The 44,179-nt window shown below is 40.4% G+C and carries 63 protein-coding genes and 1 pseudogene (1 of these 64 running past the window's edge); 3 read left to right on the top strand and 61 right to left on the bottom strand.

Translation table 11 applies throughout. The features are described from left to right. Positions 1-151: 151 nt before the first annotated feature. Positions 152-406 carry a hypothetical protein gene (locus G590_RS0112525; RefSeq protein WP_022766013.1) on the top strand — a complete coding sequence of 85 codons (255 nt, stop codon included), beginning with the start codon at positions 152-154 and terminating at the stop codon, positions 404-406. Between the two features lie 301 nt (positions 407-707). On the opposite strand, the gene G590_RS0112520 is transcribed toward G590_RS0112525, so the two are convergent. From G590_RS0112520 to G590_RS0112370, 31 genes are all read right to left on the bottom strand, one after another. Continuing rightward, positions 708-1,628 (bottom strand): M14 family metallopeptidase, encoded by a 921-nt coding sequence (locus G590_RS0112520; protein WP_022766012.1) that lies wholly within the window; start codon positions 1,626-1,628, stop codon positions 708-710. Beyond that, positions 1,625-2,572: a M14 family metallopeptidase gene (locus G590_RS0112515; RefSeq protein WP_022766011.1), complete on the bottom strand. Its 948-nt coding sequence runs from the start codon at positions 2,570-2,572 to the stop codon at positions 1,625-1,627. The genes G590_RS0112520 and G590_RS0112515 overlap by 4 nt, the downstream gene beginning before the upstream one ends. Continuing rightward, the gene (locus G590_RS19465) at positions 2,572-3,408 is read right to left on the bottom strand and encodes a transglutaminase-like domain-containing protein (RefSeq protein WP_022766010.1); all 837 of its coding nucleotides are present in this window, start codon (positions 3,406-3,408) and stop codon (positions 2,572-2,574) included. The genes G590_RS0112515 and G590_RS19465 overlap by 1 nt, the downstream gene beginning before the upstream one ends. Before the next feature lie 19 nt (positions 3,409-3,427). Further along, on the bottom strand, positions 3,428-4,093 hold the full coding sequence (locus G590_RS0112505; protein WP_026494126.1) for an alpha-E domain-containing protein: 666 nt from the start codon (positions 4,091-4,093) through the stop codon (positions 3,428-3,430). After that, positions 4,075-5,394, bottom strand: a complete 1,320-nt coding sequence (locus tag G590_RS0112500) for a circularly permuted type 2 ATP-grasp protein (RefSeq protein ID WP_026494125.1) — start codon at positions 5,392-5,394, stop codon at positions 4,075-4,077. Before G590_RS0112500 ends, G590_RS0112505 begins: the two co-directional genes overlap by 19 nt. After that, positions 5,360-6,658 carry an FUSC family protein gene (locus G590_RS20730; RefSeq protein ID WP_196802496.1) on the bottom strand — a complete coding sequence of 433 codons (1,299 nt, stop codon included), beginning with the start codon at positions 6,656-6,658 and terminating at the stop codon, positions 5,360-5,362. Before G590_RS20730 ends, G590_RS0112500 begins: the two co-directional genes overlap by 35 nt. A 15-nt stretch (positions 6,659-6,673) precedes the next feature. Continuing rightward, positions 6,674-7,267, bottom strand: a complete 594-nt coding sequence (locus tag G590_RS0112490; RefSeq protein WP_022766008.1) for an AAA family ATPase — start codon at positions 7,265-7,267, stop codon at positions 6,674-6,676. Further along, a complete protein-coding gene (locus tag G590_RS19455; protein ID WP_022766007.1) occupies positions 7,260-8,066 on the bottom strand; it encodes an amino acid ABC transporter permease in 807 nt (268 codons plus the stop codon). Before G590_RS19455 ends, G590_RS0112490 begins: the two co-directional genes overlap by 8 nt. Position 8,067: 1 nt before the next feature. Beyond that, positions 8,068-8,784 (bottom strand): amino acid ABC transporter permease, encoded by a 717-nt coding sequence (locus tag G590_RS19450; protein WP_022766006.1) that lies wholly within the window; start codon positions 8,782-8,784, stop codon positions 8,068-8,070. A 17-nt stretch (positions 8,785-8,801) separates the two neighbouring features. After that, the gene (locus G590_RS0112475; RefSeq protein ID WP_242829780.1) at positions 8,802-9,716 is read right to left on the bottom strand and encodes a transporter substrate-binding domain-containing protein; all 915 of its coding nucleotides are present in this window, start codon (positions 9,714-9,716) and stop codon (positions 8,802-8,804) included. A gap of 62 nt (positions 9,717-9,778) precedes the next feature. After that, positions 9,779-10,501: an amino acid ABC transporter ATP-binding protein gene (locus tag G590_RS0112470; RefSeq protein WP_026494123.1), complete on the bottom strand. Its 723-nt coding sequence runs from the start codon at positions 10,499-10,501 to the stop codon at positions 9,779-9,781. Positions 10,502-10,741: 240 nt separating this feature from the next. Continuing rightward, positions 10,742-10,891, bottom strand: coding sequence for a hypothetical protein (locus tag G590_RS21680; protein ID WP_022766004.1), 150 nt, complete (start codon positions 10,889-10,891; stop codon positions 10,742-10,744). Further along, positions 10,888-12,798, bottom strand: a complete 1,911-nt coding sequence (locus G590_RS0112460) for an NAD(+) synthase (protein WP_022766003.1) — start codon at positions 12,796-12,798, stop codon at positions 10,888-10,890. The genes G590_RS21680 and G590_RS0112460 overlap by 4 nt, the downstream gene beginning before the upstream one ends. Positions 12,799-12,827: 29 nt before the next feature. Then, positions 12,828-13,817, bottom strand: a complete 990-nt coding sequence (locus G590_RS0112455; protein WP_022766002.1) for a guanosine polyphosphate synthetase/pyrophosphohydrolase — start codon at positions 13,815-13,817, stop codon at positions 12,828-12,830. 369 nt (positions 13,818-14,186) lie between these two features. Next, positions 14,187-14,546, bottom strand: a complete 360-nt coding sequence (locus G590_RS21365) for a hypothetical protein (RefSeq protein WP_155828763.1) — start codon at positions 14,544-14,546, stop codon at positions 14,187-14,189. A 355-nt stretch (positions 14,547-14,901) separates the two neighbouring features. After that, positions 14,902-15,699, bottom strand: a complete 798-nt coding sequence (locus tag G590_RS19445; protein WP_022766000.1) for an ATP-binding cassette domain-containing protein — start codon at positions 15,697-15,699, stop codon at positions 14,902-14,904. Between the two features lie 9 nt (positions 15,700-15,708). Continuing rightward, entirely contained in the window at positions 15,709-16,236 is a 528-nt protein-coding gene (locus tag G590_RS0112440; protein ID WP_022765999.1) for a nitroreductase family protein, read from the bottom strand. A 73-nt stretch (positions 16,237-16,309) separates the two neighbouring features. After that, complete coding sequence (locus tag G590_RS0112435; protein WP_022765998.1) at positions 16,310-16,762, bottom strand: 8-oxo-dGTP diphosphatase; 453 nt, start codon at positions 16,760-16,762, stop codon at positions 16,310-16,312. A gap of 42 nt (positions 16,763-16,804) precedes the next feature. Next, the gene (locus G590_RS0112430; RefSeq protein ID WP_022765997.1) at positions 16,805-17,326 is read right to left on the bottom strand and encodes a GNAT family N-acetyltransferase; all 522 of its coding nucleotides are present in this window, start codon (positions 17,324-17,326) and stop codon (positions 16,805-16,807) included. 33 nt (positions 17,327-17,359) lie between these two features. Further along, a complete protein-coding gene (locus G590_RS0112425; protein WP_022765996.1) occupies positions 17,360-17,899 on the bottom strand; it encodes a flavodoxin family protein in 540 nt (179 codons plus the stop codon). A gap of 32 nt (positions 17,900-17,931) precedes the next feature. Further along, the gene (locus G590_RS0112420; RefSeq protein ID WP_022765995.1) at positions 17,932-18,303 is read right to left on the bottom strand and encodes a hypothetical protein; all 372 of its coding nucleotides are present in this window, start codon (positions 18,301-18,303) and stop codon (positions 17,932-17,934) included. After that, a complete protein-coding gene (locus tag G590_RS0112415) occupies positions 18,300-18,932 on the bottom strand; it encodes an L-2-amino-thiazoline-4-carboxylic acid hydrolase (RefSeq protein ID WP_022765994.1) in 633 nt (210 codons plus the stop codon). The genes G590_RS0112420 and G590_RS0112415 overlap by 4 nt, the downstream gene beginning before the upstream one ends. A 46-nt stretch (positions 18,933-18,978) precedes the next feature. Further along, a complete protein-coding gene (locus tag G590_RS0112410) occupies positions 18,979-19,437 on the bottom strand; it encodes a GNAT family N-acetyltransferase (RefSeq protein WP_022765993.1) in 459 nt (152 codons plus the stop codon). Positions 19,438-19,460: 23 nt separating this feature from the next. Beyond that, complete coding sequence (locus G590_RS0112405) at positions 19,461-20,042, bottom strand: DJ-1/PfpI family protein (protein WP_022765992.1); 582 nt, start codon at positions 20,040-20,042, stop codon at positions 19,461-19,463. Then, the gene (locus G590_RS0112400) at positions 20,039-20,443 is read right to left on the bottom strand and encodes an HAD-IA family hydrolase (protein WP_330361678.1); all 405 of its coding nucleotides are present in this window, start codon (positions 20,441-20,443) and stop codon (positions 20,039-20,041) included. The genes G590_RS0112405 and G590_RS0112400 overlap by 4 nt, the downstream gene beginning before the upstream one ends. Continuing rightward, positions 20,356-20,766 (bottom strand): hypothetical protein, encoded by a 411-nt coding sequence (locus G590_RS0112395; protein WP_022765990.1) that lies wholly within the window; start codon positions 20,764-20,766, stop codon positions 20,356-20,358. The genes G590_RS0112400 and G590_RS0112395 overlap by 88 nt, the downstream gene beginning before the upstream one ends. A 4-nt stretch (positions 20,767-20,770) precedes the next feature. Next, positions 20,771-21,607, bottom strand: a complete 837-nt coding sequence (locus G590_RS0112390; protein ID WP_026494121.1) for an alpha/beta hydrolase — start codon at positions 21,605-21,607, stop codon at positions 20,771-20,773. An 8-nt stretch (positions 21,608-21,615) separates the two neighbouring features. Beyond that, positions 21,616-22,437 carry a YhfC family intramembrane metalloprotease gene (locus tag G590_RS0112385; protein ID WP_022765988.1) on the bottom strand — a complete coding sequence of 274 codons (822 nt, stop codon included), beginning with the start codon at positions 22,435-22,437 and terminating at the stop codon, positions 21,616-21,618. A gap of 11 nt (positions 22,438-22,448) precedes the next feature. Next, positions 22,449-23,045, bottom strand: coding sequence for a TetR/AcrR family transcriptional regulator (locus G590_RS0112380; protein ID WP_022765987.1), 597 nt, complete (start codon positions 23,043-23,045; stop codon positions 22,449-22,451). 142 nt (positions 23,046-23,187) lie between these two features. After that, on the bottom strand, positions 23,188-23,742 hold the full coding sequence (locus G590_RS20725) for a TetR/AcrR family transcriptional regulator (protein ID WP_051142153.1): 555 nt from the start codon (positions 23,740-23,742) through the stop codon (positions 23,188-23,190). After that, the gene (locus G590_RS0112370; RefSeq protein ID WP_026494120.1) at positions 23,720-24,898 is read right to left on the bottom strand and encodes an alpha/beta fold hydrolase; all 1,179 of its coding nucleotides are present in this window, start codon (positions 24,896-24,898) and stop codon (positions 23,720-23,722) included. Before G590_RS0112370 ends, G590_RS20725 begins: the two co-directional genes overlap by 23 nt. 95 nt (positions 24,899-24,993) lie before the next feature. On the opposite strand from G590_RS0112370, the gene G590_RS19435 reads away from it, so the two are divergent. Then, positions 24,994-25,482, top strand: coding sequence for a coiled-coil domain-containing protein (locus G590_RS19435; protein WP_051142152.1), 489 nt, complete (start codon positions 24,994-24,996; stop codon positions 25,480-25,482). A gap of 144 nt (positions 25,483-25,626) precedes the next feature. Here the strand turns inward: G590_RS19435 and G590_RS0112360 are convergent, their stop codons facing one another. The 5 genes from G590_RS0112360 to G590_RS0112340 are packed head-to-tail and all read right to left on the bottom strand — an operon-like array spanning position 25,627 to position 28,869. Beyond that, complete coding sequence (locus G590_RS0112360; RefSeq protein ID WP_022765984.1) at positions 25,627-26,508, bottom strand: DMT family transporter; 882 nt, start codon at positions 26,506-26,508, stop codon at positions 25,627-25,629. Beyond that, complete coding sequence (locus G590_RS21675) at positions 26,508-27,110, bottom strand: cyclophilin-like fold protein (protein ID WP_022765983.1); 603 nt, start codon at positions 27,108-27,110, stop codon at positions 26,508-26,510. The genes G590_RS0112360 and G590_RS21675 overlap by 1 nt, the downstream gene beginning before the upstream one ends. After that, positions 27,076-27,618, bottom strand: a complete 543-nt coding sequence (locus G590_RS0112350; RefSeq protein ID WP_022765982.1) for a flavodoxin family protein — start codon at positions 27,616-27,618, stop codon at positions 27,076-27,078. Before G590_RS0112350 ends, G590_RS21675 begins: the two co-directional genes overlap by 35 nt. A gap of 13 nt (positions 27,619-27,631) precedes the next feature. Continuing rightward, complete coding sequence (locus G590_RS0112345) at positions 27,632-28,633, bottom strand: alpha/beta hydrolase (protein ID WP_026494119.1); 1,002 nt, start codon at positions 28,631-28,633, stop codon at positions 27,632-27,634. 20 nt (positions 28,634-28,653) lie between these two features. Next, a complete protein-coding gene (locus G590_RS0112340; protein ID WP_026494118.1) occupies positions 28,654-28,869 on the bottom strand; it encodes a hypothetical protein in 216 nt (71 codons plus the stop codon). 124 nt (positions 28,870-28,993) lie between these two features. On the opposite strand from G590_RS0112340, the gene G590_RS0112335 reads away from it, so the two are divergent. Next, complete coding sequence (locus G590_RS0112335; protein WP_022765979.1) at positions 28,994-29,866, top strand: LysR family transcriptional regulator; 873 nt, start codon at positions 28,994-28,996, stop codon at positions 29,864-29,866. Positions 29,867-29,883: 17 nt separating this feature from the next. On the opposite strand, the gene G590_RS0112330 is transcribed toward G590_RS0112335, so the two are convergent. The 25 genes and pseudogenes from G590_RS0112330 to G590_RS0112210 all read right to left on the bottom strand — a co-directional run. After that, a complete protein-coding gene (locus G590_RS0112330) occupies positions 29,884-30,600 on the bottom strand; it encodes a GH25 family lysozyme (RefSeq protein ID WP_022765978.1) in 717 nt (238 codons plus the stop codon). Beyond that, the gene (locus G590_RS0112325) at positions 30,597-31,238 is read right to left on the bottom strand and encodes a hypothetical protein (RefSeq protein ID WP_022765977.1); all 642 of its coding nucleotides are present in this window, start codon (positions 31,236-31,238) and stop codon (positions 30,597-30,599) included. Before G590_RS0112325 ends, G590_RS0112330 begins: the two co-directional genes overlap by 4 nt. A 20-nt stretch (positions 31,239-31,258) precedes the next feature. After that, positions 31,259-31,759, bottom strand: coding sequence for a GNAT family N-acetyltransferase (locus G590_RS0112320; protein WP_022765976.1), 501 nt, complete (start codon positions 31,757-31,759; stop codon positions 31,259-31,261). Between the two features lie 11 nt (positions 31,760-31,770). Next, positions 31,771-32,604, bottom strand: coding sequence for an alpha/beta hydrolase (locus tag G590_RS19430; RefSeq protein WP_022765975.1), 834 nt, complete (start codon positions 32,602-32,604; stop codon positions 31,771-31,773). Then, the gene (locus G590_RS19425) at positions 32,558-33,106 is read right to left on the bottom strand and encodes a GNAT family N-acetyltransferase (protein WP_022765974.1); all 549 of its coding nucleotides are present in this window, start codon (positions 33,104-33,106) and stop codon (positions 32,558-32,560) included. Before G590_RS19425 ends, G590_RS19430 begins: the two co-directional genes overlap by 47 nt. After that, the gene (locus G590_RS21940) at positions 33,103-33,651 is read right to left on the bottom strand and encodes a VanZ family protein (RefSeq protein ID WP_242829781.1); all 549 of its coding nucleotides are present in this window, start codon (positions 33,649-33,651) and stop codon (positions 33,103-33,105) included. Before G590_RS21940 ends, G590_RS19425 begins: the two co-directional genes overlap by 4 nt. Positions 33,652-33,692: 41 nt before the next feature. Beyond that, a complete protein-coding gene (locus G590_RS0112300; protein ID WP_022765972.1) occupies positions 33,693-33,926 on the bottom strand; it encodes a hypothetical protein in 234 nt (77 codons plus the stop codon). A 41-nt stretch (positions 33,927-33,967) separates the two neighbouring features. Continuing rightward, a complete protein-coding gene (locus tag G590_RS0112295) occupies positions 33,968-34,516 on the bottom strand; it encodes a GNAT family N-acetyltransferase (protein ID WP_330361677.1) in 549 nt (182 codons plus the stop codon). After that, on the bottom strand, positions 34,497-35,069 hold the full coding sequence (locus G590_RS0112290) for an HD domain-containing protein (RefSeq protein ID WP_022765970.1): 573 nt from the start codon (positions 35,067-35,069) through the stop codon (positions 34,497-34,499). Before G590_RS0112290 ends, G590_RS0112295 begins: the two co-directional genes overlap by 20 nt. 54 nt (positions 35,070-35,123) lie before the next feature. After that, the gene (locus G590_RS21360; protein WP_155828761.1) at positions 35,124-35,267 is read right to left on the bottom strand and encodes a hypothetical protein; all 144 of its coding nucleotides are present in this window, start codon (positions 35,265-35,267) and stop codon (positions 35,124-35,126) included. Positions 35,268-35,574: 307 nt separating this feature from the next. Then, positions 35,575-36,357 carry an aminoglycoside N(3)-acetyltransferase gene (locus G590_RS0112280; protein ID WP_022765968.1) on the bottom strand — a complete coding sequence of 261 codons (783 nt, stop codon included), beginning with the start codon at positions 36,355-36,357 and terminating at the stop codon, positions 35,575-35,577. A gap of 32 nt (positions 36,358-36,389) precedes the next feature. Next, positions 36,390-36,701, bottom strand: a complete 312-nt coding sequence (locus G590_RS0112275; RefSeq protein WP_022765967.1) for a TfoX/Sxy family protein — start codon at positions 36,699-36,701, stop codon at positions 36,390-36,392. A 15-nt stretch (positions 36,702-36,716) separates the two neighbouring features. Next, positions 36,717-37,520, bottom strand: coding sequence for a GNAT family N-acetyltransferase (locus tag G590_RS0112270; RefSeq protein WP_196802495.1), 804 nt, complete (start codon positions 37,518-37,520; stop codon positions 36,717-36,719). A gap of 85 nt (positions 37,521-37,605) precedes the next feature. Beyond that, positions 37,606-38,445 carry an alpha/beta fold hydrolase gene (locus tag G590_RS0112265; protein WP_196802494.1) on the bottom strand — a complete coding sequence of 280 codons (840 nt, stop codon included), beginning with the start codon at positions 38,443-38,445 and terminating at the stop codon, positions 37,606-37,608. Positions 38,446-38,489: 44 nt separating this feature from the next. Further along, positions 38,490-39,362 (bottom strand): GNAT family N-acetyltransferase, encoded by an 873-nt coding sequence (locus G590_RS21120; protein ID WP_022765964.1) that lies wholly within the window; start codon positions 39,360-39,362, stop codon positions 38,490-38,492. Between the two features lie 41 nt (positions 39,363-39,403). Further along, complete coding sequence (locus G590_RS0112255) at positions 39,404-40,036, bottom strand: class I SAM-dependent methyltransferase (protein ID WP_026494115.1); 633 nt, start codon at positions 40,034-40,036, stop codon at positions 39,404-39,406. A 43-nt stretch (positions 40,037-40,079) separates the two neighbouring features. Next, complete coding sequence (locus G590_RS0112250) at positions 40,080-40,520, bottom strand: GNAT family N-acetyltransferase (protein WP_022765962.1); 441 nt, start codon at positions 40,518-40,520, stop codon at positions 40,080-40,082. Positions 40,521-40,588: 68 nt separating this feature from the next. Next, on the bottom strand, positions 40,589-40,975 hold the full coding sequence (locus G590_RS0112245; RefSeq protein WP_022765961.1) for a VOC family protein: 387 nt from the start codon (positions 40,973-40,975) through the stop codon (positions 40,589-40,591). A gap of 39 nt (positions 40,976-41,014) precedes the next feature. After that, the gene (locus G590_RS20720) at positions 41,015-41,404 is read right to left on the bottom strand and encodes an Imm6 family immunity protein (RefSeq protein ID WP_022765960.1); all 390 of its coding nucleotides are present in this window, start codon (positions 41,402-41,404) and stop codon (positions 41,015-41,017) included. 74 nt (positions 41,405-41,478) lie between these two features. Next, positions 41,479-41,742: pseudogene (locus G590_RS19405) on the bottom strand (GNAT family N-acetyltransferase); the annotation flags it as partial. A gap of 66 nt (positions 41,743-41,808) precedes the next feature. After that, positions 41,809-42,174 (bottom strand): ACT domain-containing protein, encoded by a 366-nt coding sequence (locus G590_RS0112230; protein WP_022765958.1) that lies wholly within the window; start codon positions 42,172-42,174, stop codon positions 41,809-41,811. Positions 42,175-42,199: 25 nt separating this feature from the next. Next, the gene (locus G590_RS0112225) at positions 42,200-42,673 is read right to left on the bottom strand and encodes a hypothetical protein (RefSeq protein WP_022765957.1); all 474 of its coding nucleotides are present in this window, start codon (positions 42,671-42,673) and stop codon (positions 42,200-42,202) included. Positions 42,674-42,715: 42 nt separating this feature from the next. Next, positions 42,716-43,246, bottom strand: a complete 531-nt coding sequence (locus G590_RS0112220) for a GNAT family N-acetyltransferase (RefSeq protein ID WP_022765956.1) — start codon at positions 43,244-43,246, stop codon at positions 42,716-42,718. A 141-nt stretch (positions 43,247-43,387) separates the two neighbouring features. Continuing rightward, positions 43,388-43,858 (bottom strand): GNAT family N-acetyltransferase, encoded by a 471-nt coding sequence (locus G590_RS0112215; protein WP_022765955.1) that lies wholly within the window; start codon positions 43,856-43,858, stop codon positions 43,388-43,390. 14 nt (positions 43,859-43,872) lie between these two features. Next, on the bottom strand, positions 43,873-44,179 hold the end of the coding sequence (locus G590_RS0112210; RefSeq protein ID WP_026494113.1) for a suppressor of fused domain protein. Its footprint extends 752 nt past the window's final position; the window shows 307 of its 1,059 coding nt (coding positions 753-1,059); the start codon falls outside the window, past its right edge; the stop codon is at positions 43,873-43,875.

Raw genomic sequence — 44,179 nt, 5'->3', positions numbered from 1 at the left:
CCATGTTAATCATAATTGAAATGTATTTTGTTTTTTGTGTGACAATTTTGTGATAGTCGCCATGATAATATTAACTCAACATAAAACAAACCAACACAAATAAGACACATAACAACCCAAAATAGATTGAGAAAAGAGAGAGGTAAAGATTATGAAGACTTTAAAGAAAACAATGGTAGCAATAATGATGTCAGCAATGATGATAAGCGTAACACCTATTACAACATTTGCATGTGAGAGTACACCTGTTGAGATTACAGAAACACAGGATATAAATTATAATAAGTACCATGATCCTGATTATATCGGCTCCGCTGATGATGTTGGCGATAGTATCGCGACTGGTTTTGCAAATGTGTTTGCGTTCTTATACTTTATAATTTTTGGAGTACACACAGTCGGATAAATATTTTAAGTAAGTAACGAGTGTGTAAGTTGAAATAATATACAAATTACCTCTATCTCGCCATTGTGAGATAGAGGTTTTGCTTTGTCTACTACGGATCCAGTTTTCATGAAATTATCCACCCAGAAAAATAGAACTGACCGCAATCATGATAAATTGGCTGCAAATCCTGTGACCTCTTCATATAATCATCCGGACTTGTAGGTTGCAAAAAGCCTCCAGCCTCTGATAACCCTCTCTGCGATGGGAAAGAAAACTGTACCACAGGAAATACAGCGTTACATTCTCCAGCTAAATGATCTCAAACCATCTTTATCACTGCTGTTTCCGCATATGTAATCGGGTCAGAATGCATAAAGAACAGCGTACCTCTTCTTGGCGCGTACAATGTTTCCATTACTGAACCATCATAGGGATTTATGATCTCAGCAAGAGGAGTCCCCTCATCCACACTGTCTCCCACTTTTACAAGCGGCTCAAATATGCCTGATTTGGCAGTTCTGACACTAATCAGCTCCTTATCACTTATAACTATTGACGGGTGATCACCATTTTCCTGGTATTTTACAAATCCAACGCTTTTGCAGAATCTAAGAATAGACAGCACTGCCTGACCGGCACTCTTTTTATCAATCCTACTTGTTGTAGATGTATAGAGGCTGTAAGCTTTTGTGTTCCACACCTGCCAGTTATAGTTCAGCGTTGCCGTATCATACGGTCTGACAGTTCTTTTTACAACGTAAGGCATTCCAAACTTCATTGCCGTTATAACATCAGAATATCCTTCATCCATTAGTCTCACATGTGGTATAAACTCACCCGGCATGTAAAATGATGTAAACTGAATCCCATACTCGTAATCTTTTATCTGAGAAAAAATGCCGTCGGCAATTCTCTGGGTAGTCTCCCCCAGGTCATACCCTGGGAACATTCTGTTTATGTCAGTATTATCAATAGTCCAGAATCGCTTCTGCGTATTAATCGAATATGGGTTACAGCAGGGTATAATCAGAATTTTGACATCCGGACGGATACGTCTTTCTTCCTCAAGCTGCCTGAATTTTTTAACAAGCTGGGAACAACAGTATAACTGCTGAACTTCATTTCCCCGCATGCTTCCGACAATGCAGAGAGACTTTTTGCCCTTTCCAAATTCAAAACCTGTTATTCTGAAACTGTCTCTGTACAGCCCTTTGATCTCATAAATAATCTTCTTTTTCATACAGCCATGACTTCCTTTTTAAGTAGTCTGCCAATGAGCGATCCTTCATCAACAATCGGATATTCTCTTATGGTAAAAAGAATTCCGTCTACAGGACTTTCAACATTTTGTAAAACCTGCCCGGAAAGCGGATCAATAATCCTCCCAATCCTGTCGCCCTTGCAAAGCTTCTCCCAGTGCTTCACGTCAGGGATAAAAAGCCCACCTGATGCCGCATTGAGAAAACAGACATCTTCAGCATTCTCAGAAACAATAGGCTTTCTTGGTGTTTTCGTTTCTCCGGTCCACATTCCCATATAATGCATTAGCCCCAGTATCCCATCCACAAGCTGGTCACCGTACTCTTTTGTTATACGCATCCCAACGCCCATCTCAACAACAAGGCATGGTGTTCCCGCATGGTTTAGGCTGTATGCAAACGTAGACTCAAGAACAGTACTTGCTTCATGTATCCAGACAAAATCAACATTGCAGTGCTTTGCAAGTGGAACAAGTTCTTCTTTATGGAGTCTGTTGATTCTTATCTGCGGAATCTCAGTAAGATAGATATTACTCGCATGTATATCCAGCACCACAGCGGATCCTGATACATCCTTTAAAATATTTGCAGCAAGTAATTCTGTCATATTGCCTTCTGTATTTCCCGGAAATATCCTGTTCATATCAAGGTCAAAAGCTGGTATCCCTCGGGTCACCGAGTCTATCCCAAGTGGATTCATGGCAGGGTAGATGTCAACTATTCCCTTCAGGCACTTTTTGTTTTCCTCTATCTGTCTTGCAAGTTCAAAGCATACATACTGCCCTTCAAGCTCATCTCCGTGTATTCCTGTAACAATGCTTATTCGCTTCGGAACTCTTTCAGAGCCATCCGGCATTATGCGTCTTTTTTTTATTCTTAAAACTTCATCAACTGGTAGTGCTACCTCTGCTACAGTTTTTATCATCAGAACAATGCTCCTCTGCTTATGATGCTCTGTCCGGGGCTTATCTCAGATACATTCACATATATATCCTGTGTCTGCTCTCCTCCCCCATGCATAATCCCCCTATTAATCTGGCACTCAGTTGCATCCCTGCCACAGCCTATTTTTATGTGTGAGTCTTGCACCAGAATATTATTTGTCGGGTCAAGGCCATACCATTTTCCATCATCTACAACTTCCACCCATGCATGAGATTCACCCTCTCCTATGATGAGTCCGGTTACGTATCTGGCTGAACATCCTGACATATTAAGGAGTGAGATCATGATATGGGAATAATCCTGGCATACTCCCCTTCCAATCGAAAAAGCTTCCTCAGCCCCTGTGCCTATGCTGGTGCAGCCTTTTTCATAAACAAGGTAACCATGCAGTCTTTCCATTATCTGCTTTGCCTTATCAAGTGATCTCAAATCATCAAAAGAAGGCATAGAAGCCCTTATGGATTCCATATACTCCCTAAGCCTTTCTCCAGGATCAGTAAGTCCATGACTATGCCTGTATATCATCTCTTCAGTTTCAGTCGCAACAGATTCATGCGTCGCACATCCACATTCTGCATCACCCTTAATGTGATATTTAAAATATGAATGCGGTATCTCATTGCTGCCATAAATGTATCTGTTTCCGTGGGAATCGGTAGCCCATTCTGCTTTTGTTTCAGGTATCATATCGATCTTTATATTCGAAATCTTCTGTCTGTCGGTATCCTTGGGGATACACTTTATTGTATAGCAGCACCATGAAACATCAGAAGAATAGCGGATTTCCATGCAATAATCAAAATGAAGTTTTTTCACGATATCACATCCTTAAACCTTAGGCAATCAGCGTCTCTACCATTCTTATCACGCCGTAATAATCTACTTCCTGTTCTTCCACAGCCTTGCGAATTTCCTCAAGTCTGTCCTTATTTATGTCCATACCGCTCTTTTCAATCCTGGGAATCATTCTGTTTGCTTCCCTGACCAGCACCTCTCTTCCAAGACCAAGCCTTGCATAAAGATCAAATCTTTCAATCCTTTTTCCAGACTTGATTATGTTCCTTACGTGATCATCATCCAGCTTGTCATCTATCATTCCCCAAAACGCCAAAATGTCATCTATTACAAGCTGAAGCTCAATAAGCGGTGCATCGCTAAGCTTTGCCTTGTTCATCTCATATATCGCAAGATGTATATATGAAAGAGACTCTGAGCCAATGCTTTCCCTCAGCACAATGGCATTATCATAGGCTCTGATGAGATTACTGATAATTGAGTCAGGATTATTCTCATCAAAGGGATAAGACTCCATAAAATCCTGCTTGTCCTTGTAAATATCCGGTATATCAATCATCTGGCAAAAATCATGATAGCTGTCACGGATTTCATCAATCATGGTGTCATAGCTCTTGAAATAACACCTAACCAGCGTGTACACCCGCTCAGCATATCTTCCCAGCCAGTATAATCTGTTTGTCTGTTCTACTGAGATAATACCCATGTATCCTTAAATCCTCCTCCCTGTGAAGAATTGACAATAAACGAATCCGGATTCCTTGAAAAACGTGTAAGGCCACTTTTCCATACAAGTGGCTCATCTGCCATCAGCACAAATGCCCTGAGGTCTGCTTTTCTTGGAACCATATCATCGCCTTCAAGAATATCCAGATCCTGGAAGTCTATGACTTCCTGCGCGATAAACCTTCTTGGCTCTGCTTTGAGAAGTTTTATAAAGTTTTCCTTCTGTTCCTTTGACATTGAGCTTCCAAATACAACTCCATAGCCGCCTGCTTCAGCTACATCTTTGAGTACCAAGCTGTCAAACTTATCAAGCACATATTTCATATCTTCTTCATAGAATGGCAGATATGTCGGCGCATTCTGAAGTATTGGTTCTTCGCCAAGATAATAACTGATCATTTTCGGGACAAAATAGTATATTCCCTTGTCATCAGCAATACCATTGCCCGGTGCATTTATCAGGGCAACATTTCCTTTTCTGAAAACATCGTAGATATGCGGAATTCCTATGACTGACTCAGGATTGAAATTCATTGGATCAAGGTACTCATCTGAGATTCTTCTGTAAACAGCCCCCACTCTCTCATGCTTTCCATCAGCAGTGATAAAGTAAAGCTTGTCATTTTCCACGATCAGCTCTGAGCCGTTTGCAAGATGCGCTCCCGTTTGTTCTGCCAGATAGGAATGTTCAAAATATGCCGCATTATATCTTCCCGGTGTTAGGATGACAGTGTGTCCGCCAACATTGACGTTATCCATAGTCCGCCTTAGAAGTCTTGCATAATTTCTGTTATCTTCAAGCCTCACATCATTGAATGTTCCTGGCGAACTCCTTCTACAGAGCTCCCTTGCTATCATCGGATATGATGCTCCTGATGGAACACGCAGGTTGTCCTCCAGTATGTACCACTGCCCATCCTTACCTTTTACAAGGTCAATTCCGGATATGTGGGAGTAAATTCCTTTTACCGGGCACACTCCCTCGCACTCAACCATATAACCACTGGAAGCAAAGATAAAATCCTCAGGCACAACGCCGTCCTTTACAATCTTCTTGCCACTGTATATATCCTTAAGAAAAAGATTCAATGCAGTAACACGCTGTTTTAGCCCCTTTTCAAGGTATTCAAATTCATCGTGTTCTATAACCCTTGGTATGGCATCAAAGGGAAAAAGCTGCTCCTTAAACTCATTATTCTTATAGATTCCAAATTTCACTCCATACCTTGCCAGCAGTGCATTGACATCATCTGTATGCTTTAGCAGGTTTACATTGTTCATAGGCCTTTTCCCTTCTCTTGAAATAAAACTGATGGTGTAGTTTGCGCACTATCTGGTCGCACTCTGTGTAACAGTAATCCGTTTTGTTCCTGTCGTTATCGCCAAACGTAAGTGTTTCTTCCGCGCCTGTCATATTTCGCAGGTAGTCTGTCATATTCTGTACGGAGGCGTTCTTGCTATAGATTTTTATATATGAATATCCTTTGTAATCATCAGACGGATACGAAAGGATCTTAAGTTCTTCGTAGATATCGCTTCTTTTTATATCCTCCACCAGCTGCTCTATCTTTCTGGTCTCATCAACACACATCATGTATACTACCGGATGATCCTTTGGCCTTTCCTTGTTCAGGTAATTACGGTAGGGAGACTTATGCATTTTCCCATATATATCTTTTTCTGCAGTATTCTTTAGCTCGTCATAATAGATGATAAGTACGTCTTCAAGAATTATTGTCGTAAAGATATTGACCCCCCTGCTTCTGATAAAGCTTTCTATGTTGCAGGCATGCTCTGCGGATATAACATATACCTTCGGGTACCTGTTTTCTTTTATGTCATAAAGGATTGCCCCATCCATCGCTATTATTGGTAGCTTCGGTTTTATATCAGGCATCCCCTCCAAAAATCCGGCTGGTGTCCGCAATGTCATGAATGTAAGCTGCATACCTTTTTCAAGCATGTTCTTTATCATGATCTGACTAAATGGCGTTATTCCTGTCGAAAGACCATCCATAGCCCTATCAACATCTGCAATAAAAAGTGTGTCCCTGTCATATTCACCATGAATACATACTGAGTTCAGGACAAGTCCCACAAATATGCCTATAAGAGTATCCAGAGATCTGTTAGCAACGAATATGTATGGGTTTTCATCCATAAGATGATTTACGACTATGCTCAGAAAAACAACACATGAAAAATACGATGCTTTCTTCTGCTTTATAACAACAGTTGTATAAATTATGGGGATCAATGCTAGTGATATGATGCAGTAATGAAGAAAGCTATCACCAAGTTGCGGGACTCTTTGTTTTATCAAGATATATATCAGCCCATATGCTGCTCCTATGCCCGTCCCAACTGTTCTTTGAAGTGCGTTTTGAACTGTGTTTTTTGTCTGGTTCTGTATGCACCATAAAACTGCCAGTGCTGAATAAAACGGTGCTCCCTGTTTTCCCCTCATGAAATAAATAGCAAAGCAGATAAGCACTCCTAGTGCTGATTTTATAATCCGCATCCCTATACGCGGAACATGTACCATGCCCTTTTCCATATATCAGTAAAAAACACTCCTCACAACTCCACACAGAATATCGGCGCTTGTATCAGCTCCAAACTTTCCGGAATCTATGCATATTTCTCTGTTGTCAAAGATTCCTGCTATATCCTTACAATATTTACGCCTGTAATTCTCGCGGGCTTTATCGACATCCTGTATCATTCCCCTTGCAGTTTTTTCATCCATCCCCAGTATTGAAATGCAATTTTCAACCCTTTTCTCAATCGGCGCATATACATATATATCAAGCACACGCTCCATATCTCGCAAACAGTAATCACCACACCTGCCGACTATAATACATGATTCTTTAGATGCAAAATCCCTTATTATGTTTGTCTGAACCTGAAATAATTCTTCCTGCATACTTACAGGTCCCATTCCAAGGGGATATCTTCTCTCTGCAAAGAAGCCTCCTGCGCGTTCTTCCTCTTTACTTATTTCAGAAACAGGAAGTCCCATACGTTTTGCAGTATGTTCAACAATATCCCTATCATAAAATTCTATTCCCAGTTCAGCGGCCATCTTCTGAGCTATTGTTCTTCCCAGCGCGCCAAACTGTCTGGAGATCGTAATTACATATTTATCCATTGTAGGCCCATCCTGTCTGCCTTCTCTCCTCCAAAACCGGAGTTTTTTTCACTTTTACAGTCATTTTCTTTTTCTGCAGATTCCTTACTGTCATGGAAATCGAAAAGTTGATCACAAAGTAAATGGTTGCAGCAAGACCAAACAGTACAAATACGTCAGATACATTTATCGAATTAAGTCCGTTATACCTGTTAGCTGCTGACAAAACCTGCTTGGTCCTTGCCATAAGCTCAATAACTGCAACATTTGCAAGAAATGAGCTGTCCTTGATAGTTGTTATAACCTGGCTTAAAAGTGTAGGGTCAATTGCTCTGAATGTCTGAGGCAGCACAATATACCACATGATCTGAAGCATGGAAAATCCCTGCGATTGCCCAGCTTCAATCTGTCCATGAGAAACGGAATTCAATCCGCCCCTCACTATTTCGGCAATAACACCTGATGTATATAAAATAAGCGCCACAGCAGCCTTAAACAAAAGCTTGTTGTTTACTGAAGAAAGACCGAACATCTGCCTGTCTACAAATCCCGGTGCAGGACAGAATACAACACATATGAAAATCCAGAATAACAACGGTGTGTTTCTGAACACTTCTATGTATATTACGGAAAGAGCCTTCAGTACTCCTGTCTGTTTACCTGTACAATAATTCCTCATAAGTGCCAGTACAGTTCCTATCACTATACTGAAAAGTACTGCAGCAACAGATATTATCAGTGTAAAGAGCACCCCCTGAAGTATGAATTTTATAATTGCCGGATTTCTCAGCATTGAAAGGCTGCCATCCAATGTGTTCATATCACGCCTCCTTTGGTGTACTGTTCTGGAATACTTTCTGATCTCTTTTCTTTAATGATGTCTCCCACATCGATGCAAAGGATGAAAGAGGGAAACAGATAAGAAAGAATATTACTCCACATACGATATATGCTGGAGCATACGAGCCACCTGTGTTTTCTCCGGTAACAAAGCTATAAGTAAGCGATAAAAGATCTGCTCCCCCCACTATGTATAAACAGGAAGTATTTTTAATCATGTTCACAATTACATTTGTCATCGGTGGCAAAATCACTTTTATACTCTGTGGGATTATGATGTAAAACATCTGCCCGGCATATCCAAATCCCTGAGACTGAGCTGCCTCAAACTGTCCTTTTGGAACCGACTCTATCCCTGCCCTTATAACTTCTGCCATGTATGCTCCGGTATATATACCAAGTGCCAGGAATCCAGTGACTATAATTCCAGGACTGTGACCAGAAAAAGCCAATGCATAGTATAGAAAGCACATCTGTAAAAGGACCGGTGTATTCTGAATCACCTCAACATACACTCTGCTGATACTCTTCAGTATTTTTCTATTACTTGTTGCCATAAGTCCAAATATGATTCCAAGCATTAAAGCTATGAGAAGCGCTATAACAGCAGTCTTTAGTGTATTCATTATTCCGAGCAGAAATGTTTCCCGATAGATCCATATTTTATTCCATGCTCTTGGAGAAAATAATCCAGACATCACCAGTCCTCCGAAGTTTAATCAAGTCCGTTTTCTGAAATAAGTTTATCGATTGTTCCGTTCTCAAAGCTTTCGCTCACAAGCTCTTCGGCCACCTTTGAAAGACCGGATCCCTTTGTGGTTGCAATACCATAATTCTGGGGCGAAAACTCTGCATCGATATAAGATCTTCCCTCTGTCTTGTATATAGCAAGTATGGACTTATCGACACAGAACGCATCAACTTCACCGGCACTAAGTGCTGTAGAGATTGTTGGATAATCATCATACTGCTGGAACTTTATACCATCAGTCCAGGTGGCCGGATCAAAGCTTTCTTCATCAAAGCCATCACCACTTATAAGACCTTTTTCAATCATTGCTTTTACAAGAGCCTTAGCTGATGTTGATCCGGAAGAGACACCTACAGTTGCATCAGCCAAATCATCAAGTGTCTTAATTCCTTTTGAATCCTCAACAAGAACGCTTACATAATCTGTATAGTACGGTGTCGTAAAATCCCAGCTCTCTTTTCTTTCATCAGTGATTGTGAATGTAGCGAGTACACAATCAATATCTCCTGAATCAAGAAGTTCCGTTCTTGTTGCTGCTGTTACAGCCGTAAATTCAACATCAACTCCAAGTTTGTCTGCCAAAGCCTTTGCAAGCTCAATTTCCAATCCGGTATACTCACCTGTAAGAGGGTCTTCATATCCAAATCCCATTACAGCATTCTTAACACCGACCTTTATAACTCCTCTGTCGACAATTGCCTTTACATCTTCTTCCAGGCTGTCATCTGCCGGCTGCTCTGCTAAAGGCGTCTCCTGAGCTGAATCTGTTATCTCTGATACTTCTGCAGGCTCGGAAGCACTTCCGCATGCAACGAGCAATGCTCCCATCAGCCCTGCTGCCACTGCGCTTAATGATCTCCTCATGATCTTTTTCTTCATAATTTTTTCCTCCTCGTGTTTTCTATAGACAGTACAGCTACTTTAGTCTGTACGTTGTCATCTCATCTGATGATCTTTCCCAGGAATTGTTTTACTCTTTCACTCTCCGGATTATTGAAAAAGTGTTCCGGTGTTCCGGATTCTATGATCTGCCCATCTTCCATGAAAATCACCCGGTCGGCTACCTGCCTCGCAAATCCCATTTCATGGGTGACTACCACCATTGTTATGTTTTCCTTAGCCAGCTTGATCATTACATCAAGCACTTCCTGAATGGTCTCGGGATCAAGCGCTGATGTTGGCTCATCAAACAAAATGATCTTACTTTGTGAGCAAAGAGCCCTGGCAATTGCTATTCTCTGCTGTTGTCCTCCGGAAAGTGTCGTCGGATAAACATCTGCTTTATCCTTTAATCCCACGATATCCAGATAATGGTATGCCAGCTCCTCAGCTTCTTTCTTGGATTTATGATGAAGCTTCATAGGTGCAAGTGTAAGGTTTTTTAGAACAGTCATATGTGGATATAGATTAAACTGCTGGAATACCATCGAAGTACTTTCGCGAACCACTTTGGTTTTATTCTTTGAAGTCAGCTCAGTCCCGTCTATATAAACATGTCCACTACTTGGTGCCTCCAGAAAATTCATGCAGCGAACTGTTGTGGATTTTCCTGATCCGGACGGACCTATAATTACCAATTTTTCTCCCTCTTCAACCTCAAGATTCACATCTTTTAATACATGAAGATCCCCAAAGCTTTTATTTACATTTTCCAGCTTGATCATTGCCATAGCTTATTTTTCCTTTCCTAAATGCAAAGATGGCGCTCCGGTATCATGCCGAAACGCCATTGTCTCATTGCACTTATATAGGATTAGTTATAATGAAAAAGAATAAAAGAAAAGGCGCTCCGAAACACTGTGTGAATCAAAACGCCTTTGTTTGTATACAAGTATACGGTTTGTATTTATTTTGACAATTGCTATTTTATACAAAAATTTTGCGACAATATCCTGGTCTTATCATTATTTTTGCCAAATCAAAGCTCCTGACAATGTTTCACAAACTCCCTGAATATCAGCTTCCGTTATTCCATCCATGTATCCTGGAAGCATCCACAGACTTTCCTTTTCATCATCAAATAATGGAACAAGACCAATAATAGGTTTTTTCATAAGTTATCAAGTTCCTCCAGCCATGTATTCACGCAAGCATCGGATGGCATCCTAAGATCGCCTCTGGGCGAAACAGCCACAGAGCCGACTTTTGGTCCGTCTGGGAGGCAACTCCTCTTAAACTGCTGCGCAAAGAATCTTCTATAAAATGTCTTTTCCCATTTCAGAATAACGTCATCCGAATATTCACCGGTGAAAGCGATTTTTGCCAATCTGTATATCTTGCCGGGACTTTGCGAAAGCCTTAGCATATGATAGAGGAAAAAGTCGTGAAGTTCGTACGGTCCGACTAAATCTTCAGTCTTCTGTGTGATTTCACCTCCATCTGGTGGCAATAACTCTGGCGATACAGGTGTATCTAAAATATCATATAAAGTTTCTCTGAGCCTTCTGTCATCAGTAGTATCTGCGTAGTACTGTACAAGATATCTAACCAGAGTCTTCGGCACTGAAGAATTCACCGCATACATCGACATATGGTCACCATTGTAAGTAGCCCATCCGAGCGCAAGCTCAGATAGATCCCCCGTACCAATTACTATGCCGTTTTCCTTATTGGCAATATCCATCAGAATCTTGGTCCTCTCGCGGGCCTGGCTGTTTTCATAGGTAACGTCATGAACATTTTCATCATGACAAATATCAGCAAAATGCTGTTTAACAGCCTTACTTATATTAACTTCCCTAAATGATGCACCTATCTCTTTTATGAGCCTTACTGCATTTACATATGTCCTGTCTGTAGTACCAAAGCCCGGCATTGTGACTGCTATAATTCCATTTCGATCGAAGTTCAGATAGTCAAATGCCTTTGCAATAACAAGAAATGCAAGTGTCGAGTCAAGGCCGCCTGATATACCAATGACTGCTGTCTTACATCCGATATGATCAAGTCTTTTTCTTAATCCCATTGCCTGTATGGTAAGGATCTCATTACATCGCATGTCGCGTTCCTGTCCCAAAGCAGGTACAAACGGATTGGGATCAATATATCTTGTCAGTTCTGCATGTTCCTTATTCAGTGAGAATACCACGCGGGTATACTTGACGCTGGAGTCTGCCTCATATGTTGTCATACGTCTTCTTTCAGCTTCAAGATATTCCAGATCAATCTCTGATACGATCATATTTTCAGAGAAACGTTCCGATTCACACAAAACAATTCCATTTTCTGCTATTATATTATGTCCGGAATAAACAACATCCTGAGTGGATTCTCCAGGTCCTGCTGAAGCATACAGATACGCACAGACCAGCCTTGCCGACTGGGCACTCACAAGATTTCTGCGATATCTGCTCTTGCCAATTATCTCATTGGAAGCAGAAAGATTGGCTATTACTGTCGCTCCAGCCAGACAGTGTGCAGTACTTGGCGGATCCGGCACCCACAAATCTTCACAAAGCTCAGATGCAACTCTAAATGACGGCATCTCATTGCACTCAAACAGGATATTTCTGCTTATTTGTACAGCTCGCCCACCAATATTGATAACTGTATCTAATTCTCTTCCAGAATAGAAGTGCCTTGCTTCGTAGAACTCGTTATAATTTGGCAAGAATGTCTTTGGCACAATTCCCAATACTTCTCCATTACATAAAGCTGCTGCAACATTGTATAGTTTTGCATCAACCGAGAGTGGCAATCCCACAAAAATCAGTGCATCCACGCCCTGACTATGCTTAGCTATTTTGAGCAGAGCTTCCTTTGTTGCTTCCAATAATCTGTCCTGAAAAAACAAATCCTGGCAGGTATAACCCGTTATACACAGTTCCGGAAATACCATCAGCTTTACTTTTTTCCCAGCAGCTTCTTCTATGCATTTGCATATTTCATTACAGTTAAACTCTACATCTGCAACCCTTACATTTGGAGTAATAGCTGCAACTTTTAAATATCCGTCTATCATTTCCCTATCTTCCTTATATCCTTCATATTTTAATCTATAATATCATTCTGAAACCTTGACAGATGCTCATATGGCAAGATAAGCCTTCCCCTGTATAATCCACATCCGTCATTTACAAGTTGATTGTTTACCGCCCCAAACATATTTACATCAACCTTGGCCAGATCAAGCCCCTGCAACAGCATTCCCCTCTCATAAGCCTCATCAAAATAAGTGCATTCCCCCGAAGGTACTGCATCCCTACGGCTTCTCTCTTTATCCTGTCTCTTCTCATATCCAAGGTGATGTGCCGGTCCTATCTCAGCATAATCATCCATCTGTTTGGTACGCATCTGCACTTCAAGGTAAGACCTGGACTGATTATCATAGAAGGTAATGTGAAGAGATTTATATCCATAGGGACTAGGATTCTTTATATAGTCCCTGTAATATGGCCTTAATGATTCTGTTATCATCTCAGAAGGTTCTTTCCCTGGTATTCCATAGATTTCTGCCGTAAAGCCTTTCTCTTCCAGAAACCCCGGAAGCGCATTGGCAATCTCGTAGAGATACTTAAGTTCTATCTCCTCTCGTTTTTCACCATCCTTAAGGTGACAGACAGGCATGGATATAACTATGCGATAAGCAATAAGATCACGTATGGGACCAATCTGCTTTTTAAGCTCTGTGATACTTGGGAAAGAAGTGTTTTTCTCATAGTAATCATATACATGTTCTACTATGTTTCCATTGAATTTCTGTTCCGCTCTTATAAGCGATTTGATTCTTCCCTTAAAAGTAAACGCTAGAAAAGGGTATTCACTTGACATATATTTGTAAAATTCCCTGAGTCGCTGGGACTGAGAAGTAAGGAAATCATTATGTTCAAGAAGTTCCATCAGCTGCAAAAGGAAATTACAGTGAATCATATCCATACCATTTTGTGTCTTTTTAGCATCTTCTTTCAAATCATTGTGATATCTCTGCAGAATCTTTAAGACTGTGTCCCCTGAATACAGGTAATCATTCAATGTAATCATTCCCCAGATCCTCCCTTTCACAAATCTTACCTAACAGAAAAAGGCAAAGACACCATCATCTCTGAAAGCGTCTTTGCCTCTAACCAATATAATATCACAATTATATGCATTATCATGCAAGAAATATACAGATTGTTAAGATATTTGTAAGCATTTTATACTGGAATATTATCTGGGAAAGGTGCATCACCATAAACCGTTATGACATAGCTTCCATCTTTCTTTTCCAGCTCACGATACTTATACCGCACCTCAAATATATGGTGGTTCACATCATCCCGACAAACTTGAAGTTATCGAACTCTTTAACATAAAATGTATCTTAACAACTATCAACTTATCATCAATTGTGTTAAAGCAATCTACATACTAATATCTGAACTTTTTCTTTTCTAACATTTTTATTTTTACTATCATAATTAGTAAACAATAAACCGCCACGTGCATACATATCAGCATCATCTCTCTTGGTTCAAAATAACTATTGCTTCCCACAGATTTGAGCCCATCAGTGATAGGCGGGAGTATAAAGTTCAAAATACTAAATGCTGATGAACAATCAATAAGTCCCTCCTTAGAGACTGCAAGTATGGAAATCGCTATTGCTCCTATTATCGCATCCCTTCTCTTTCTAAAAATTCTTGGGTGAAAAAAATCTCCTGTCATCATACCCCCGAGTCCACACATGAAAATATGTCCCCCTCCACATGCAATATCTGCAAGTTCCATCTGCCTGGTAAATCTGCCATTATCCATCAAAAACAGTATCGTAGGCACTAATGTCAGCACAAGTGTATAGCTTAAATCCAATGTAATTAATAACAGTTCGCGCGAAAAGTAATAGCTATGAATGTCCAAACAATGCAGGAATAGCGTTTCTTCATATATATCATTCTCTCCACCATTCAAGTATATAGACAGAAACAGACATATAAAGTATATGAAAAGCGCAGACAGTAAAAAACTACTACATATATCATGCGGTGCTACAGAATACATTACTCCGAGAAAAATCAGAGTGACAACTGTAGGAATCGTTAATGTAGAGCTTTTCTTCAGCATTTTTAACCTTAATCTATATATTTCAATCAAGTTTCTCAATCCCAACAATTTCCCAACCCTCATCGTATAGTTTTAGCACCATTTCCTTTAACACTGCTTCCTTTACCGTAATTCCATACCTATCACCATTACTTTTCATACCAAGCCAAGCTTGTAGCTTGGGGCATTTTCGAACATAGACCAAATATTGTGACTCTCCTGGGTTCTTTACTTCCATGAGTTTTCCTTTATCTATCGTATAGACCTTGTCAGACAACTCATTTATCAGCATCTTCTCATGACAAGCCATGAAGATCGTAACTCCCTTGTTCCTCAATTCATTCATTTTTGTTATAAACAGTTTCTGAGAGTCTGCATCCTGACCTGAAAGAGGTTCATCAAGAAAAATCACATCCGACGGTGCAAGAATAGCCTGAATAACTCCTACTTTTTGAAGGCTTCCCTTTGATAGTTTGTTTAATCTTGTTTTGATCATGGATTCCAAGTAGAATTCACTGATCAGTTCATTCACTAGCGAAAAATCCACTCTTTCTATCCTGGCAATGCCTTGAAGATAATCAATCATCGATATTTCCATACCTGGAAACTTTTCAGGTACATAAGCGAATTTAAGTTTCTTTTGATACACTATTTTCCCAGAGCTTAACGAAACAATGCTAGCTAATAGCTTAAGCATTGTACTTTTGCCACATCCATTATGTCCACATAATGCTATGGATTCTCCTTTGGCAAATTCATGTGAAATATTATTTATCACATACTTACCATCATATACCTTTGAGGCATTTTCAAGTGTAATTACTTTTTTGTTTAGACTCATAATAGACTTTCATCCTTTGAATGTATTAAACCATGCCCTTTCTTCAAACCCTTTTTTCTTAGGTATCGCAGGATCGCTTTCAGCCTCACCTACCGGTAATATACATACAACTTCATATTCCTTCGGCACTGAGAGAATATCAGCTATTTTGTCACATATTCTATCTTCATCTGTAATATGGCCTTCATACCAACAACTCTGATATCCAAGCTCAACAATCGTAAGTAGCATATTCTCAATTGCAGCAGAGTAATCCTGCACTGCAAAGCATCTATCCCGATATGCATTTATCCGTTGCGTCAACACCACAATTATTGCTGGTGCTGTTTCACATATCGGAGGATTGATTACTTCCTTAATCTTCTGTAAAATATCTGAATCATCAACTGCTATAAAACTGGTTGTCTGCTTATTACATCCAGATGGAGCAGCCATTCCCGCTTCCAGTATTTTTACTAAATCCTCTCTAGGAACCTGTTTTGAAAGATACTTTCCTCTATAGCTGTGCCTTTTATTTATTGTTTCTACTGCATTCACCCGGGTAATCCTCCATTGATTTTCGATATAACTTGGCATCGTAAATTATACTGAAAAATAATTTTTCTTTGCTTTATTTTATTGACGCCGTCCATTCATCTTCATTAACAAGATACTGAAACTCTGTCAGTTTCGGGTTAATAATAACTTCTATAAGCTGTTCCAAGTCATTTACAGTTTCTATCTCCGAAAGGTTACTCCTATCAACCCATTCCATCTGTCCTTCCTCTGAAGAAATCACCTCACCGGCAAACTCTACGGCCCTAAACAAAAGAACAATGTATCTTCCATCATCTATAGGAAATTGTTTTATTCCCGCCAATTTGGGATTGATGATATCAAGTCCGGTTTCTTCCTTCATCTCACGCTTCACGGCATCCACAAAGGATTCCCCTGGCTCAACATGACCACCCGGAAGTGTATAGCCCTTCCAATCTTCTTTAATTCTGTTTTGCAATAGTATTCTGTTTCCGTCCTGAATCAAGCACAAGACGGTTAATTCTACCTTTTCAGTTCTATGCCCCATGGTAATCCCTTTAGTCGATTCTACTGGAATATATTTTCCCTATTATCTTTTTACCACGTAGAATCTGTATAGTTCTTCTTTCTCGTCATCGATGTCCTTATACATCTTAGTTTCCATCAATTTAAATCCACATTTTTCAGCCGTCTTCCAAGATGGTACGTTTGCATCCTTGATTGTCGCTATTATCTCCCTCTCATCATAATGATTGAAGAAGTATGAAATATACTCATTCACAGCCTCACTGACATATCCATTTCTTCGGTAAGCGGTCCCAACAAAATAGCATATCCCAATTTTATCCGTGTCCTCATAATACGTACATCCAACGTTTCCAATCACTTTACTTGAAGACTTGAGTATTATGGTACACGGTATATAATCGACTCTCGGATCATCCTTTTCTGTTAGTTCAACAGCCTCATTTATCCAGTTCTCCGCCCAATCAGAAAAATTCTCATCAAATCCTATTTCGGAAAGACTGCCATCCTTAGCCATTTCAGCATATGCTTTTTCATCGCCACGCTGAATGGATCTTATAATCGTTCTATCTGTTTCAATATACATTTCTTTTCTCCCCCTTAGCCGATTATCCTGAAATTAAATGTTCTTACAAAAATCAATTATTTCAGATTTCCTCGGCTCAACATTCTCCTTATACTCAATCGAAGTAAGTCCAAGATGGCCTGAACATTCAATATGTAAATGTCCATAGAAATGCTCAATACTCTGAATTATCCTGTCGCACTCATGCATACTGGGGCCTGTTCTAAGAGCAACCGTATATCCCTTTTTGCCTTCCCTGATAGATGCATGCGGTTCATGGGTATCACACCATGGCGTGCATCTGTCTATGAATGCTTTATACTGCCCCGGGATATCTGCCCAGTATGATGGAGATACCGAAACAATGATATCTGCATCATCAAACGCATCCATGATTTTTAGGATGTCATCATCCATAACACACTTCGCTGTGCTGTGGCAAGATCTGCAGCCTTTACAGAACTTAAAATAATAGTCGTCTATACATATACATTTTGTATCATATCGAGTGGAGATTTCCTTTTCGATAATACTTGCGATTTCTGCTGTGGCTCCTGTTTTTACCGGACTGCAGTTAATGATCAATGCTTTCATCGATTCCTCCTAAAGTCGGTTATACTGGCGTTTTATACAGCTTTTTCCTCGTCCATTCCTGCAAGATAGGCTGCAATAGGCTCTATATATTTGATATCTGATATGTCATAGGATGAAGCCATTCTTTCAAACATTTCTTTTTGTTCCTCAGTTGCATCTTTTTTATTTCTGACTGCAGAAACAAACATCTTCATAGTGATCCTGGTAGGCGCATTCATTTTTTCGTAGCTCATTCCACCCTGACAGTAAAACACCTTAATATACTCTCTCTGTGCGTCAGTGAGCGCATTATGAAGAAGCGCATCCTTAAGATCAAGAAGATCTCCGCCCACTCTGTCAGCAAGCCACTGAGCGTATCTCTTTGTAAACCCTGTCTGTGATGTGTAAATAATTAGTGTTTTCATTGATTCCTTCCCTCATTTTTTATTATTTCATCAAAACAAGCATTCCCATCGGACAAATCAGAATGGCGAACAAACTTCACATGCCTCGTTAATCCGGAGTATGCTATCCGATCTGTATTGCAGAATATCTTGCAAAGCGGCCTGATACCGTAACTTGAAAACATTTCTACATACATGCATTTGCTGATATAGTATTCAACTTTTTCTTTTCCCAGTTCAAAGTGATCATATGTAACGCTTCCATCTTTTATCCGGTCTGCATGATCGGATTTGTTCCACTTGCGCACGACAGAAAAACAGAATGGAAAAAGGTCAATGAATTTGAGTATCTTAACAAAAGCATCCCACCGGCCCTCCATGCATTTTTCAACTGCAGGAACGATTCTTTCGTCCGTGTACCCGGCTTCCTTTAGCTCAAGACACATTGCTATAACGGCGTATACAAAAGAAACATTTGTTGAAGGATAGACATTGTGAGCCTCAAACTCTTTGGACCCATACATGTCTTTCAGTCTCTTTTCATATGACGACATTCTCATGTCAACATCTTTTATTCCCTCATTTACCAATAGATTCTTATAATATTTGGAATAAGCTCTGTATTTTTTGTCAATTTCCTTTGTGTTCATTTTCATTCCCTTTTTCAATATTCATTCAGAAATACTTTCCGGGGCGTCAATTCAAAGACATCACATAGATCTGGCAGGGATTTGCCTCATCCCAAAGAAGTGGGAAAACTTCGAACTCCTTGAATCCACAGCTTTGGTAAAACAGATTTGTCCTGTCATAATCCTCATACATGCCCATCTTCACAGTCTTGACCTGCATGAACTCATATCCCTTCGCTCCGGCAGTTTCTTTCGCCCTCTCTACCAGTTGCCGACCTATTCCGCTCCTGTGATATTCTTTTAAAACTCCCATAACTGCCAGTTCAACAGTGGCCTTTCCTGTTTCTTTTAAAGCAAGGAATCCAATAGCCTCATCTTCTTCCTTCGCAGCAAAAAAAGTCCAGTCGGCACTGCCCGAGATGTATTCTTCTCTGCTCTCTTCTATCCCAAACCAGTCAGTGAGAGCTTCCAGCACTTTTCTTGCGATAGCCTGTTTTTCATTTGGATCTATACTCTCAACAATCATTATTCTCTCTCCTTTTTACCCTTTTAAAATCCCATTGCAGTGGCAACAATCCCGGCCTTTTCCTTACCTACAAGCATTTCCAGTAAGGCAAGTGCAACATGCGGAGCTGTTTCGGGGCAAAAACTTGTTATTATGTTCCGATCGATCACAACACTCTGATCAGGTATTACCTCTGCCCCAAACTCAGCCAGCTGTTTCTGTCGTCTGCCATCTCCCAGATGATATGTTGTAGCTTTCCTTCCCTTGAGCACACCACTTGCTCCAACCGGAAGCGCCCCAACACAGATAGAAGCTATATATTTATGTGCACTGTCAAATTCTCGAATGAGATCTAAGAAACGTTCATCATATGCATCTTCGTAAAATCCGAATTCTTCAAATCCACCGGGAATTGCAAGTGCATCGTATTCGGAGATATCTATCTCATCATAGGTCTTATCAACAATAACCGGGATTCCAAACGTAGATACAACAGTCTTAGTAAAGCCTGCAGTAACCACTTCAACTTCCATGCCATGGTCATTTCTTGCCCATCCCATCACATCGACAAATGGCGCAAACTCCATAGTTTCAAATCCCTTACAACAAAACAGCAATACTTTCATTCATTTCCTCCCATCGCGGACCACTTTTCAAGAACCGAAAATAGTTCGTCAAAAGAGGCAGCCACATAATCAATATCATAATCAGTAACAGATTTCTCAATGTCCCCTGAAGGCATAAACCAGACGGAATCTATGGAAGCATTTTTTGCACCCAGCATATCTGAAGTAAGCGAATCTCCTATCATGATGCATGATGATCTTGGTTCCGCGATTCTCTCCATGCAAATGTCGAAAAATGCTGCATCCGGCTTTGTTACTCCCATATCTTCACTGATAAACAAATAATCTATATACTTATCAAGCCCCGTAGAAGCTATCCGCCATTGGCATTTATGGTTGCACCGTTGGAAGCGATAAAGATTCTGGCATTCGGAATATTGTCTTTTACCCTTCTGACAAATTCCAATGCGCCATCCATTAGTACGCCATTCACAGACATAGTTCTGATAAACTCATCGTTAATCTTCAGCGGATCAATGTTCGTCGCATCTCCTTCGCACAGCGAAAAAATGTATTGAAATCTTTTAGTAAAGAGCTGCGGCCTTGTGATGGTTCCTTTTTCCAGTTCCAGCCAAAGGGCTTTGTTATAATCTTTAAACGCTTGATATATCTTTTCTGAAAAAGACAATCCATTAGCCTTCAGTACAATTCCGAGTGCTTTATGTTCAGATGCATGGAAATCCAGCAATGTCTGATCCAAATCAAAAAGAAAGTTATGATGCATTTATCTACTCCTGCTTTGCAAAGTAATGTTCCTTGGCGTAAGCAAACATCTCATTGAAATTCTTTATAGCCTCTTTTCCAGTAGGATGCTCCGGTTCGCTCATATCAAATGCATGATACATTCCTTCGTATACATCAACTTTCGCCTCTACGCCTGCAGCCTTAAGATCATCTATATACTTCAGTGCCTCACAATAGAAGGGCTCTGCAGTACATACAAAAGTATAAGCAGGCGGAAGGTTTGAATAATCCGTTTGCCTTGAAGGAGCTGCATATGGAGACACCTCTTTCTTAGCGTCTTTTCTCAAATATACAGCCCAGGCCTGATGGTTTCTTCTTGTGTTCCAGACCTTGGCGTGATTATCCTTGGAACTTTCTGTATCAAAATTATCAATCATTGGATACAGCGGCATTTGAAAAGCAATTTTCACTTCGCCCTTATCTCTTGCCAGCATTGAGATAGCTGCAGCAAGTCCTCCTCCGGCGCTCTCTCCGCCAACCATTATCTGGTCGGGGTTTATTCCAAGCTCTTTTGCATGATTCTTAATATACAAAAGCGTGGCATAGCAATCGTTAAGTGCTGTCGGATAAGGATGAAACAGCGACAGATGATACCCGGGAGCTATCACAACCGCGCCGTGATTTCTTACAAGATCGGCTGCCCTTCCGATATAAGCCATCTCCTTCATTCCGGTCATGTATCCGCCTCCATGGATCCACAAAACTCCTGGAGCATTTTCCGGCTCAGTCAGAGGTTTTAAAATCAAAAGAGGCACTCTAAGCCCGTTTGCATCGATATGAATTCGTTTACTACGTATCCCTTTAGTACTAAACCTATACATTCGGCAATTCACCTTTCTGCCATTTTTCTATATAGTCTGACTGCAATAACTACACTTACCACAGTCCAGAATGCAGCCCAGACTTCAACTGACCAAAGCGGAACAGCGCCTCTTTGATATAGCGCGGCAAAAGTATCCATCAGCATATGCAAGACAATTGCCAGTGGAAGATATCTCTTTTCCCCACTGACCACACCGTAAAATACAATGACCGTGAGCGAAATATGTAAAAGCATCGCAAGTAATCTCTCGATAACATTCAAGGCCATCATGCCGTAGCTAAACTCAGAAGCCATCTTAACAGTAGGGAGCGCAGCTGCAGCGGTTTCTTCTGTTATATTAAGTGAAGCCAATGCCACATCTAAAGGCCCTTTAGTGAACATTACTGCAACAACAAGACAGGTGATGATTGAAGGCAAAATAACTCCCAGTATCTCTATGCCTCCATGACCTATGCCATATAAAACCGCATTTTCACGGGTGTGATTCTTTTTCATAATATATTTGAGAACAATATGCCTACCGCACTCTTCAAAGACGCCTGCCATCGTGACTCCGTAAAGCACGTATGCGGCTGTGCTTCCGCTGATAAACCTTGAAACAGGATTGTCCATGATGATGCAGAAATAGTGTACTCCGAGCTCCAAGACACGTGCCGAAACCATGAATCCGACGATTCCCGCTATCAGATAACTGATATTTGTTCTCTGCTTATTTTTAAGTCGCCAATAAATAAAAAAGCCGACAGTCATCGCAATCATAAGAATGATCGTGATGCTCAAGGCCGGAATGCTGCTCTTTCCAATTACAATATTCTCAAACTCTTTCATTTTTCCTCCTCTTAAACAAACTCATATCTCTCCAAAAAAACATCTATATGCTTTTCAATTGTCAAAAGAGCCTCCTTCTTTTTCCTGGGCTCTCTATCCAATAGCTGTACCATGATCGTAATCGGGGATATGAATTCAAGCGCAATAATGTCTGCATCCCCCTGCATCATCTGTCCGCGTTCCATCATCTTTTTGAAAATCGATGCATAGACACTCTGAAGATACGTAAGCTGATGCCTGGTAGTGAGCTTCGCCAAGGTGGCATTTCTGTACTGCTCCATAGTTATGAGCCTTCGCATCTTTTTGGCCGTGTCATTTTTCAGCGTGAACTGCAAAGCTTTCAAAACATATGCCTTAAGCTCAGTTCCTGAATTAATCATGTCAGGCAGTTTTTCGTTTATTCCCATGCCTTTTATGTACTCATCTTCCGCACAGTCAATAACTGCTTTTAAGAGATCCTCTTTATTCTTGAAGTATTTATATATGGTTGGCCCCTTAATGCCAATGGACTCTGCTATCTCATCCACACCGGTCCCGTCGTATCCCTTTTCAGAGAAAAGATCTCTTGCTGCCCGAATCAAAGGTTCTCTAGCGTTAGTTCTTGCCATATAGCCCCCTTCTCGCCTTGCGATTTCTAACTATCGTTACCAATTATATTCTAACGCTCGTTAACTGTCAAACAACTCGGCACATTTAGCCATTCCTCATAGCAAAAAAGTCCGCAGTTCTATAAAAGAACTGCGAACTTTATCAGTCCATTATTCTTCCGATGAAATCCAAAATGCATTTCTCTTTGCCGGCCGGTTCCATTTTATTAAATGCTTCTGAATGAATTGTTGCGGACAATCCAAATAGGACCTGACCTGCAAGTATTTCAGGATCAGCCTTGTTACCTACATCCCACTTTTCAATAAGCGACTGAATAGCAGGTTTTAGCGCCATAAGAGTTCCTTCATGCATCGCAGACTGAACCGTCCAGTGGATGTTTCCCTTGAGCTTATCAAAATCCTCCATGGATTTCTCGTAAATCGGAGTCAGCATCTTCACCAGATCTTCACGCGTATTGCATGTTAAAAGAACTTTTTCAAATTTCTCACGGTACTCCTTAAAAAATCGTTCGACGACCATGTCAAACAACATGTCTTTTGACTTGAAATAGTGATAGAACATTCCTATCTCGCCGCCAACCTCGTTCATTATCATCCTGACTGAAGTCGCTTCATATCCATGTTCAAAAAACAGTTTCATTGCGGTCATTATAATCTCATCTCGTTTGCCGCCTTCAAGTACTGCTTTCCTTGCCATCCGTTTTCTCCTCAATCCATCCTGCGATGGTATCAAGCAAAAGCCCCATGTTGCCAATCTGACAGTGGTGGTCTGCCTGATCTTCTTTTGTAAAAAGTCTTCCCGTTACACTGCGTGCATTAACCAGTGCGTCCAGCTGATCCTGATAGAATACGGTATAGAGATCAGCCTCGCCCGCAAGCACCAGTGTATCCTGGGTGATCAGCTTTGATACTTCTTTCGTGTTATAAAGTCTTATATGATTAAAATACTCACACGGCGTATGCACATTCTCATAGATAGCATAGCCCTGTAAGAGGAGCCACTTGGTAAAGTATTTCTGGTCAAACTTCCTGTTAAGTGACTTCCATAAAATATTCTTTGGATGTCTTGTCAGATAATCGAAGAGCTTCGCGAAATTCCCCATCTTGCTTAATATTGCTCCGTAAAAATCATAGATTAGATCATACATTACAAGGCGGGAAATTCTCTTTTCATAAGCAGCTGCTCTTGTTGCAAGATATCCACCAAGTGAAACGCCAATAAGCGTTACATCATCCAATCCAAAGTAATCAAGAACCGCGCCGGTGCAATGCTCCCACTCCGGTGTCATCCTGACATCATGGTGCATCAGGACTTCACCCTGCCCGGGGCCTTCAAAGAAATACACGTTATATGATAATTCGTAGAAATACGGAAGCATAGCCAAAAGGTCCTGTGCTATGCTGTCATATCCGCCGTGGATCACAATGGTCCCCTTGGAATGCTCACACTCTGCGTAATAGACCGGCAGTTCATAGTTCTTGTACGGAATCCTTACCACCTTAAGATAAGGAATATTCTCATAGTACTCATTATAAAGTTTCATGCATTTGTCGTACAGCACATGTTTAAGGTTCCTGCCCTCAGAATCCTTCTCTCCGCTCAGCGTGTAAAACTGGGCTGCTCGATAACATGTAGCTGCCTTAAGCAGTTCACCTTCTTGTTCTGCCTTCTCTCCGGTTTCCATGAAAAGAGAAATCCACTTCTCGAAGCTGTCTATCCTGCCTCCGATATCCATCAGCTCATCTTTGGAAAAGACTCCGTAGGTATAGAATCTGTTGAGCTGAAAGTTCAGCCCTGCATCCTTGTTAAACTCGTAGTATCCTGCCTGGAACAGTACTTTTTCATTAGCCATGTTCTTCACCTCCATAAACCGAATATCGTTCTGTTAATTCAATATAACCTTACCTCGAGATATTTGTCAATAATAAAAAGAACGATGTTCGGTTTATGAATGAAAATATATCAAATAACTTGATGTATGATAAATTCAAAAATCAGTATGTGCATACTTTCTTCACTGTCTCAGACAGCGGACTTTCACTAAATATGCTACAAAATTTCATTTTTGTTCCGGTTGATATTTTCCTGGATAAACTACATAATAATGGTATAGAGAGTGAGCTTGATGCTTGGCTTACGTTTCTTGGATGTGATGAGCCGGAGCATATAATCAAGCTCATAGATGATTATCCATATTTCAAACCACTATACGAAGACCTATATAGCATGTGTCTGAACACGGAAAGGATGATTAATATGTTTTCTAAAGAACTTCAAATCCTCGACCGCAACACAGTTAAATACATGATTGATGAACTTCAGGATGAACTGAATGAGACAAAAGATCAGCTCAATGATACGAAAGATCAGCTTAATGCAGCAAACACTACAATTGCTGCCCTCCAGGCAGAAATAGACAGACTAAAAAACAGTTAATTACATTTCAAATAAAAATCCTTCAACTACGCATCACGTAGTTGAAGGATTTATTTTATCATGTGAGTCAATCTGAAACGTCCCCATTGACTCACACCAATCAAAGTTAACATTTAAGAAGCATTTATGTTAAGAATTGTTGCTTTAGATTTCCTTCAGATTGTATCTCCATCTGAACACGGCAACTCCGATGATCACAGCATAACCGATGAAAGATAAAACTGTCGGAACTTCACCGAGAAACAGCATTCCGAGAATTGCTGCAAAAATCACCTGTGTATAATCGAACACCGAAATCTCTTTTGCCGGAGCAAACTTATATGCAGAGGTTATTCCGAATTGTCCGACGGTCGCAGAAAGTCCTGCCATAACAAGGCATAGAAGCTGCCATGGCTGTAAGGCTACAAAATTCATTGCAATAAAAGGAATGGTTACAAGAGTTGAGAACGCCGAAAAGCAGAGAACAATGATCGGTGTCCTCTCGCCTTTCTTGCCAAGCCTTCTGACGAATACATAGGCTGTTCCTGCGCCAAAGCCTCCGTATAAGCCTAACAGCGCCGGTACCAGCTGCATGTTATTTCCTGAAGGTCTTACGATCAGCATAGCGCCAAGGAAGGCTATTATTACTGCAGCGATGTCTATCTTCTTCGGTTTTTCTTTTAATATCGGTATAGAAATGAGAATCGCGAAAAAGGGCGATAGTTTATTGAGCATATTCGCATCTGCTATGTTGAGTCTATCTATCGCATAGAAATTTGCTATGAGTCCGCTGGTGCCAAACAGGCATCTGAAAAAGATATCTCCACCGCACCCCTTCTTTATGCTGATCTTCTCTTTTGTCCTCACAAGCATAAAAAGAGAAACGACGATAGCAACAGCATTCCTGAAGAATGCCTTTTCCATCGTCGGTATATCTCCTGATATTCTGACAAAAAACGTCATAAACGAAAAGCCAAGTGCAGCAAACAAAATGCATATAATGCCTTTTGACTTGTTACTGAGGGTGTTTGGTTTCTTTAAGTCCATCAATTATCATCCGTCTTTAACGTGATCGTAACATCACCATTTGATAAAAGAGATTCTATCTCCGAGTCATCTTTATCAATTATATGCCCGAGCCTCGTATATGACCAGCTGTTTGAACCATAAAATACCACCATCTGATTACCTGAATAAAGAACAATGTCGCCGGATGCAGTTGTGGTCTGCTTGTCTTCTCTTGGAAGGCTCTGTCCAATTGAGCCCACCTGCTCAAAACCGCCATACATTGACATGTTAATCGATAAAGGGCCGGATGAAACAAGCTCTTTTAACGCATCAACAGAACTGTTATCTTCCCAGCTTACATTTACCTTTTCATCATTGATATATAAAACCATGGCCTTTTCCTCATTCATTTCATCTGCTTCTATCACTGTTTCTTCAATTGTGGGTTCGTTTTTAGACACAGTTACAATTTCGGAAGCGTTGCTGATTAATAATGCACTATCCTCCTCTAGCAGAGCATCCTTGAATGTATCACTTCTACCGCAGGAAGTTATAGTCGTAAAAACCAATACCAGCATAACAAGCAGCTGTGACTTTTTTAAAAGATTATGCAAGCTCTTTTCCAAACTCATAGGCTTCATTTAATTCCTCATTCTTTCCACTCGCTTCATTGGGATCACCTATTCCACCGCAGAACAATGAACCTGCAAGCTTTGCCTTACCAAAGCAATCCACCCAGCCTTGAAGTCCACTGACAGCCTTTTCAGGCACGAACTCTTCATCCTCAGCTGCAACAGAGAGCATATAAACATTCCTGAACTTATAATCAGACGGATAGAGAGGATTAAGCCTATCCAAAAGAGTCTTCATCTGCCCGCTCATCTCATAGTAATATATAGGTGTAGCAAAGACCAATGTATCTGCGTTCTTTACCTTTTCAGCAATTTCCACTGCATCATCATTTATAACACACTGCTGCGTTTTCTGGCAGGCAAGGCATCCGATGCAAAACCCAATTTTCTTTCCCTTAAGGCTTATGTGCTCAACATCATGTCCTACAGCCTTGGCACCTTCTATAAGTTTTTCTGTTAATATATCGGAATTACTCTTTGCGCGAAGGCTTGTTGAAATCACTAATACTCTGCTCATATCGTCACCATCCTTATTTCAAGTATTCCTCAAAAAAGCTCTGCAGTTTGTCAAACGGGATGTAATCCTTATTTCCGCCATCGTAGAGATCTGTGTGCACTGCATCCGGAATTATCATAAGTTCCTTGTTATCCGCATACTTACTGTCTTTGATCATATCTGCGTACGCATCTTTAGAGAAATAGCATGAATGAGCTTTTTCTCCGTGAACTAGAAGGACAGCACTTCTGATCTCATTGCTATATTTTAATATTGGCTGATTCACAAAAGATTCGCAACCTATCACATTCCATCCACCGTTGGAATTAAGGCTTCTGCCGTGATATCCTCTGGTAGTCTTGTAATAGTCGTAATAGTCTTTTACAAAGAAAGGTGCATCGTCAGGAAGAGGATCAACCACTCCACCGCCAAGCTTGTACTCGCCTGCCTTAAGGTCCTCAAGTCTCTGAGCACACATAGCAGCTTTCTTCTGATACCTGGCCTCTTCACTATCTTCAGAATCAAAATATCCCTTGGCATTTACTCTTGTCATGTCATACATTGTCATAGCTGCCGTAGCTTTGATCCTGGTGTCAAGCGCTGCAGTATTAAGCGCCATTCCGCCCCATCCGCAAATGCCTATTATTCCGATTCTCTCCGGGTCTACTTTCTCGTTTAATGAGAGGAAATCAACCGCAGCCATGAAGTCTTCAGTATTGATATCCGGAGATGCCATGTATCTCACGTTTCCGCCTGACTCTCCCGTAAAAGAGGGATCGAATGCTATTGTCAAAAAACCTCTCTCCGCCATTGTCTGTGCATAAAGGCCTGAACACTGCTCTTTTACCGCACCGAAAGGTCCTGATACAGCGATGGCAGGAAGCTTTCCTTCAGCATTCTTTGGAACATACATATCTGCAGCAAGTGTGATGCCGTATCTATTTACGAATGTAACCTTGCTGTGGTCTACACTCTCGCTCTTTTTAAAGGTCTTATCCCACTCGGTTACCAGGTTTAATTCTTCTTTTTTGATCATTTTCTTTTCCTCCTTAATAATCATTTTTCCTTCTGAATCTGTCTTATCAAATAATCCATATTGTCTACTTTTTTCTGGCTATCATGAAGCTCATCCATCAAATGACATCGGCATTGTCTCAGATTGCGTAGTAAGGTCTCTTTGTCACCTTCTTCATACAGTTTTTTCATAGATGATGTCTGTCTCTCATCACAGCCCATATCTGAAAGGTTTTCAAGAATATTTATTGTTTCCATCTTTAGTGCTCCTTCCAATTTCAATACTAAGGCCTTGACCTGAATTTCGCTAATGAATAAAATAAATATCATGATATTCATTTTTGGAATATCATATTATCCTTCTCAATAGAAAGGAGCTTTCATGGAAATCAGGAATCTCAAGTATTTTCTTGCAGTCGCAAGAGAAGAAAACATGTCAAAGGCCGCAGAGCAACTCCACGTTTCTCAGCCCACTCTTTCAAAGACACTCAAAGCTCTGGAAGAAGAGCTTGGGAAAAAACTGTTTGTAAGGCACAGCTTCAGTATTTCACTCACAGATGAAGGAATGCTCCTTCGCGATCGCGCTCAGGACCTTGTCGCTATGTCAGATAAGATAGAGCAGGAATTCAATACTTTGGACGACATAACCGGTGGTGATATTTATTTTGGTCTGGCTGAGAGCTATCAGATCAGATATCTTGCGAGAGAGATTCATAAGTTAAAAGACAAATACCCTAATTTCACATATCACATAACCAGCGGAGATACTGAGCAGGTAACAGAGAAGCTCGACAAGGGCATTCTTGATTTTGCCGTGCTGTGCGAAACACCTGACAGCAATAAATATGAATTTGTAAAATTCCCGCAGGCCGATGTATGGGGCGCAATAATATCTGCCTCGCATCCGCTGTCCAAGAAGAAAACCATCAGAGTTTCTGACCTTGTGGGGCAACCTCTTTTTGTATCTGAACAGAGTTGGAATAACGAGATCAAATCCTGGGCAAAAGACAGATTCTCTGAGCTTAAACTTGAAGGCTCTTTTAGACTTTCATACAATGCCAGTGTATTTGCCAAAGAGAACCTCGGCATACTTCTAACCTTTAAAGATCTGATCAACACAGAAAAAAGTGACCTGGTATTCAGGCCACTTTCCCCAAAACTCACTTCCGATCTTTATCTTATATGGAACAAGTACCAGACTTTTACTCCTATTGCAGAGAAGTTCCTGGATCAGATCAAGAAATCATTTGAATAAGGCTTTCTCGAATCTGCCTAATACAAGCGAAATTCTTCCTCACCACCATAAAACACGTTCATGTCGATATATCGCTCTGTTCCTGAATACCCGGAGAGCACATGCCTGTTGGAATACTGCCAAAATGTCCAGTTTGTTGCAGGATCGGGTTTACCGTATACGTTTCTGATCCACAGATCATAATCACTGAACTTCTCCTCCAAAACAGGCAGCCACTCTTCAGTGGTATAAATAATTGGCTTTAGCCCATAATATGACTCAACACCTATCAGAAAGTCACCCAGCTCTGCCATCATTTTCTCTTTATCAAGCTGTCCCGGATCCTGATAATTCCCATATGGTTCAACATCAACCACCGGTGGAAGCATGTCTTTTACCGCTTCTACCGTATTGCAAAAATTCTCAGCCTGATCGGCTCCGGATGAATCCAGACTAAAGAAATGATACGCTCCGATCCTTAATTCAGTGGCTGCTGCCTTGCCCCAGTTCCTGTCAAATTGCTCATCCTTATACTGTGAGCCTTCGGTAGCTTTTATAAAAGCAAAAGAGATATCCTCCTTCGAGAGCTTGTCCCAGTCAACTTCTCCCTGATGATGAGAAACATCAACTCCACGAACTGGATACTTTGATCTTGAAGGATTATTTATATGTATCACTCCGGTATATAAAAGAGTGCTCGTAAGTCCCGCCAGCAATATCAGTGAAATTACCGGGATTAGTATTTTTCTTTTCATGCAGTCTTTACTCTCTTCAAAAATGCTATGATCATAAGAATGTAGCAGATTGTCTTCGGCAGCATGAGCATTCCTAGCATTGGAACGAGCCCTGCAAACACTGCTACCGGGATATAGAACAGGAATGACAACAGAATATACAGCCACATCAGGCGAAAGATTCTGTCTTCTGATTTCTTAACAAAGTACAGATAACAGATCACAGCCCCTAGGATCACAAAAGGAATATTCCTGATAATGCCCCAAGTTATGCTGCTTTCATTTTTAAGCCACCCGTTTTGCGGAAACAGGCACAGAATAATCCTGATGACAGAAAGTGTCCATACTGCCACAGTCAGTTTCTTATTCTCATTGATCTTATATACGCGCATCCACAGGTAATAAAGAAGCACATAAAAGACTGTCATGGTAATCGAAGTTACGAGCTTGCCCACTCCAAGTGCCACAGTAAAGTCGCTGTCCACGAAATAGTTAAGCACCCTTGGAACAAGATGGAACGCATCGCCACAGCCCAGTATCAACGCTGCATATCCCATGAGTTTTCCCATAGTGTCTTTAGATCTTTTCAGGATAATGCATCCGCTTATTATTGCAAACAGAAGGTAACAAATATCAAACAAAGACTCGCCGTATTTCATTCTTCCTCCTTATAGGTGCTTCAACTTATTTTTTCAAAGGCCATCCTTGGGTTATCGTCTTCATCTACATGAATGGTCCCACGATGAACAAAGCCATTCTTTTTGAGCATATTCTGCATAACCTTGTTGTCTCCATGGGTATCAATGCGAAGATTTCCACATTTATCAAATGCCCATTTTAAGCAAAAAGAACCTACACCTCTTTCAGAGCCGTCTGATGCAATCCTGTGCACGACTCCGTATGTACTGCTGCCGGTCCAGTTGCCGTCTTCAATATCAATGTAATTAGGCTCAATCTCTTTTCCCTGATTAAAAAAGAAAGTTCCGATCACGCTGCCGTTATCATTCTCGCACACATAGCTGCATCCCTTTTCTATATCTTCCTTTATCAGCCATTCCGGAGGCCAGTTTGTCGGCCCCCACTGATTGGGATTCCCGTGTTCAGCCATGAATTTCCTGGCATAAGCATAGATTTCCATTATTCTTGTTAAGTCATTGTTAGTCGAATTTCTTATCTTCATTGTCTTTTGAGTTATCTTTCCTCCACCCAGTTAAAGAACTTATCAACGCTCTTATTTTCTTCCCGTCTCTTGGCAAATACTCCTGCAGTATACCAGGAATGCGTGTTGAGTTCATCAGTCACTTCATAGAGTTCACACTGCATACCAAGTTCCAGCGCCTTATCGCGAAAGTCTTCCGCAAACGAGAAATCCACAAGCCCGTCATGCCTGCTCTGTATCAGCAACATGGGGATATGGTTATTTGTCAAAAGAGCTATCGGCTCAGCCTCTCTTCTGTCATACCCTTTGGGGAACAGCTGATTCTCAAGAATCCTGAGCACAAGCGAAGATTTATCGTTGAAGCAATAGGGTCCGCCCCAGCCGACATAGCCTATAACTCCTGATACATCTACATTATACTTCTCCTGGTCTGCCTTACTGAAAGTCAGGATTGAAGAAAGATGCGCTCCTGCACTGGGTCCGCAAATAATGATCCTGGATGTATCAATTCCCTTCCCCTTAAGATACGAAATCGCATGATTGTATCCGGCACATACATCCTCAATCTGGGCAGGGTACTTTTTTTGCGTAGAGAGCCTGTACCCCATCGATATGAAGCGATAGCCTTCATCCGCAAAGCGCTGTCCCATGTAATCAAAGTCCTCAGGCGTACCGGCATTCCAGCCGCCTCCATGGATCCAGACTATGACCTTATCCGACTTCACCTTATCCGGCTCATAATAGTAGTAATACTGATTTTTATCTGAGCCGTAAGAGATTTTCTCGGGAGTGATTATTTTGGGGACTTTCCCGATCTCTTTATAAATCGCTGAGTAACTGAAGCTTTCTCTCAAAAAATCTTTCATAGCTAAGATAGTCCTCTTTGGTAATCGCTAAATGAATAATCCCGTCAGCCCTACCGATTTTCTTAAAGCCGACAGCTTTATGTATGTTATACGCTGCGCTGCGAGTCTCTTCAAAATCGTTGTGTAGACAGGATACTCCGTCCACATTAAAAGCGCGATTCAAAAGAAGGCTAAGTCCTTGCTTTCCGTAGCCTTTTCCTCTCTCAGGTGCGTAGATTACGATTCCCATATCACACCAATCCCGGTCCGGATTCTTGTGATAATTCACATCTCCGACAAAGGCTCCGTCACTCTTTCTTTGCAGAAAAGCATAGAATCTCTCAGGCGTCTTTCCAATCCAGAACTTCTGTAGATCAAGCCACTCGGATTCCGGTTCGGGGATGCATCCGTCAGGCGGAAACCAAGGCGCATTATAAGCCATAGTCTCCGGGTCGGACATCATTTTCACATAGAACCATCCGTCTTCAGGACGGGGAATAAATAGCTGTAATTCACTGATCATTTTTTACTTTCTCCATCTATGTTATTAAGTCGAATGGTTCTGACCAGCTGTTTTCTTCTCCGAGTCATGAATACAATACACGCGCCAATCGCCACGCCAAACGTATTTAACATCAAGTCGTCAACATCTGTATGTCGTCCCAGGCAGAACAGTTGAGTCAATTCGATGAACAGAGTAAAACCGGCTCCTGCCAATATGGTCTTTCCAATCGTATCAAGTTTTTTGAAGCAAATAGGCCACACAATCCCAACAGGTATGAACATTGCAATATTTCCAATTATGTTCATCTTCCAACCAGGATATCGATCTACCAGGAAATAAAATGGAATGATATTAATCATATCATGAATATTATCTTCAAAGCCCAACCCTAAAAGTTGTATATTTCCATTCACCGTATAAAATTCGAAATATGTGAATCTGAAGATAACAACGATGCACACGTAGACTAAAAGCAGCAGAATTTCACGTTTTACTGAAAATGACTTTGTTATAATTGCTGCCACCAAGCGGGTAATAATCCATATTATTGTTATAAAAAGCATTAGTTGAAGAAATGTAATCACAATCATTATCTAATATTAATTTAGTATTCCTTTTTTATCTCTTCTATTTTGTAAGTTTCCTTAAACTTTTCCAGATCCTTAGCATCTCTTATCAGCATTACCTCGGTAAAATGACCATCTTCTTTACTCTTAAAACCTGCCACCTGCTCTCCGGTACAGATACTGCACTTAATTACAGCTATCTGTTTGTCGGGGTCAAAAGGGATGTCTTTGCTTATAGATTTCTGTTTCTTGCCAAAATGAATGAGCCCCATTTTCAAATCCTCACTGATATCTTAATTCGCTATAACGCTGATCAAAAGTTGTACTGCATGAAATTTCCATTGTGCTTAAACCCATATGATTCGTACAGCTTTACACCCATATTCGACGCTGTAATGTAGATTGTTCCGCAGCCATAGTCTTTTGCTTCTTTTACTACCCTGTCAAGCAACCCTGTAGCGATTCCCATCCGCCTATAGTTCGGATCGGTATACATACTGGACAAGATACCTAATTTCCCTGAAGGGCATGTGAAGTATGGCGGCTTTTCCGCAAAAGACATTCCACTGGTTCCGACTATCTTATCACCATCAAATGCAAGCCAGGAAATATAGGTTCCTGCAGTCATATTCCTTTTATAAAAATCCAGTAGAGCCTCTTCAAGATTTACATCACTCGGTACAGTTTTTCCCTCTGATGTGTATTCCTCTGTCAGCTGATCTATTCTCATTTTTATGATCCTGTTCAATTCGTTCTCTGATAATCTTTTATAAACAATGTCCATCAACTTATCCATCCATTCTGTCATGAATTCTTCATCTACCTTTTTGAATCCAACAGCTTCAAACATTCGCCTCTTCATTTTCAATCTTCTCTAAGGTGTCTTCAAGAATCGCCTTTCTAAGTTCAGTAAGCCATTCTGAAAAAGATACTGTATCAAATGCGTAGGTCTTATTGAGTTCATACTCATTTTCAGACCATGTATCAATTGGAGATTCGTTATGTTGAATCAAGGCCTCCAGCTTATCCAATGATTTGTATAGCTTAGCCTCCTTAGTTTCTTGGGCATCCATTTCTTTATAAAGATTAGCTATTTCCCCGGATAGTTCCTCCGGAAGAGATTTAACCCACCGGTTCAAAAGAGAATCCTCAACCTCTCTATCGGAATCAGTCTTTATAAATGTCGGAATATCGCCGGTAAAGCACTCACCAAGATCATGAATGAGGCACATATCTACAACTTTATTGATATCTATATCTTCAAACTCATGCTTAAGAAGAAATGCCATGAGCGAAATCCGCCAACTGTGCTCTGCCACACTCTCCGTTCTTCTTTTCGTTGTAGTGCAATGACGAGGCGTATCTTTAAGCCTCTCAGCAACATGTAAAATCTCTAAGTACTCCCTTGCGTTCATATCAGCTCCTCCTCTGTTTTGATGAACAATGAATTCTTTAAAACTGGGAATGTATCATCCGTTACATACTCTGAAATATATTTCGTTTACAATCTCATCCTTGTTCTTGTCTTCCGTGATGGTAGTTTCTTTTATCATGTTCAGATAATCCTTTTCTTTCCACCACTTGTAGTTTTCACTTCCATACTCAAACATCATTAGAAGCTCCAAAAAGAGTGACTAAATTCGGGAATTATTGATGGTTTAGTCAAAAAATGAAAATATTTTCAATGTATGCCTTATAGAAGAAAAAATTTAGCTATAGGGCATACATTTTGGTGCCAGTGAAGGTTTCCATACGTAATGTTATGCCTTTAATAGATACAAAGGGCTTTTTAAGGCATACAAAGGCAAATCAAAGATCAATACTATATAAAAAATATGCCTTCTGAAAACAAACACATCTTGTTAAGGCATATTTCTAAAATTCCGCCCCGCACTATGTCATCGTCTATAAAACTGAAAGTTATTTTCTGTTACATTCTATCCACGATACAGCAAAATCTACTAATTCACGCTGGTTCATCAGCTTTATGTCAGCATTGCCCACTTTTACCTTACATGTAGTATAGGCTACTTCAAATGCCCTTCCTATATCTTTGAAGTCCTCTCCATCAACATACAATGTTTCATAAGCTTTCCAGACACGAACACCATTCTCCATGACTGCACTGTGTTCAATGCAAGTATGTTTGCTTGAGTATTCTGCACGCGCATCCGCTAAATGAATGGAAGTATTCTTATCATAATCAACTCCAATCAGTAAAACTTTCCCATCAAGTTTATAAAGCCTCCCAATTGGTGATGAGTCTCCAAATATATTCGAAAGATCATGGTTCTCAGTTAAATACTTAGCATTCTTTCCCCAAGCCGCAACAGATCTGGCAGGATGGTCACTCCTTAATGTTCCAGGCCATGAACGGAACATTTCGGCAACCGCACCCATAGTGTTTGTCGGAGTAATCACCTTATCATATGCCGGCCAGTTTTCGCGTATTGTATCCCAGTCAGCCTCATCTGCATCCCAATGAACTCCTGTTTCCGGATCAAGGTTTTTCCATGACTGTGTAGGCATCATAATAGTTCCATTCTGCCCCACAACATCAATCAAAGCTTCAATAATAGTCTGTGCACCACCACATACATATCCAATCTGTCCAAGTGATGTATGTACCATTACTGAATCACCATTCTGGAGCCCAACACTTTTTAATGCACTTACTATATCTGATTTAATGATAGTCTTCATACTCTCCCCTGTTAGACATTTTAAGCTGAAAGTTATTTCTTCTTTGTCGTCGGCAAGTCCTCATACATCGCCTCTACGAGTTCTCTCATAAACTCTCTGTTGTCAACACCATCAACAAGGATCATCTCTTTTGCTCCTTCATACGGAAGTTCCATATCCGCATCAGGCATCATAGCTTTGGCGGACTTTGTAGGCTTCACCAGAAAGCGGTCATCATAGATACCGCCAAACACCTTGCCTCTATAATACAGGATATATTCTCCCATCATGGAACGATGCGTTATATCATCAAGCCCTGACAGCTGCTCTAATATGAATTCCAAATAGTCTTTACTTGATGCCATCTGCTAACCTCTTTATCATTTATTTTCTCCAATTTGTTCTACGGCTTCTGGAACTATCTTCCAATTACAATCTTTTTTCAGATAGCAATATTCATAAAGTTTCACAAATCCTATCTTCTTGTAAAGATTTAATGCCGTTTTGTTTTCCTGCATAACCTGAAGATAGGAATACTTCGCACCGAGTTCTTTTGACTTCTCTATAGTTGCTCTGCACAGCTTCTCGCCCAACCCGATTCCTCGAAGCGGTTCGTTAACAACAACATTATGCAGAAGGCTGTATCCCTCATTTGTTGCAGTTGATGCAACCGCTGCAGTACTGCCATCATGCATAACCTTAACAAACAATTTATCAAGAGTAACGCTGTTATTTATTCTTTTGCAAAGCTCCTGATTCTTTGCATCCTTCGGACCTTCGAATTCAAAATATGGTTCATACCAGGCATCGGGTTCTGCACTGAATATTACATTTTTCAAAACTTCTTCCGTATTATCTGACTGATATTCATCCAGTTTCAGTATCATCAGATCCGTGGGAGCCGTGATGATATAGCCGCGTTTAAGAAGTTTATCCGCAAGCTCTCTGTCCGCATCAGTGATTTTGAAAATGCACGGAAGTCCATGGGATCTATACTCATTCTCACAATATGCAATCTTTTCATCCACATCAAGTTCTCCGTCTTCATATACACTTACTGAGTTAACACGTCTTGTATATCCTTCAGAAAACCTGAGCTCCCATCCGTCATACTGCTTGATTTCCAGCCCTTTAAATCCTTCATTTGCTGCTTTTTCCAAAAATCTGATCTGTGCCTTTTCCATATATCTGAATCTCCCAACTGCCATACTTTTTATCATAGAGACATCACCATCAGAGAATCCCCTCCGAAACTGGAATTTATATTAGTTACGAGTTCATAAGAAATTCTATCGTCCGTTTACATACATCTGCCATAGTTTCATCTGATGGTAAATGCTTGCTATCTATCTCTATTGTAGTAATCGGTCCCGCAAAGATTTCTCTTGCCCTTCTGAATACTCTGCCTGCCGGAAAAAAGATATCCTTTTCCGATGCGATTATCAGAAGAGGAGCCTTAAACGATATCATCTCCCTCTTCTTATATTCCCTGGGAGGTCTCATCTCCATCTTGTATGATGACATCATGATATCGAAGAATTCTCTCCATACCGGATCCCCTTTTCCTCCCATGAACTCAATCACTGCATCAAGTGTTTTCCCGGAAGGACTAAAATAGTATTTCATAAACGGTACGACCATCTTGCCCATCATAGGCAGGACCGAGCCATGTGCTATTCCTGACGGAACCAGAAGCAAGGCGCTTCTTACATTCTCCGGATACATCTTTGCAAATGAAAGAAACATAGCGGAACTGTAGGATGATACAACAAAGGATATCCGATCTTCTTTGTAATGATCCAGTACTTCCTTGATCCACAGTCCGTACTCATCCTTCTTGCTGCTTATGTTCCTGTATGGATCGCTTTTCCCGGGCATCCCGATCACATCCGGCGCAATGATACAGTATTCTTGAAGCAACGGAAGAAACAGTTTCAGATTCAACGTTGTAATCCCGTTTCCACCATGAATTGTACATATTCTTGGCTTATCAGGATCACCAACAAGAAGGCAATGGGTTTTACCGAAAGATGAATCAAAATAATCTTCCGAATATGGTACGTCAAGAGATGCAAGGGTCTTATCGTAGAACTCATGCATTTTTTTCATGCTGTCTTCATTTTTATAAACGAACTTCCCAGTCTTTATATTGCTCATACTGTCCATTCTGTCCATTCTATGTGGTTGTATTTCATTACTTCATCAGCCTTTTTCATTCCTATCTTCTCATAAAAGCCTACAGCTTCTTCATTGGCAATTAGATATACGGCTATATCTTTTTCTCCACCGGCTATTTCATGTGCAGTCTTCATGAGCCTTGTCGCGATGCCTTGCCTTTCATAATTTCTGTCCACGCCAAGGTCTGTCACGTACAACCAATAGCAGAAATCCGTAAGTCCAAACAAAGCCCCAACAATCAGCCCTTCATCATTACGCGCAATCAGACTGATGGAAACATTCTTAACAAGCTTCCTGATTCGGTCTTCAAAACGCTCTTTTGGATATTGTGCCCCCAAATCGGTTCTCTTTAAAAAATCAACGTATTCCTCAGTAGTAATGCGCTCTTCCGCTATATGAATCTCATCTTTCTTCATCAAATATCTGTTGCCGTCATCACGAAAAATCTTATAGCCAAGCCTTTCATATAATCGAAATGCTTCAGTATTAGATTTTTCAACATGAAAAAGAATGTGCTGTATGCCAATTTCTTGTGCATAAGACTCTGCTTCGTGGATCAAAGAACTGCCGATACCTTGACTGCGATATTTCTCTGTGACAGACAAATCATCAAGATAGACATAATCCATTTCATCCTCCCGATGAACTTCCACAGCTAAATATGCAACAACCTCATTATCTTCAGCTACAAAAAGCACATCCTCTCCATTTGTCCAATATCGATCCAAATAGCCGGATTCGTAGCCATCCACTTCTTCTGTATGATAAATTGTCTTTAGCATCTCTATAAACAATTCACGAATTTTCTGTTCATCATCCGTAATTGCTTTTCTAATCCTATACCCCATTTCCCCTCCTGCGATAGTATGCTTTACTCCGGTTTATCGTTCTATCCCAATTTTCCATTTTGAAAATCCATTCTGATAAAAGCCTTTCCGTTAGGAAGCGGGATCCTTGTTTGGAGTATGTCCTTATATCCTATTTCCTGCATTTTTGTTAAAAGAGATTTCTCATCCATCTGATGATGTACCTCATCCAGCCCGTCAAACGCATGCAAATACGGAGAATCTGATAACCACTGCTTATCATCCACATTGATCTGAATCAAACAAGAAACATATTCAGGATTTACTTTGCAAACCACTCTCTGAAATACATCATACCCAATATACTCTATAAGAAGGTTTGCTATCAGTAGCTGCGCTCCGGGAAGCTTATCCGCATCGCCAATCAGATCTATCTTCAAGCATTTCAACACATCAGACAAATGTGCATATCGTTCCGAAACTGTTCGAAGAAATTCTTCATTGATATCCACTCCATAAACAGTCCGGTACTTATCCCGGCTTACATGTTCCAAGCCATTACCACCGGCGACTCCAAGAACCATAGCCGTTGAAACCGGATAATCTTCAAACTGCTCCTTCATTATTGAATTCATAATCTGGAGTTGTTTAACAGAATCAAGGCTCATATGATTCTCATAATCATTCAAGCTTATTTCTTCCCAAGGATTGCTCATATTCAATAATACTCTCCGTTTTTCTCCTGCAATATATTCCAATTTATATATCAAACCTATAGATTTTCACTTTTCGTTTACCCTCCGCATACATTTCATTATCTTCTGGAATATTTGCTGTCTCAATAAATATACCGCCTGCATGCTCGCAAGTTTTGTAAGAAGCTACATTAGCCGGATCACATGTAATAATCAAATAATCCAAGCCATGTTTCTTCGCCTGTTGAAACAGAAGTTTACATGCCTTGGCGGCATAATGGTGCCCGCGATAAGGTTCATCAATTCCATAGCCGATGTTGCCGCCAATATATGTTTTGTCATTGTGTCCTATCCTTAAATCGCATTTTCCAATCGTGGTTCCATCCACTAAACAAATATCCAAATAATAAGCTGGGAGCCACCTCTTCTCAGGTTGTTCCTCACATGTTTTAGTTAGTTTTAAAAATATTTCATCTGTCTTTAAATCTTCTACACCAAAAAACATATTTTATCCCTTCAAATTCATCTTTCTCGGTTATCCTGAAATTTAATCGCTCTACAAATTTGAATTTGTTAAATTGCTATCCACCAACACACACCGTATTTATCAATAACGGTGGCACAACATTTACTCCACGGAAGTTCTCCGATAGGTTCGATAACTACACCCCCAGCGCTCAAAACCTGAAAAGCATTATAAACCGCTTCTTCTGTTCCCATTTCAAAAACGTTGAAAGTCATAGTTTCCCACTTGTATTTATGTACTATTTCTATATCACAAGGATTTTTCGCTTCTGCCAACGCCAAAAAACCTTCCCCGTTTACAGACAGTTCACAGTGCTCATAAGCGGTGTTATCTTCGTTTTTAAACTCGCGGGTTATTTCTGCTCCAAAAGCTTTGCAGTATGTTTCTGCTGCTTCAAAACTGTTTTTTACATATACCTGTGTATAATTCTTCATCGCAACCTCCGCACCCCCATTTGTCTATAAAACTGTAATTTACTGTTTCATACATTTCTCATAACCTGCTAACAGTCTTGAATAGGTGTCTTCATCAACCAATTCAATCGGCTCAGGAAAATAATCCGCACCCTGTTCTTCATAAATCTTCCGACATATATACGCTACCGCATCAATAATACAGTTCCATACATCAATCATATACTCATCTTTTTCAGATTCCTGATACAATGTAAAACTGCATTCTTCATCATCTAAAAGATCATACAGCTTTTGAGATACATCCGTTTTATCATTCAGCCATTGCCGAGTTAAATCTATAGCTTTTTCGACATAACGAGCTGCTTCCTCAGCACCTATCTGTTTCTTTATATTTTCGATTATTCTAAGGCAATGATGTATTTTTTGTAATTCAATTTGATCAACCATGTGTCTTGATTCTCTTTTATAAAATATTCCTTAGTAAGTTATGCTGGAATATAATCCTTGCTAACATACTCCAATTATCTGCTTTGGTATTCGTACCATTCTTCATCTATCTTTTTGAACCCGACAGCTTCAAACATTCTCCTACTCTGCTCATTAAAGGAGTAGATATTGGCCTTAACAGTGTCTATTCCTTTTTCTTTCGCAAGTTTAAGCATATCTTCAACACATCGTCTACCAATATGCTGATTTTGAAACTCTTTGCACACAACAATAGCAACGTCTGCATTGTCTCTTAACGAAACATCCCCTACCAATGTCCCCTTATATGCTATGTAGTAGCAATCCCCATGAGAGCTTAGATAATCTTATTTCTTCATCAATAATTCGCTCTGTCATTCTATATTTCATATGATGGAATATCCTTCAGCCCCCAATATACTTAAAGCCCTGTCAAAGTTTTCTTCTTTTACCAGAACATAATCGGTGTTGTAAGTTGATACAGCAAAAATGCTGATCTTATGGTCTGCAAGAATTCCGGATATTTTGGCCAGTATACCAACCAGTGAAAAATCAAGTGTTCCCTGAATGCGAAATCCTCTCCATCCATCATCACGTTCTATCGTCTTTGAAGGAGTATTTTCCGTAATGCACACCAGCGACAGTTCTTCATCTGTCTTACCGATGAAATAGATCTCTGCATCCATATCTATGTCAGAGATTTCTTTCACTTTGCAAACTGTCAATCTATGCGGTATTTTCTTAAGTTCCATTCCCTTATCCCCTTCCGAACTTAGTTCAGCAGTAATATACTTCTGTCACATTCCAATCACCGTCCTGATACTTGCATACCGCTGTAAGCTCAATATTCATATATACCCCCCAGTAGGCAAGTTCGAGCTCTCCTTCTTTTGTTGATAACCAAACCAGCTCCACTTTCCAGGCTTCTGTTTTGACATTAAGCTCATCCACGCAATACTTCTGAATATAATTATCAATTTTGCAGATATTCTTCCAAAATGATTGCATCATTGTATCAAAGCATTCCCGGTAATCAACCACTTCGATATCATCAACCAATATGGTCTCTACACCCTTATCTGCTTCCTGCCATGCCCTTAACAGTTTATCCGGATCAAATCTGTCCTCTTCCATCACAAAAGGCGTATCAGGCGGTGATATTTTCTTACTCTCATATGTGTCAATTACAGGCTTACTCACGTTAACGGTATTCTTATCCGTTTTTCTCCTGAACAAATCAAAAATACTCATTTAGTCCTCTCTCATTTCATATGCTATATACAGCTCAATATATTATATCTCATAAGTATAGAACACTTCAGGATATCCGACTCCCATCTGCATAAATTCATGCTCATGTTCAGACAGTACTCCGCCCCAGGATTCATAGACCTTTCGGGCTTTAGCGTTGTCTTTTAATACGCCTATGACATACTGATCTGCCTTATTTTCCTTTGCCCAATGGGTGAAAATGTCTTTTAACATAGTACCTACACCCATACCCTGATATTCAGGACGAACATAAAGCCCAACGAGATCAGCGTAGTCGTTTTTAAAGTATTCATAATTCGAATCCAATACACCGAACATCAAGGCAACTATTGTTCCGCCTGCTTCTGCAACATAAGCTATTTTCCTATCACCAAGAAATTTCTCTTCGGTAAATCCTTTAGCTCTTTCGTCTATCGCGCTCTCACGTACTTCAAATAACTTCTCAGGAAAAATATGGCTGTATGCAACACGCCACACATCGTCAAGCAACTTATACCATTCATATCCGTCTTCTATACGAGCTTTTCTGTACTTGATCTTCTTCTGTTCCATTTACGCCTCCCTCTTTCCTTCATAGCAGCAGCTATAAAAATAGCCCCATCAAACCTAAAACTTGATGAGACTGTTTCTTGTCATAGCTTCTCGCTTTCTGAAAATTATTAGTTGTTAGTATAATTGACTGACAACTCACTGTCAACAGTTATTATTGACCATTATGTATTCTTCGTCATTTTCATCCACAGTTTTAAAGCCTACTTTCTCATACATTTTTACTGCGTAATTGGCTTTCTGCACAGCAAGAGAGGCTCTTGTATAACCATTTCTTTTAAGTTCTTCCAGCATCCCAGTCATAAGCTTTGTCCCTATCCCCTGACCACGATACTCCTTGTACAATGAGATAGCAAATGACGGAGTTTCATCGTCCACATGCCCATAGTCATCCATGATACGTGTCCAGACAGCTCCGACCACTCTTCCGTCATCTTCCGCAACCAGACAATGATCAGCCTTGCCAGTTCCAAAATTTTCATAGTAAATTCTAAGCTCAGGCTGCTCTATTATCTCCCTTGGAGGCGGTGTAACTCCCTCCGGTATAAATATGGCTTCATACAAAAAGTCCCGTAGCAGATCTATTTCATTTTCTCTAAGATTCCGTATCAGCATAAGACTAATCACCCTTAATGATCACCAAAAATATAAATCCTTGAGCCATCCTTATCCTTCAGGTATTCTTCCACTCCCTTTTCCTCAATAAACTCCTGCTCGCTCTGAGTTATCGGAACAAGCCAGAGCAGATTTATACTTTCACCCATAAAGTCCGCATATTTGGGCGAATCAGTATTCTTCAAAAGTCTGTCATTCAGGAAAAGAATGTATTCATATCCCTTTATGTTATTGAATGGTATAGTGTGGCCGTGGCCAAAAAAGGTCAGGTATTTCCATGGATATGAAGAAAGCCCGGACATCACGGGAATTATTGTCCGA

The sequence above is a fragment of the Butyrivibrio sp. XPD2006 genome (genome assembly GCF_000420865.1).
Classification (GTDB): domain Bacteria; phylum Bacillota; class Clostridia; order Lachnospirales; family Lachnospiraceae; genus Butyrivibrio.
This window is presented reverse-complemented; position numbering and strand designations above follow the sequence as displayed.

Bases quoted from the DNA above. Each gene is read 5' to 3' on its own strand.
- G590_RS0112265 (WP_196802494.1), bottom strand. From the start codon at position 38,445: ATGAAAAAAATGCATGAGTTCTACGATAAGACCCTTGCATCTCTTGAC.
- G590_RS0112345 (WP_026494119.1), bottom strand. From the start codon at position 28,633: ATGATCAAAAAAGAAGAATTAAACCTGGTAACCGAGTGGGATAAGACC.
- G590_RS0112425 (WP_022765996.1), bottom strand. From the start codon at position 17,899: ATGAAAGCATTGATCATTAACTGCAGTCCGGTAAAAACAGGAGCCACA.
- G590_RS0112405 (WP_022765992.1), bottom strand. From the start codon at position 20,042: ATGAAAGTATTGCTGTTTTGTTGTAAGGGATTTGAAACTATGGAGTTT.
- G590_RS0112395 (WP_022765990.1), bottom strand. From the start codon at position 20,766: ATGCATCATAACTTTCTTTTTGATTTGGATCAGACATTGCTGGATTTC.
- G590_RS21360 (WP_155828761.1), bottom strand. From the start codon at position 35,267: ATGATGTTTGAGTATGGAAGTGAAAACTACAAGTGGTGGAAAGAAAAG.
- G590_RS0112360 (WP_022765984.1), bottom strand. From the start codon at position 26,508: ATGGACTTAAAGAAACCAAACACCCTCAGTAACAAGTCAAAAGGCATT.
- G590_RS0112340 (WP_026494118.1), bottom strand. From the start codon at position 28,869: ATGGAAACAATAAATATTCTTGAAAACCTTTCAGATATGGGCTGTGAT.
- G590_RS20720 (WP_022765960.1), bottom strand. From the start codon at position 41,404: ATGGTTGATCAAATTGAATTACAAAAAATACATCATTGCCTTAGAATA.
- G590_RS0112470 (WP_026494123.1), bottom strand. From the start codon at position 10,501: ATGATCAAGCTGGAAAATGTAAATAAAAGCTTTGGGGATCTTCATGTA.
- G590_RS0112215 (WP_022765955.1), bottom strand. From the start codon at position 43,858: ATGCTGATACGGAATCTTAGAGAAAATGAAATAGATCTGCTACGGGAC.
- G590_RS0112490 (WP_022766008.1), bottom strand. From the start codon at position 7,267: ATGGATAAATATGTAATTACGATCTCCAGACAGTTTGGCGCGCTGGGA.
- G590_RS0112295 (WP_330361677.1), bottom strand. From the start codon at position 34,516: ATGAAGAGGCGAATGTTTGAAGCTGTTGGATTCAAAAAGGTAGATGAA.
- G590_RS19430 (WP_022765975.1), bottom strand. From the start codon at position 32,604: ATGAAAGATTTTTTGAGAGAAAGCTTCAGTTACTCAGCGATTTATAAA.
- G590_RS0112380 (WP_022765987.1), bottom strand. From the start codon at position 23,045: ATGGCAAGAACTAACGCTAGAGAACCTTTGATTCGGGCAGCAAGAGAT.
- G590_RS21120 (WP_022765964.1), bottom strand. From the start codon at position 39,362: ATGGGGTATAGGATTAGAAAAGCAATTACGGATGATGAACAGAAAATT.
- G590_RS0112455 (WP_022766002.1), bottom strand. From the start codon at position 13,817: ATGATTACATTGAATGATTACCTGTATTCAGGGGACACAGTCTTAAAG.
- G590_RS19435 (WP_051142152.1), top strand. From the start codon at position 24,994: ATGAATGAAAATATATCAAATAACTTGATGTATGATAAATTCAAAAAT.
- G590_RS0112430 (WP_022765997.1), bottom strand. From the start codon at position 17,326: ATGTATATTGAAACAGATAGAACGATTATAAGATCCATTCAGCGTGGC.
- G590_RS0112385 (WP_022765988.1), bottom strand. From the start codon at position 22,437: ATGAAAGAGTTTGAGAATATTGTAATTGGAAAGAGCAGCATTCCGGCC.
- G590_RS0112460 (WP_022766003.1), bottom strand. From the start codon at position 12,798: ATGATAGACGGATATTTAAAAGTTGCAGCTATTACTCCAAATGTAAGG.
- G590_RS20730 (WP_196802496.1), bottom strand. From the start codon at position 6,658: ATGGTACATGTTCCGCGTATAGGGATGCGGATTATAAAATCAGCACTA.
- G590_RS0112230 (WP_022765958.1), bottom strand. From the start codon at position 42,174: ATGGAACTTAAGAAAATACCGCATAGATTGACAGTTTGCAAAGTGAAA.
- G590_RS0112525 (WP_022766013.1), top strand. From the start codon at position 152: ATGAAGACTTTAAAGAAAACAATGGTAGCAATAATGATGTCAGCAATG.
- G590_RS0112415 (WP_022765994.1), bottom strand. From the start codon at position 18,932: ATGAACACAAAGGAAATTGACAAAAAATACAGAGCTTATTCCAAATAT.
- G590_RS0112280 (WP_022765968.1), bottom strand. From the start codon at position 36,357: ATGAAGACTATCATTAAATCAGATATAGTAAGTGCATTAAAAAGTGTT.
- G590_RS21675 (WP_022765983.1), bottom strand. From the start codon at position 27,110: ATGAAGCCTATGAGTTTGGAAAAGAGCTTGCATAATCTTTTAAAAAAG.
- G590_RS0112300 (WP_022765972.1), bottom strand. From the start codon at position 33,926: ATGGGGCTCATTCATTTTGGCAAGAAACAGAAATCTATAAGCAAAGAC.
- G590_RS0112475 (WP_242829780.1), bottom strand. From the start codon at position 9,716: ATGAAGAAAAAGATCATGAGGAGATCATTAAGCGCAGTGGCAGCAGGG.
- G590_RS19455 (WP_022766007.1), bottom strand. From the start codon at position 8,066: ATGAACACATTGGATGGCAGCCTTTCAATGCTGAGAAATCCGGCAATT.
- G590_RS0112335 (WP_022765979.1), top strand. From the start codon at position 28,994: ATGGAAATCAGGAATCTCAAGTATTTTCTTGCAGTCGCAAGAGAAGAA.
- G590_RS0112270 (WP_196802495.1), bottom strand. From the start codon at position 37,520: ATGGAAAAGGCACAGATCAGATTTTTGGAAAAAGCAGCAAATGAAGGA.
- G590_RS21680 (WP_022766004.1), bottom strand. From the start codon at position 10,891: ATGAAAAAACCTATTATTGGTCTTGTTCCATTATTTGATGATGAAAAG.
- G590_RS0112220 (WP_022765956.1), bottom strand. From the start codon at position 43,246: ATGGAACAGAAGAAGATCAAGTACAGAAAAGCTCGTATAGAAGACGGA.
- G590_RS0112520 (WP_022766012.1), bottom strand. From the start codon at position 1,628: ATGAAAAAGAAGATTATTTATGAGATCAAAGGGCTGTACAGAGACAGT.
- G590_RS0112420 (WP_022765995.1), bottom strand. From the start codon at position 18,303: ATGAAAACACTAATTATTTACACATCACAGACAGGGTTTACAAAGAGA.
- G590_RS20725 (WP_051142153.1), bottom strand. From the start codon at position 23,742: ATGGCAAGGAAAGCAGTACTTGAAGGCGGCAAACGAGATGAGATTATA.
- G590_RS0112325 (WP_022765977.1), bottom strand. From the start codon at position 31,238: ATGAAATACGGCGAGTCTTTGTTTGATATTTGTTACCTTCTGTTTGCA.
- G590_RS0112290 (WP_022765970.1), bottom strand. From the start codon at position 35,069: ATGAACGCAAGGGAGTACTTAGAGATTTTACATGTTGCTGAGAGGCTT.
- G590_RS0112245 (WP_022765961.1), bottom strand. From the start codon at position 40,975: ATGAAGAATTATACACAGGTATATGTAAAAAACAGTTTTGAAGCAGCA.
- G590_RS0112435 (WP_022765998.1), bottom strand. From the start codon at position 16,762: ATGGGGCATAGAACTGAAAAGGTAGAATTAACCGTCTTGTGCTTGATT.
- G590_RS0112505 (WP_026494126.1), bottom strand. From the start codon at position 4,093: ATGGGTATTATCTCAGTAGAACAGACAAACAGATTATACTGGCTGGGA.
- G590_RS0112275 (WP_022765967.1), bottom strand. From the start codon at position 36,701: ATGGCATCAAGTAAAGACTATTTGGAATTCATATTAGAGCAGCTGTCA.
- G590_RS19445 (WP_022766000.1), bottom strand. From the start codon at position 15,699: ATGAGTCTAAACAAAAAAGTAATTACACTTGAAAATGCCTCAAAGGTA.
- G590_RS0112255 (WP_026494115.1), bottom strand. From the start codon at position 40,036: ATGAGCAATCCTTGGGAAGAAATAAGCTTGAATGATTATGAGAATCAT.
- G590_RS0112390 (WP_026494121.1), bottom strand. From the start codon at position 21,607: ATGTATAGGTTTAGTACTAAAGGGATACGTAGTAAACGAATTCATATC.
- G590_RS19425 (WP_022765974.1), bottom strand. From the start codon at position 33,106: ATGATCAGTGAATTACAGCTATTTATTCCCCGTCCTGAAGACGGATGG.
- G590_RS0112515 (WP_022766011.1), bottom strand. From the start codon at position 2,572: ATGATAAAAACTGTAGCAGAGGTAGCACTACCAGTTGATGAAGTTTTA.
- G590_RS19450 (WP_022766006.1), bottom strand. From the start codon at position 8,784: ATGTCTGGATTATTTTCTCCAAGAGCATGGAATAAAATATGGATCTAT.
- G590_RS0112370 (WP_026494120.1), bottom strand. From the start codon at position 24,898: ATGGCTAATGAAAAAGTACTGTTCCAGGCAGGATACTACGAGTTTAAC.
- G590_RS0112320 (WP_022765976.1), bottom strand. From the start codon at position 31,759: ATGAAGATAAGAAATTCGACTAACAATGACTTAACAAGAATAATGGAA.
- G590_RS0112410 (WP_022765993.1), bottom strand. From the start codon at position 19,437: ATGATTGTTGAGAGTATAGATCCAAATGAAAAACAGGCTATCGCAAGA.
- G590_RS0112250 (WP_022765962.1), bottom strand. From the start codon at position 40,520: ATGTTTTTTGGTGTAGAAGATTTAAAGACAGATGAAATATTTTTAAAA.
- G590_RS21365 (WP_155828763.1), bottom strand. From the start codon at position 14,546: ATGGAACTTGCAGATATTGCATGTGGAGGGGGACATATTTTCATGTGT.
- G590_RS0112500 (WP_026494125.1), bottom strand. From the start codon at position 5,394: ATGAACAATGTAAACCTGCTAAAGCATACAGATGATGTCAATGCACTG.
- G590_RS0112330 (WP_022765978.1), bottom strand. From the start codon at position 30,600: ATGAAAAGAAAAATACTAATCCCGGTAATTTCACTGATATTGCTGGCG.
- G590_RS21940 (WP_242829781.1), bottom strand. From the start codon at position 33,651: ATGCTTTTTATAACAATAATATGGATTATTACCCGCTTGGTGGCAGCA.
- G590_RS0112350 (WP_022765982.1), bottom strand. From the start codon at position 27,618: ATGAGCAGAGTATTAGTGATTTCAACAAGCCTTCGCGCAAAGAGTAAT.
- G590_RS0112225 (WP_022765957.1), bottom strand. From the start codon at position 42,673: ATGAGTATTTTTGATTTGTTCAGGAGAAAAACGGATAAGAATACCGTT.